At 75.8% G+C, this 55,498-nt stretch carries 51 protein-coding genes (1 of these 51 cut by a window edge); 20 read left to right on the top strand and 31 right to left on the bottom strand.

The window, feature by feature from the left end; all coding sequences use genetic code 11:
- Positions 1-2,242, top strand: the 3' portion of a protein-coding gene (locus ACWDRR_RS24880; RefSeq protein WP_449774414.1) for a cytochrome P450. The gene continues 359 nt to the left of window position 1, outside the view; only the last 2,242 of its 2,601 coding nucleotides appear in the window; the start codon falls outside the window, past its left edge; it ends in the stop codon at positions 2,240-2,242.
- Here the strand turns inward: ACWDRR_RS24880 and ACWDRR_RS24875 are convergent.
- The 3 genes from ACWDRR_RS24875 to ACWDRR_RS24865 form a co-directional block, all read right to left on the bottom strand.
- On the bottom strand, positions 2,220-2,351 hold the full coding sequence (locus ACWDRR_RS24875; protein ID WP_360628552.1) for a DUF6126 family protein: 132 nt from the start codon (positions 2,349-2,351) through the stop codon (positions 2,220-2,222). The genes ACWDRR_RS24880 and ACWDRR_RS24875 overlap by 23 nt on opposite strands.
- A 71-nt stretch (positions 2,352-2,422) precedes the next feature.
- Positions 2,423-2,797, bottom strand: coding sequence for an ArsR/SmtB family transcription factor (locus ACWDRR_RS24870; protein ID WP_449774413.1), 375 nt, complete (start codon positions 2,795-2,797; stop codon positions 2,423-2,425).
- Positions 2,798-3,107: 310 nt separating this feature from the next.
- Positions 3,108-3,563, bottom strand: coding sequence for a hypothetical protein (locus ACWDRR_RS24865; RefSeq protein ID WP_449774412.1), 456 nt, complete (start codon positions 3,561-3,563; stop codon positions 3,108-3,110).
- Positions 3,564-3,889: 326 nt separating this feature from the next.
- Here ACWDRR_RS24865 and ACWDRR_RS24860 point away from each other — a divergent pair, with 326 nt between their 5' ends.
- Positions 3,890-4,609 (top strand): polysaccharide deacetylase family protein, encoded by a 720-nt coding sequence (locus ACWDRR_RS24860; protein ID WP_449774411.1) that lies wholly within the window; start codon positions 3,890-3,892, stop codon positions 4,607-4,609.
- Between the two features lie 9 nt (positions 4,610-4,618).
- Here ACWDRR_RS24860 and ACWDRR_RS24855 read toward each other — a convergent pair whose 3' ends face one another.
- On the bottom strand, positions 4,619-5,152 hold the full coding sequence (locus ACWDRR_RS24855) for a CGNR zinc finger domain-containing protein (RefSeq protein WP_449774410.1): 534 nt from the start codon (positions 5,150-5,152) through the stop codon (positions 4,619-4,621).
- A 26-nt stretch (positions 5,153-5,178) separates the two neighbouring features.
- Between ACWDRR_RS24855 and ACWDRR_RS24850 the strand changes: the two genes are divergently transcribed.
- Together ACWDRR_RS24850 and ACWDRR_RS24845 are read left to right on the top strand one after the other, a co-directional pair.
- Positions 5,179-5,670, top strand: coding sequence for a GNAT family N-acetyltransferase (locus ACWDRR_RS24850; protein WP_449774409.1), 492 nt, complete (start codon positions 5,179-5,181; stop codon positions 5,668-5,670).
- Complete coding sequence (locus ACWDRR_RS24845; RefSeq protein WP_449774408.1) at positions 5,667-6,974, top strand: MFS transporter; 1,308 nt, start codon at positions 5,667-5,669, stop codon at positions 6,972-6,974. Before ACWDRR_RS24850 ends, ACWDRR_RS24845 begins: the two co-directional genes overlap by 4 nt.
- 78 nt (positions 6,975-7,052) lie before the next feature.
- Here ACWDRR_RS24845 and ACWDRR_RS24840 read toward each other — a convergent pair whose 3' ends face one another.
- Both ACWDRR_RS24840 and pdxR (ACWDRR_RS24835) read right to left on the bottom strand, forming a co-directional pair.
- Positions 7,053-8,222, bottom strand: a complete 1,170-nt coding sequence (locus ACWDRR_RS24840; protein ID WP_449774407.1) for a glycoside hydrolase family 3 N-terminal domain-containing protein — start codon at positions 8,220-8,222, stop codon at positions 7,053-7,055.
- 198 nt (positions 8,223-8,420) lie between these two features.
- A complete protein-coding gene (gene pdxR, locus ACWDRR_RS24835) occupies positions 8,421-9,980 on the bottom strand; it encodes a MocR-like pyridoxine biosynthesis transcription factor PdxR (RefSeq protein ID WP_449774406.1) in 1,560 nt (519 codons plus the stop codon).
- 29 nt (positions 9,981-10,009) lie between these two features.
- Here pdxR (ACWDRR_RS24835) and ACWDRR_RS24830 point away from each other — a divergent pair, with 29 nt between their 5' ends.
- Positions 10,010-10,969 carry a methyltransferase domain-containing protein gene (locus ACWDRR_RS24830; RefSeq protein ID WP_449774405.1) on the top strand — a complete coding sequence of 320 codons (960 nt, stop codon included), beginning with the start codon at positions 10,010-10,012 and terminating at the stop codon, positions 10,967-10,969.
- Positions 10,970-11,012: 43 nt separating this feature from the next.
- Here ACWDRR_RS24830 and ACWDRR_RS24825 read toward each other — a convergent pair whose 3' ends face one another.
- Positions 11,013-11,510, bottom strand: coding sequence for a MarR family winged helix-turn-helix transcriptional regulator (locus ACWDRR_RS24825; protein WP_449774404.1), 498 nt, complete (start codon positions 11,508-11,510; stop codon positions 11,013-11,015).
- Positions 11,511-11,632: 122 nt separating this feature from the next.
- Between ACWDRR_RS24825 and ACWDRR_RS24820 the strand changes: the two genes are divergently transcribed.
- Positions 11,633-12,559 (top strand): EamA family transporter, encoded by a 927-nt coding sequence (locus tag ACWDRR_RS24820; RefSeq protein WP_449774403.1) that lies wholly within the window; start codon positions 11,633-11,635, stop codon positions 12,557-12,559.
- Between the two features lie 104 nt (positions 12,560-12,663).
- Entirely contained in the window at positions 12,664-13,302 is a 639-nt protein-coding gene (locus tag ACWDRR_RS24815; RefSeq protein ID WP_449774402.1) for an NAD(P)-dependent oxidoreductase, read from the top strand.
- On the opposite strand, the gene ACWDRR_RS24810 is transcribed toward ACWDRR_RS24815, so the two are convergent.
- Both ACWDRR_RS24810 and ACWDRR_RS24805 read right to left on the bottom strand, forming a co-directional pair.
- Entirely contained in the window at positions 13,286-14,026 is a 741-nt protein-coding gene (locus tag ACWDRR_RS24810; protein WP_449774401.1) for a hypothetical protein, read from the bottom strand. The genes ACWDRR_RS24815 and ACWDRR_RS24810 overlap by 17 nt on opposite strands.
- A gap of 214 nt (positions 14,027-14,240) precedes the next feature.
- The gene (locus ACWDRR_RS24805) at positions 14,241-15,776 is read right to left on the bottom strand and encodes a hypothetical protein (RefSeq protein ID WP_449774400.1); all 1,536 of its coding nucleotides are present in this window, start codon (positions 15,774-15,776) and stop codon (positions 14,241-14,243) included.
- A 270-nt stretch (positions 15,777-16,046) separates the two neighbouring features.
- Here ACWDRR_RS24805 and ACWDRR_RS24800 point away from each other — a divergent pair, with 270 nt between their 5' ends.
- Positions 16,047-17,591, top strand: a complete 1,545-nt coding sequence (locus ACWDRR_RS24800; RefSeq protein WP_449774399.1) for an alpha/beta hydrolase — start codon at positions 16,047-16,049, stop codon at positions 17,589-17,591.
- 165 nt (positions 17,592-17,756) lie between these two features.
- Here ACWDRR_RS24800 and ACWDRR_RS24795 read toward each other — a convergent pair whose 3' ends face one another.
- The 4 genes from ACWDRR_RS24795 to ACWDRR_RS24780 all read right to left on the bottom strand — a co-directional run bounded on the left by ACWDRR_RS24795 (position 17,757) and on the right by ACWDRR_RS24780 (position 22,925).
- Complete coding sequence (locus tag ACWDRR_RS24795; protein WP_449774398.1) at positions 17,757-18,119, bottom strand: hypothetical protein; 363 nt, start codon at positions 18,117-18,119, stop codon at positions 17,757-17,759.
- A gap of 201 nt (positions 18,120-18,320) precedes the next feature.
- Positions 18,321-19,232 carry a KPN_02809 family neutral zinc metallopeptidase gene (ypfJ, locus tag ACWDRR_RS24790; protein WP_449774397.1) on the bottom strand — a complete coding sequence of 304 codons (912 nt, stop codon included), beginning with the start codon at positions 19,230-19,232 and terminating at the stop codon, positions 18,321-18,323.
- Positions 19,233-19,412: 180 nt separating this feature from the next.
- Positions 19,413-21,509: an elongation factor G gene (gene fusA, locus ACWDRR_RS24785; RefSeq protein ID WP_449774396.1), complete on the bottom strand. Its 2,097-nt coding sequence runs from the start codon at positions 21,507-21,509 to the stop codon at positions 19,413-19,415.
- 489 nt (positions 21,510-21,998) lie between these two features.
- The gene (locus ACWDRR_RS24780) at positions 21,999-22,925 is read right to left on the bottom strand and encodes an EamA family transporter (protein WP_449774395.1); all 927 of its coding nucleotides are present in this window, start codon (positions 22,923-22,925) and stop codon (positions 21,999-22,001) included.
- Positions 22,926-22,972: 47 nt separating this feature from the next.
- Between ACWDRR_RS24780 and ACWDRR_RS24775 the strand changes: the two genes are divergently transcribed.
- A complete protein-coding gene (locus ACWDRR_RS24775; protein ID WP_449774394.1) occupies positions 22,973-23,521 on the top strand; it encodes a MarR family winged helix-turn-helix transcriptional regulator in 549 nt (182 codons plus the stop codon).
- A 53-nt stretch (positions 23,522-23,574) separates the two neighbouring features.
- Here the strand turns inward: ACWDRR_RS24775 and ACWDRR_RS24770 are convergent, their stop codons facing one another.
- Entirely contained in the window at positions 23,575-24,099 is a 525-nt protein-coding gene (locus tag ACWDRR_RS24770) for an AAA family ATPase (protein WP_449774393.1), read from the bottom strand.
- 314 nt (positions 24,100-24,413) lie between these two features.
- On the opposite strand from ACWDRR_RS24770, the gene ACWDRR_RS24765 reads away from it, so the two are divergent.
- Positions 24,414-25,127 carry an AAA family ATPase gene (locus tag ACWDRR_RS24765; protein WP_449774392.1) on the top strand — a complete coding sequence of 238 codons (714 nt, stop codon included), beginning with the start codon at positions 24,414-24,416 and terminating at the stop codon, positions 25,125-25,127.
- Here the strand turns inward: ACWDRR_RS24765 and ACWDRR_RS24760 are convergent.
- Entirely contained in the window at positions 25,106-25,507 is a 402-nt protein-coding gene (locus ACWDRR_RS24760; RefSeq protein ID WP_449774391.1) for a winged helix-turn-helix transcriptional regulator, read from the bottom strand. The genes ACWDRR_RS24765 and ACWDRR_RS24760 overlap by 22 nt on opposite strands.
- Before the next feature lie 142 nt (positions 25,508-25,649).
- Here ACWDRR_RS24760 and ACWDRR_RS24755 point away from each other — a divergent pair, with 142 nt between their 5' ends.
- Positions 25,650-26,585: an NADP-dependent oxidoreductase gene (locus tag ACWDRR_RS24755; protein WP_449774390.1), complete on the top strand. Its 936-nt coding sequence runs from the start codon at positions 25,650-25,652 to the stop codon at positions 26,583-26,585.
- A gap of 98 nt (positions 26,586-26,683) precedes the next feature.
- Here ACWDRR_RS24755 and ACWDRR_RS24750 read toward each other — a convergent pair whose 3' ends face one another.
- Positions 26,684-26,914 carry a hypothetical protein gene (locus ACWDRR_RS24750; RefSeq protein ID WP_449774389.1) on the bottom strand — a complete coding sequence of 77 codons (231 nt, stop codon included), beginning with the start codon at positions 26,912-26,914 and terminating at the stop codon, positions 26,684-26,686.
- Between the two features lie 114 nt (positions 26,915-27,028).
- Complete coding sequence (locus ACWDRR_RS24745) at positions 27,029-27,412, bottom strand: hypothetical protein (RefSeq protein WP_380577156.1); 384 nt, start codon at positions 27,410-27,412, stop codon at positions 27,029-27,031.
- Positions 27,413-27,833: 421 nt separating this feature from the next.
- Between ACWDRR_RS24745 and ACWDRR_RS24740 the strand changes: the two genes are divergently transcribed.
- The 7 genes from ACWDRR_RS24740 to ACWDRR_RS24710 all read left to right on the top strand — a co-directional run bounded on the left by ACWDRR_RS24740 (position 27,834) and on the right by ACWDRR_RS24710 (position 35,425).
- Complete coding sequence (locus ACWDRR_RS24740) at positions 27,834-28,526, top strand: hypothetical protein (protein ID WP_449774388.1); 693 nt, start codon at positions 27,834-27,836, stop codon at positions 28,524-28,526.
- A gap of 196 nt (positions 28,527-28,722) precedes the next feature.
- Positions 28,723-30,375 carry an outer membrane protein assembly factor BamB family protein gene (locus tag ACWDRR_RS24735; RefSeq protein ID WP_449774387.1) on the top strand — a complete coding sequence of 551 codons (1,653 nt, stop codon included), beginning with the start codon at positions 28,723-28,725 and terminating at the stop codon, positions 30,373-30,375.
- Positions 30,376-30,567: 192 nt separating this feature from the next.
- On the top strand, positions 30,568-30,735 hold the full coding sequence (pqqA, locus tag ACWDRR_RS24730; protein ID WP_449774386.1) for a pyrroloquinoline quinone precursor peptide PqqA: 168 nt from the start codon (positions 30,568-30,570) through the stop codon (positions 30,733-30,735).
- Positions 30,720-31,478, top strand: coding sequence for a thiaminase II/PqqC family protein (locus ACWDRR_RS24725; protein ID WP_449774385.1), 759 nt, complete (start codon positions 30,720-30,722; stop codon positions 31,476-31,478). Before pqqA ends, ACWDRR_RS24725 begins: the two co-directional genes overlap by 16 nt.
- Positions 31,475-32,866: a pyrroloquinoline quinone biosynthesis protein PqqE gene (pqqE, locus tag ACWDRR_RS24720; protein ID WP_449774384.1), complete on the top strand. Its 1,392-nt coding sequence runs from the start codon at positions 31,475-31,477 to the stop codon at positions 32,864-32,866. Before ACWDRR_RS24725 ends, pqqE begins: the two co-directional genes overlap by 4 nt.
- Positions 32,782-33,771, top strand: a complete 990-nt coding sequence (gene pqqB / locus ACWDRR_RS24715) for a pyrroloquinoline quinone biosynthesis protein PqqB (protein ID WP_449774428.1) — start codon at positions 32,782-32,784, stop codon at positions 33,769-33,771. The genes pqqE and pqqB overlap by 85 nt, the downstream gene beginning before the upstream one ends.
- A 211-nt stretch (positions 33,772-33,982) precedes the next feature.
- Entirely contained in the window at positions 33,983-35,425 is a 1,443-nt protein-coding gene (locus ACWDRR_RS24710; protein WP_449774383.1) for a lytic transglycosylase domain-containing protein, read from the top strand.
- A gap of 30 nt (positions 35,426-35,455) precedes the next feature.
- Here the strand turns inward: ACWDRR_RS24710 and ACWDRR_RS24705 are convergent, their stop codons facing one another.
- The 4 genes from ACWDRR_RS24705 to ACWDRR_RS24690 all read right to left on the bottom strand — a co-directional run bounded on the left by ACWDRR_RS24705 (position 35,456) and on the right by ACWDRR_RS24690 (position 40,434).
- Positions 35,456-36,535: a DUF5954 family protein gene (locus ACWDRR_RS24705; protein WP_449774382.1), complete on the bottom strand. Its 1,080-nt coding sequence runs from the start codon at positions 36,533-36,535 to the stop codon at positions 35,456-35,458.
- A gap of 254 nt (positions 36,536-36,789) precedes the next feature.
- The gene (locus ACWDRR_RS24700) at positions 36,790-37,374 is read right to left on the bottom strand and encodes a TerD family protein (RefSeq protein ID WP_449774381.1); all 585 of its coding nucleotides are present in this window, start codon (positions 37,372-37,374) and stop codon (positions 36,790-36,792) included.
- Positions 37,375-37,641: 267 nt separating this feature from the next.
- Entirely contained in the window at positions 37,642-39,660 is a 2,019-nt protein-coding gene (locus ACWDRR_RS24695) for a PIG-L family deacetylase (protein WP_449774380.1), read from the bottom strand.
- Positions 39,661-39,795: 135 nt separating this feature from the next.
- Complete coding sequence (locus ACWDRR_RS24690) at positions 39,796-40,434, bottom strand: class I SAM-dependent methyltransferase (RefSeq protein WP_449774379.1); 639 nt, start codon at positions 40,432-40,434, stop codon at positions 39,796-39,798.
- Positions 40,435-40,710: 276 nt separating this feature from the next.
- Between ACWDRR_RS24690 and ACWDRR_RS24685 the strand changes: the two genes are divergently transcribed.
- Entirely contained in the window at positions 40,711-43,056 is a 2,346-nt protein-coding gene (locus ACWDRR_RS24685; RefSeq protein WP_449774378.1) for a glycosyl hydrolase family 18 protein, read from the top strand.
- 91 nt (positions 43,057-43,147) lie between these two features.
- Here ACWDRR_RS24685 and yidD read toward each other — a convergent pair whose 3' ends face one another.
- From yidD to pdxR (ACWDRR_RS24640), 9 genes are all read right to left on the bottom strand, one after another.
- Entirely contained in the window at positions 43,148-43,684 is a 537-nt protein-coding gene (gene yidD, locus ACWDRR_RS24680; protein WP_449774377.1) for a membrane protein insertion efficiency factor YidD, read from the bottom strand.
- 86 nt (positions 43,685-43,770) lie between these two features.
- Complete coding sequence (locus ACWDRR_RS24675; protein ID WP_449774376.1) at positions 43,771-44,544, bottom strand: bestrophin-like domain; 774 nt, start codon at positions 44,542-44,544, stop codon at positions 43,771-43,773.
- A 166-nt stretch (positions 44,545-44,710) separates the two neighbouring features.
- Complete coding sequence (locus ACWDRR_RS24670) at positions 44,711-45,586, bottom strand: hypothetical protein (protein WP_449774375.1); 876 nt, start codon at positions 45,584-45,586, stop codon at positions 44,711-44,713.
- A gap of 311 nt (positions 45,587-45,897) precedes the next feature.
- Positions 45,898-47,307, bottom strand: coding sequence for a family 2B encapsulin nanocompartment shell protein (locus ACWDRR_RS24665; RefSeq protein ID WP_449774374.1), 1,410 nt, complete (start codon positions 47,305-47,307; stop codon positions 45,898-45,900).
- 421 nt (positions 47,308-47,728) lie between these two features.
- A complete protein-coding gene (locus tag ACWDRR_RS24660; RefSeq protein WP_449774373.1) occupies positions 47,729-49,063 on the bottom strand; it encodes a KamA family radical SAM protein in 1,335 nt (444 codons plus the stop codon).
- Between the two features lie 101 nt (positions 49,064-49,164).
- On the bottom strand, positions 49,165-50,112 hold the full coding sequence (locus ACWDRR_RS24655) for a hypothetical protein (protein ID WP_449774372.1): 948 nt from the start codon (positions 50,110-50,112) through the stop codon (positions 49,165-49,167).
- A 134-nt stretch (positions 50,113-50,246) separates the two neighbouring features.
- Entirely contained in the window at positions 50,247-51,155 is a 909-nt protein-coding gene (locus ACWDRR_RS24650) for a DUF1963 domain-containing protein (RefSeq protein WP_449774371.1), read from the bottom strand.
- Between the two features lie 120 nt (positions 51,156-51,275).
- Positions 51,276-51,785, bottom strand: a complete 510-nt coding sequence (locus tag ACWDRR_RS24645) for a hypothetical protein (protein WP_449774370.1) — start codon at positions 51,783-51,785, stop codon at positions 51,276-51,278.
- A 200-nt stretch (positions 51,786-51,985) separates the two neighbouring features.
- Positions 51,986-53,509, bottom strand: a complete 1,524-nt coding sequence (pdxR, locus tag ACWDRR_RS24640) for a MocR-like pyridoxine biosynthesis transcription factor PdxR (protein WP_449774369.1) — start codon at positions 53,507-53,509, stop codon at positions 51,986-51,988.
- Between the two features lie 777 nt (positions 53,510-54,286).
- On the opposite strand from pdxR (ACWDRR_RS24640), the gene ACWDRR_RS24635 reads away from it, so the two are divergent.
- A complete protein-coding gene (locus ACWDRR_RS24635) occupies positions 54,287-54,625 on the top strand; it encodes a chaplin (protein ID WP_449774368.1) in 339 nt (112 codons plus the stop codon).
- Between the two features lie 137 nt (positions 54,626-54,762).
- On the opposite strand, the gene ACWDRR_RS24630 is transcribed toward ACWDRR_RS24635, so the two are convergent.
- Complete coding sequence (locus tag ACWDRR_RS24630; RefSeq protein WP_449774367.1) at positions 54,763-55,275, bottom strand: universal stress protein; 513 nt, start codon at positions 55,273-55,275, stop codon at positions 54,763-54,765.
- Between the last annotated feature and the right edge of the window lie 223 nt (positions 55,276-55,498).

Raw genomic sequence — 55,498 nt, 5'->3', positions numbered from 1 at the left:
CGTCCAGCCCGCCTTCGGCCCGGAGCGGACGGGCGAGTACCTCGCGGTGATGCACCAGGTCGCCGAGGAGCGGGCCGGGAGCTGGCGGTCGGGCCAAGTCCTCGACGTCGCGAAGGAGATGAACCACCTCGCGCTCGAGATCGTCACCCGCACGCTGTTCGACGCCCGGCTGAGCGAGGACGCCACGCTCGCCTTCCACCGGGCGCTGCCCGACATGGTGAAGGGCCAGATCGTCCAGTCGCTGTACCCGCACCCGGCGCTCGCCCGGCTGCCGCTGCCGGTCAACCGGCGCTTCGACGCGGCCGTCCGGGTGCTGAACCAGGTCGTCGACCAGGCGGTCAACGGCGGTGCCCGGTCCGGCGGTTCACCCGAGGGCGGCTGTCCGTTCGGCGGTACCGCCGCCGGCGGCCGGCCCTCCGGCGAGCCGGACCGCACCCTGCCCGCGCTGCTGCGCGCCGCCGTCGACCCCGCCACCGGCCGGCCGCTCACCGAGGCGGACGTGCGCTCCGAGGCGGTCACCATGTTCGGCGCGGGCACCGAGACCGTCTCCACCACGCTCACCTGGCTGATCGACGAACTGCTGCGGCACCCCCGGGTGGAGGCCCGCGTCCTGGCGGAGCTGGACGAGCACCTCCCGGCGGGCACCGTGCCCACCCCCGAGGCGCTCGCCCGGCTGACCTACACCCGCAGCGTCACCCAGGAGGTGGTCCGGCTGCACGCGCCGAACGCCTTCCTGATGCGGACGGCGAGCGTGCCGGTCGACCTCGGCCAGTACCGCATCCCGGCCGGCACCGAGCTGCTGTACAGCCTCACCGCGCTGCACCGCGACCCGCTGCTCCACCCGGAGCCGCTGCGCTTCCACCCCGGCCGCTGGCACGAGGGCGGCGCGGCGGCGGTAGCCGGGCGGCAGGCGTTCCTGCCGTTCGGCGCCGGCAAGCACAAGTGCATCGGCGAGGCCTTCGCCTGGGCGGAGCTGACCGTGGCCGCCGCCGCGATCCTGCGCCGCTGGCGGCCGACGGCGGTGGCCGGCTCCCGGGCCCGCGAGGTGGTCTGGACCACCGTCCAGGCCCAGGACCTGCGCGTCCGCCTCGCCCCGCGCACCGCCGACCCCCGCACCGACACCCCGCGCACCAACGGCCCACGCACCGACAGCACGCCCCGCACCGACAGCGCGCACCGCACCGACACCCCGCGCACCGACAGCGCGCCCCGCACCGACAGCGCCCCGGACCGGCCGGCCGCGCGGCCGCAACGGCGCGAGGCCGGCCCGGCCACGGCGCTCCCCCGGCCGGCGCCGCCCACGCACCCGGCCGCCCGGCCGCCCGCCACCACCGGGCTCCGCCGGCCCGGCGAACTGCGCGCGTCCACCGCCCGGCACGCCGACTGGGTACTCGGCCACGGTCTGCTCACCCCGGCCGGCCTGCCGCGCTACCAGGCCTACGCGCTCCCCGAGCTGATCGGCCACGCCTACCCCCGGGCCCGCGGCGCCGAACTCGACCTGCTCGTCGACGTCCTGGGCTGGTTCACCATCCTCGACGACCGCTTCGACGGCCCGCCCGGCCGCCGGCCGGACCGGGCCCGCGCCCTGGTCGACCCGCTGCTCGCCGTCCTCGCCGGCACCGCCCCCGCGGCCGCCCCCGACGACGACCGGCTCCTGCACGCCTGGCGGGAGTTGTGGCTGCGGCAGAACGACGGCAGGTCGCCCGCCTGGCGCGCGCGCAGCGCCGTCGAGTGGCGGGCCTGCCTGGACACCTTCCTCGCCGAGTCGGCCCACCGGTCCCGGGGCACCTTCCCCGGCCTCCCCGAGACGATGCGGCTGCGCCGCCATGCCAGTTGCCTCTACCCGTTCATGAACATACTGGAGCGGGTCCACGGCGCCGACGCGCCCGCCCGGCTGCACGCCGAGCCCGAACTGCACCGCCTGCGCGCGCACACGGCCGACGCCGCGACGCTGATCAACGACCTGTACTCGCTGGAGCGGGAGGAACGCCAGCCGGCCGCCGCCTTCAACACCGTGCTGACCCTGCAGCGCGTGCGCGGCTGCACCCGCCGCCAGGCGGTGCTGTCGGTCCGCGCCCGGGTCGCCCGCCTGCGGGAGGAGAGCGAGGCGCTGCGCCGCCGCCTGCTGCGCCGCCACCCCGCCGGTCACTGGTACCTGGACGGCACCCGGGAGCTGGTCGACGGCGTCTACGCGTGGACCAGCACCAGCCGCCGCTACCTCAGTGACGGTCGCCGAGGGTGAACAGCAGCAGCACGAAGCCGGCGAACAGGTGCGTGGCGAAGATATAGATGCCCGCGCGGATCAGCATGGCCTTGCGCCTGCTCTTCTCGTCGCTGGTGCCGCTGGCCATGGCCGGGTTCTCCTCGGGTCGGGGGCCGGGTGGGTGCTCGCTCCGCCGGACGGCGCCGGACCGCCCGGCGCTCATCCGCTCCGCACGCGTTCGGCGTGGGGGCCGGGCTCCTCGGGAGCGCCCGGCCCCCGCAGCTCCGTCAGCAGCGCGCCCTGGTCGGTGATCAGGTCGGTGAGGATGCGCCGGGCGGCGCGCAGCAGTTCGGCGACGTCCGGCGTACTCAGCGCGTACACCACGGTGTTGCCCTCGCGGGTGGCCACGACCAGCTGGGTGCGGCGCAGCACCGCGAGCTGCTGGGAGAGGTTGGACGGCTCGATCTCGATCTCGGCCAGCAGCTCGCGCACCGGCCGCGGCCCGTCCTGGAGCAGCTCCAGCACCCTGATCCGGACGGGGTGCCCGAGGGTGCGGAAGAACTCCGCCTTGGCCTGGTACAGCGGGACCGCCATCGTCCGCTCGCTCCCTGGTGCTCGGTGGTGCCGTTCCGCACGGCCGTACTCGCCCGGCGCGGGGCGGTGGTCCCGTCGGCCGCCGGGGCCGCCAAGCATCATCCTGGCAGATGAAGAATTCTTCAAGTCGTCATCGCATCGAGGGACCGGCACCACCCGGCCCCCGGCACGTACGCCCTCACCCGCCTCCGCGCACCGCCCCCGCGGCGGTCCCCGCGATCCCCGGCCGTCCCGCCTTCACCGGGAGGCGAACGGGGCTGGGCCCGGGGGTCTCCCGACCCCCGGGCCCAGCCTGGTCATCGAGCAGCCGTCAACAGGCGACGACGACGTCCACGGTGACCGGAGCCGGGTTCCACGGGTACGACGCCACGCTGAAGCTGCCGTGGACGGTGGAGCCGCACGGCACCGTGCCGCCGACGCCACGGACCTGCACCGTGCTGGCGGTGAACAGCGTGCGCCCGCTGGACGAGCCGAGCGACGCGCCGCCCACGACCTCGCCCGAGAGCCCGGTCAGGAGCTCCTTGGTCTGCGGGGCCGGACCACCCGGGCTCGGCGGACCGGCCAGGCTGACCTGCCCGTACAGCTGCACGCCGGCACCGGTGACCTCGGCGCACACCTTGGTCTGCAGGCCGGCCTGCAGCCCGGAGGCACCGCAGGTGGTGGTGGTCGCGGTGGTGGTCGTGGTGGCGGCACCGGCCTGGGCCGGGACGGCCAGCAGGGTCGCCGCGCCGGCGACCCCCGCAGCGAGCAGAGCGATTCGGTTCATTCGACTCTCCGTTTCCTCAAGACATCGTCTTACTCACATGTGACATTTCACATGTGGCATGCCTTTACCCTGGCAGGTGATTCGAATGTCAGGGTGAAGATCCACAGCAGAAAACATGAACAGACCGGAAATCGATCTTCGATGGCGTGATCTCGGCCGCCCTGCCCGGAGAGCCCGAACGGCCCGCCCGGCACGGCCGGCCGCCCTGCCCGGCCAGCTGCCCGCGACCCTCCGACGCTCCGTTCGACCGGCCCACCGCCGGGGCCGGGACACCCGGACGGCGGTGCGGCGCGTGCCGTCGTCCGGGCCCGGCGCGTTGGACGGGCGTGAAGCCCCTCCGCACGACCGTCGCCGCCGTGGCCGCCGCCATCGCCCTCACGGCGGCGGGCCCCGCCGCCCCCGCACCGCTGCTCGGTACGGAGGTGCGCCTGATCCCGACCGGGGAGCGGGTCGTGGCCCTGACCTTCAACGCCGCCTGGGACGAGACCGGTCTGGACGCCGTGCTGACCACCCTGCGCGAGCGCGCGGCACCGGCCACCTTCTTCCCCACCGGTCAGTACGCGGAACAACACCCGGACGCGGTACGGGCGATGGCCGGCGCCGGGCACGGGCTCGGCAACCACTCGTACAGCCACCCGCTGTTCACCGGGCTCGACGCCCGGCAGGCCCGGGCCGAGGTGCTGCGCGCCGACCGCGCGATCCGCGGCGCCGCCGGCACCGACCCCCTGCCGTTCTTCCGCTTCCCCTACGGCGAGACGACGCCGCAGCGCATCGCCGACGTCAACGAACTCGGCTTCGCCGACATCGAGTTCACCACCGACACCAACGGCTACCTCGGCGCCGCCGGCGGGATGACCACCGCCGAGGCCGTGGACCGCGCCCTCGACGCCCTCACCCCCGGCGCCATCCTCCAACTCCACGTCGGCACACCGGACGAGGGCCCCGATCCCCGCTGCCTGGACGCCGAGGCGCTCCCCCTGATCATCGACGCCGTCCGCGGCCGCGGCTACCGCATCCTGGACCTGCGCACCCTGCTGGACGGTTGAGGTGACGCCTCACCGGGGGCGGCCGGCGGCCTGGCCCGCGCGGTGCCGGCGGACCGCGTCACGGTTGGCGCAGCGCTGGGAGCAGTAGCGCTGACGCCCGGTCCGGGTGGTGTCGGCGAAGATCGTGGTGCACTCGGCCACGGCGCAGCGCCCCAACCGGTGCATGCCCCGCCCCACCAGGTGCAGGGCGGTCCCGACCGCGATCAGGGAGGCCAGCAGCGCACCGAGCGACTGCCGGTCGTCGCGGTAGTGCAGGTGCCAGCCGTCGCCGGAGTGGTCGGTCAGCCGGGGGTGGGAGGAGGCGGCCGCCAGCATCCGGTTGAGCAGGTCGGCGCGCTCCCGCCCGTCGGTGGCGTCGACCACCGCCTCCCAGGCGTCCAGGGCGGTGGCGGTGCGCCGGAGGTCCTGGGTCGCGGCCGGACGCTCCACGACCAACCCGGCGGCGCGGCAGCGGGTGGCGAGCTCCTCGGCGCTCTCCGGCCGGTGGTTGGCGAGCGCTGCGGCCAGGTTCACGGCGTCCTCGCCGTAAGGGTTGAGATGCATAAGACCATGACATCACTCTGGTCGGCATGAGTCATCACACGAAGCCCCGCCCCGGGGTACGACAGGCAGTGGAGCACGACATCGCGGAGCTGGTCCGCCTCCGGGCGCTCCTGTTCGAGACCCTCGGCGGGGAGTACTTCCAACCGGCGGCCGGCGACGACGGGTGGCGGACCGCGCTCACCTCGACCCTGACGGACCGACTGACCTCGGACACCCTGCGGATCCTGGTCGTGGACGGCGCGGACGGCCTCGCCGCCTGCGGCATCGGCTCCGTCGAGCAGCGGCTGCCCGGACCTCATCTGCGCAACGGCCGGGTCGGCCTGGTGATCGGCGTGGTCACCGCCCCGGCGTACCGGCGGCGCGGGCACAGCCGCGCGATCATGCGGGGCCTGCTCGACTGGTTCCGGGAGCGCGAGGTGGCCCGGGTGGACCTCTACGCCTCCGACGAGGGCGAGCCGCTCTACCGTGAACTCGGCTTCGTCGACCACCCCGACCCGGCGCTGTACCTGCGCCCGTGACGGGCGCGCCGTCGGCCCGGAGCGCCCCGACCGCCACCGCGCCCCGGGCACCGGTGCCCGGGGCGCGGTACCGGTGGGTGGTGCTCGGCACGGCCACCTTCACCCAGGCCACCACCTGCTTCTTCGTGCAGGGCATCGGGGCGCTCGGCGTCGTCCTGCGCCGGGAGCTGGACCTGAGTGCCACTCAGCTCGGACTCCTGCTCTCCGCGGCCCAGTTGGTGCCGCTGCTCGGGTTGCCGGTGGCCGGCGAGCTGCTGGACCGCTTCGACGAGCGCCGGGTCGTCGGCGTCGGCGCCGGTGTGGTCGCCGCGGGGCTGGCCCTCGGCGGCCTCGCACCGGGCTACGTCTCCCTGCTCCTCGCCCTGCTGCTCGTCGGCGCGGGCTACAGCACCGCGCAGCCCGGCGGGAGCGCGGCGGTGGCGTCCTGGTTCGACACGCCCCGGCGCGGCCTCGCGATGGGCGTTCGGCAGGCGGGTCTGCCGCTCGGCGGGGCCCTCGCCGCGGCCGTCCTGCCCCTCCTCGCCGAGGCGTTCGGCCGGCGGGTGGCGCTCCTGACCGGCTCGCTCGTCGCACTGTCGGGCGCGATCGCCTTCGTGGCCCTCTACCGCCGGCCCCCCGTACCGGCCCGGCGGGACGACGCGCCGCCCCCGGCGGCCGAGGCGCGGCGCGGCCCGCGGCCCGGCGGCCGGCTGCGGATGCTCCGCTCGCCGTCCATGGTGCGGATCGCGCTGTCCGGGGCGGGCCTGGTCTCGGTGCAGTGCGGCATCGGCGTGCTCACCGTGCTGTACCTCCACGACACCACGTCACTCGACACCGGCCGGGCAGCGGTCGTCCTCGCGGTGGCCCAGGGCGCGGGCGTGGCCGGCCGGATCGGCCTGGCGGCCTGGAGCGACCGCCGCCCGGCCGGACGCCGGAGCGTGGTGGTGACCTGCATGGTCGCCGCGATCGCGGGGATGGCGCTGTTGCTGACACCCCTGGCGCACGCACCGGTGGCGGCCGGTCTGCTCTTCGGCTGGCTGGGGTTCTTCGGCATCGGGTGGTACGGGCCCTGGGTCGCCCACGTCGTCGAGTCGGCACCGCCGGGCAGGACGGGGATCACCCTCGGCCTGGCCATGGCCACCAATCAGGTCGCCGTCGTGCTGGTCCCACCCGCGCTCGGCCTGATCACGGACGTGACGCACGGCTTCGCACCGGCCTGGGGGTTCCTGATCGCGCTGACCGCCTTCGCGCTGGCCGCGACCGCCCTTGCGGGGCACCGCGACCGGCGGGCGGCCGCCGCCGGCCGCCCGGGCGGGCCCCGCTGACACCCGCCGACGGCGACCGGCCGGCCCGACGAGCGCCGCCTCACCGGCTCGCGGGCCCGGACGGCGACCGCCCGGCTCTCAGCCGCCGCCGAGCGCGGCGCGGAGGTCGTCGATCCGGTGGACGGCGGCGACGAAGGCGGCGCGGTCGAGGCCGCCGGTGTCGAGCGCGGTCGCGAGGGCCGCGGCGGCGGCCTCGCCCTGCTCGGCGTCGCGGGCGGAGCAGAGCAGCAGGTCCATGCCCGCCCCGGCGGCGGCCAGGGCGCGGGCGCCGGTGTCACCGTAGGGGGCGAGGGCGCCGGCCTCCAGGGCGTCGGTGACGGTGACGCCCCGGAAGCCCAGCCGGTCGCGGAGTTCGCCCTGGACCACGGCCGGGGAGAAGCCGGCCGGGCGGTCCGGGTCGAGGGCGGGGTAGACCGCCCAGGAGGCCATGACCAGGCGGACGCCGGCGGCGATGGCGGACCGGTAGGGCTCCTCGCCCCGGGCGCGGAGTTCGGCGAGCGGGACGGAGAGGGTGGCGGGGCGTTCGTCGGTGTTCAGCTCGCGGGCGGCGGAGCCGAGGCCGGGGAAGTGCTTCGCGGTGGCGGCGACGCCGAGGCCCTGCTGGGCGGTGAGGAACGCGCTGCCCAACCGGGCCACGGAGGACGGTTCCTGGCCGTAGGACCGCTCGTGGTGGTCGATGAAGTTGTCCGGGGCGTCGTAGACGTCGAGGACGGGGGCGAGGTTGACGTTCAGGCCGGCGTCCGTGAGGGTGCGGCCGGCGTCGGCGCCCGCCCTGGCGGCCTCGGCGACCGGATCGGCCGCCGATCCGGTGCGGCGGGCGGAGAGTTCGGGTGCACCGGGGAGCCGGCGCACCAGGCCGCCCTCCTGGTCGGTCATCAGCAGGAGCGGACGGGGGTCCGGAGCCTCGGCCGCGGCCTGCCGCAACTGGGCGACGGCCGAGCGGAGTTGGGCCGGATCGGTGACGTTCTCGCCGAACAGGATGACGCCGGCCGCCCGGCCCTCGCGGATCGCCCCGAGCACGGCGGGCGACGGGACGGGGCCGGGGTAGGAGTACACGATCCGTCGGCCGGCGAGCAGCCGGGAGTCCAGTCCGTCGAGCGGGTCGGGGCCGGTGGCGACGGGCGTCGTGGTCTCCGCCACCGACGGCGGCCGGGGGGAGGACTGCGACGAGCAGGCCGGCGCCAGGGCCGAGGCGGTCAGCAGCAGTGCCGGAAGCACCACATGGGCGCTCCGCCGGAGCGACGACATCGGGCCTCCCGAGAACGGGGGTGCGGGCGGACGGGCGGCAACCGGACGGCGGACGAGCGCGAGCGGGCGACGGCCGCGTCCGATCCGCCACGCTACCCCGACACCGTGCGGCGCGCCTGTCCTCGTCCGCTCACGGTGCCGCCCCGACCGCAGCGACACCCGCGCCCACCGCCGGGCTCCCGTCCGTCACCCCGGCCGTCACCCCGGCCGCCGCAGCAGGCGGCCCAGGACGGCGACGCCGTCCGCGATCTCGCCCGGCGTGCCGGCCGCATAGCCCAGCACGAGCCCGGGCGGGTGCGGCTGCTGGGCGTGCCAGGAGAGCGGCTGCACCTTGACGCCGTGCGCGAGCGCCGCGGTGGCGAGTTCGGCGTCGGTGCAGCCGAGGCCGGCCGGGAAGGTGACCATCAGGTGCAGCCCGGCCGCCGCGCCGTGCACGACGGCACCCGGGAGGTGCGCCCCGATGGCGGCGATCATCGCGTCCCGGCGCCGCCGGTGACGCGGGCGCAGCAGGCGCAGGTGCCGCTCCAGCTCGCCGGAGTCCATCAGTCGGGCCAGCACGAGCTGCGGCAGCACGGCGTTGCCGAGGTCGGCGAACCGCTTGGCCGCGAGGGTGTCCTCGCGGTAGCGGGGCGGGACGAGCAGCCAGCCCGTCCGCAGCGCGGGGGCGAGCAGCTTGGAGACGCTGCCCATGTAGCAGACCTGCTCGGGGAGGGCCGCGCGCAGGGCCGGCACGGGTGCCCGGTCGTAGCGGTGCTCGGCGTCGTAGTCGTCCTCGATCACCAGGCCGCCCTCGCCGGCCCAGTGCAGCAGTTCGCGGCGGCGCCGGCCGCCGAGCACCACACCGGACGGGAACTGGTGGGCGGGGGTGAGCAGCACGGCCGGGGCACCGGTGGCGCGCAGCGCGTCGACCCGGATGCCCTCGGCGTCGACCGGGACGGGCGGTGTGGCGCGGAGCCAGTGGCCGAGGTGCTGCCGGGTGCCGAGCGAGCCCGGGTCCTCGACGGCGACCTCGGTGAGGCCCGCCCGGCCGAAGACCTGGCCGAGCAGGGCGAGGGCCTGTGCGGCGCCGGCGACGATCAGCACCTCGTCGGGGTCGGCGCGGATGCCCCGGTTGCGGGCCAGCCACCGGGCGACGGCCTGGCGGAGCGCGGCGCTGCCTCGCGGGTCGCCGTAGCCGAACTCGTGGGCGGGGAGCCCGTCGAGGACGGCGCGCTCGGCGCGGAGCCAGGCGGCGCGGGGGAAGGCGGCGAGGTCGGGGACGCCGGGCGAGAGGTCGATCCGGGCGGGGGCGGCGCGCAGCGCGTCGAAGGTGGCGGGGACGGGGGCGGCCTCGAACAGGGCGGGTTCCGACGCGGACGGTCCGGATGCCCCGGACGGCCCGGACACCCCGGACGGCCCGGACAGCGGCGGGCGCGGCGGGAGTGACGGTGGTGACAGGCGTGACGGGGGCGGCAGCTGGACGGGGGCGTCGAGGACGACCGTGCCGCCGCGCCCCCGGCCGGCGAGCCGGCCCTCCTCGGCGAGGCGCCGGTAGGCCTCGGTGACGACCCCTCGGGAGATCCGCAACTCCTCCGCCAGCACCCGGGTGGCGGGCAGCCGGCTGCCCGCCGGGAGGCGACCGTCCGCGACGGCCTCCCGCAGGCGGTGGGCCAGCCAGTCGGCGAGGCGGCCGGGCGGGGCGTCGGCGGCGTCGAGCTGCAGGAAGTCCGCACCGGCGGTTATGGACCTCTGACCGAGCGTCTCTTTGGACCTGTTCACCGGTCCATTGTGCGGGCCAGGGTGGAGCCATGACCACGAACACCACGAACACCACCAACACCACCGAAGCCCCTGGAGCCCCTGGAGCCACGCAGACCCCAGCAGCCGCGGAGACCCGGGCCGCCACCGCCGCACCGGGGAACACCCGCCCCCCGCACACCGCCGACGGGGGCCCGCAGGACGACCACGCCTACGTGCACGGCTACTCGCCCGCCGAGGCGCAGCGGCTCGGCGACCAGGCGGACACCCTCGCGGAGTTGCTGCACGCCGGGACGGCCTACCCGCCGGGCAGCCGGGTCCTGGAGGCGGGCTGCGGCGTGGGGGCGCAGACGGTCCACCTGCTGGCCTCCAGCCCCGGGGCGGAGCTGACGGCCGCCGACCTCTCGGCCGACTCGCTCGACCAGGCGCGCGCCCGGGTGGCCGCGCACGCGCCCGGCGCGAAGGTCACCTGGCACCACGGGGATCTGCACGAACTGCCCTTCCCCGAAGGCTCCTTCGACCACCTCTTCGTCTGCTTCGTGCTGGAGCACCTGGCCGACCCGTCGGCGGCGCTGACCGCGCTGCGGCGGGTGCTGCGCCCCGGCGGCACGATCACGGTCATCGAGGGGGACCACGGCTCGACCTTCTTCCACCCCGACAGCACCGCCGCCCGGGAGACCGTCGGCCACCTGGTCCGCCTGCAGGCCGACGCGGGCGGCGACGCCCTGCTCGGCCGCCGACTGCACCCCCTGCTGGCGGACGCGGGCTTCCGGGACGTCGCCGTCCGCCCGCTCACGGTCTCCGTGGACGGGAGCCGCCCGGCGCTGGTCGAGGGGTTCACCCGGCGGACCTTCGTCGCGATGGTCGAGTCCGTGCGCGCCGACGCACTCGCCGCCGGGCTCACCACGGCGGCCGCGTTCGACCGCGGCATCGCCGACCTGCACCGGACGGCGGAGCAGGGCGGGACCTTCCACTACACCTTCTTCAAGGCGGTGGGCATCAACCCGTGACCGCCCGGCCCGAGCGCCCCACTGCGCCGCGGCTGCCCGGCGACTACTCCGCGCTGTCCCCGAGGGCGGCGAGGAGCGTGCGCAGCGCGTCCACCAGGGCCTCCGTCTGCGGCTCGTCGAGGCCGGCCAGCAGCCGCCGCTCGGTCACCAGGTGGTCGGGGAGCGCACGGTCGACCAGGGCGTAGCCCTCGGGGGTGAGGGCGACCTCGCGGCTGCGGCCGTCGGAGCCGCTGGCCGTGCGGGTGACCAGGCCCCGGGCCTCCAACCGGTCGAGCCGCTGGCTGATGGCGCCGGAGGTGACCATCGCGGACTGCATCAGGCCGGTGGGGGTGAGGCGGTAGGGCGGGCCGCTGCGGCGCAGGGTGGCGAGGACGTCGAAGGACGGGGCGTCCAGGTCGTGCGTGGCGAAGTTCCGCTTGAGCTCGGCCTCCATCAGGCGGGTGAGCCGTTTGAGACGACCGATCACCTCCATCGGGGAGACGTCGAGGTCGGGACGCTCCGCGCCCCACTGCTTCACCAGCCGGTCCACGTGATCTGCCACCCCTCCAGCCTAAGCGATGCCTTAGCGGTGAGGTACCTCACACGGCCGAGCGGCGTCGACCCTTCCGAGATGCCTTAGCGCTGAGATACATTGGCTTAGTGCTAAGGAATCGACTCGGAATCGTGCTGCTGACCGCTCTGGCCCCCGCCATCTGGGGCTCGACCTACCTCGTCACCACCGAACTGCTCCCGCCCGGCCGCCCGCTGCTCGCCGGGGTGCTCCGCGCCCTGCCCGCCGGGCTGCTGCTCATCGCCGTCACCCGTCAACTGCCGAAGGGCAGCTGGTGGTGGCGCTCGCTGGTGCTGGGCGCGCTCAACATCGGCGCGTTCTTCGCCCTCCTCTTCATCGCCGCCTACCGTCTGCCGGGCGGGGTCGCGGCCACCGTCGGCGCCGTCCAGCCGCTGATCGCCGCCGGGCTCTCGGCCGGGCTGCTCGGCGACCGGCTCTCGCTGCGCACCCTGTTCTCCGGCATAGCCGGGATCGTCGGCGTCAGCCTGCTGGTCCTGCGCGCCAACGCCCAGCTCGACGCCCTCGGGGTCGCGGCCGCGCTCGGCGGCGCGGTCGTGATGGCCACCGGCGTCGTCCTCTCCAAGCGCTGGACCTCACCGGCACCGCTGCTCGCCACCACCGGCTGGCAGCTCACCGCGGGCGGTCTGTTGCTGGTGCCCGTCGCCCTGATCGTGGAGGGCGCGCCGCCCTCCCACCTGACCGGCGACAACCTGCTCGGCTACGGCTACCTCAGCCTGATCGGCGCGGCCGTGGCGTACGCGTTCTGGTTCCGGGGCATCCGGGCGCTGCCGCCGACCTCCGTCACCTTCCTCGGGCTGCTCAGCCCGGTGGTGGCCACCGCCCTCGGCTGGCTCGTCCTCGGGCAGGACCTCTCGCCCGTCCAGGGGCTCGGCGCGGTGATCGTGCTCGGCTCGCTGGTCGCCGCCCAGACCCAGCGGCCCCGGGCCGCGACTCCCCCGGCGCCGCCGCAGGCCACCGGCCCCGAGCCGGCAGCGGGCAGCGCCAGGCCCGAAACCGAGCAGTCCGCCGTACGGACCTGACCGCTCCGCCCCGGGGGCACCTCCACGGGACCGCCCCGCGCACAGAGCACCACCACCGCAGAAACACCCCGCCGTCAGCACCACCCGAGAAACTGGAGAGTCCCATGCGCATCACCGTCTTCGGCGCGACCGGCAACGTCGGCAGCCGGGTCGTGACCGAGGCCCTCACCCGCGGCCACGAGGTCACCGCCGTCCTCCGCGACCCGGCCCGGCCGCACGGGCTCCCGACCGACGCCGTGATCGCCACCGGCGACGCCCGCAACCCGGAGGACGTCGCCCGCCTCGGCGCCGGTCAGTCCGTGGTGATCAGTGCCACCCGCCCGGCGCGCGGCAGCGAGCCCGACCTGGCGGTCGCCACCAAGGGCCTGCTGGCCGGCCTGGCCGGGTCGGACGTGCGGCTGCTCGTCGTCGGCGGCGCGGGCAGCCTCACCCTGCCCGGCGGCAACGGCGCCACCGTCATCGACGCCCCCGACTTCCCGGCCGCCTGGCGCCCCATCGCCCTCGCGTGCGGCGAGCAGCTCGCCCTCTACCGGGCCGCGACCGATGTCAACTGGGCCTACCTCAGCCCCGCCGCGCTGCTCGAACCGGGTCTGCGCACCGGCCGGTACCGCCTCGGCCGCGACGAGCTCGTGGTCGACGAGGCCGGTGTATCGGCGATCTCCATGGAGGACCTCGCCGTCGCCCTCCTCGACGAGGCCGAGCGGCCGACCCACCACCGCACCCGCTTCACCGTCGCCTACTGAACCGCCCCGCCGCCACCCCGGCCGGGGAGTGCCCGGTGCCCCCGGCACCGGGCACCCGCACGGGCCGGGCACTCCCCGGCACCGGCCGCACGCGCCGGGTCGGGTGAGCCACGGTCGGCGCCCCGGTGCCCGTCGGCCCCGTGTCCCGGGTTGTCGAGCAGGCGCTCGCCGCCGGCCGGCATCGGGACGACGGCCGGGTGCGGTTCGTCCACCAGGCCGGCCCGCAGGAACTGCCGCACGGTGGCCGCACCGCCGCCGAGGCTGTTTCCCGGCCGCACGCCGCACCGCCGCCGAGGCTGATGTCCCGACCGCACGCCGCCTCGCAGGCCCGCCGGACGGTCCCGATCGGCCCGTCGGTGCAGTGCGACGTCGTCCCGCCCGCCGTCGGCAGGTCGGACTGCAGGTGGTGGGTGCGGACGAACACGTGGTGCTGGAACGTCGGGTCCTCGCCCCAGCGGCCCCGCCAGGCCCCGTCCGGCAGGGGCCCGCGCTGCGGCCCGAACACCTCGCGGCCCAGGACGGTGGCGCCGGTGTTCCGCGCGCCGCGCTCGCCCCGGTCCACGTCGATGCCGCGCCGGCCCTCGGCACGGTCGAGCCTCGCGGTGAACATCCGGTCGTGCAGTCCGTCCACGCCGTCGCCGAACGGGGCGTCCGGGCGCCGACCGACGCCGGCGGCGAAGCCGTCCGGGGTGACCGTGAGGTGCTGTGTCCGCGATTCGGGCACGGCGTTCTCCCTCCTCGTCACCGGGGCGGGACCCGGGTGGGGCGCAGCGGTCTCCCCACCCTCACCGGTACGTCGAACGGGAGCCCCGGGTCGCCGGGCGCCGGACGGTCGTCGCGGGTCCGCCGGGTCGTCCGGTCCCACCACCCGCCCCTCCGGGCCTGCGCACCGCACCGGCGGCCGGCGGTCCGCCGGAACAGCCGCCACGGCCCGCCCGCTACGCGACCGGGACGACCGCGACGATCCGGCCGCCCGCGAGGAAGTGCAGCCGCTCGGCGCGGGCCCGGTGGCCCCAGGCCCGCACCCGGTGGAAGCAGAGATCGGCGGGGATCGGCGCCTCCCGCAGGTCCGCCACCAGGGCGTGGCCGGGCAGCGCGGCCGCCGCCCCGGCACGCAGCGCATCGCCGGCCGTGGCCCAGTCCCGCACCGGGGCCGGAAAGACCCAGGGCTCGCCCGTGTTGGGCAGGAAGTGGTGGAGGGCGGACCGCACCCGGCTCGCGAAGCGGGCGGCGTCCACGCCGCCGTCCGCCGTGGCGGCCCGGTGCGCCGCGCCCCGGGCCGTCCGGGCGAGGACGAGCAGCAGGTGCGGCAGCGATTCGGCGAGCAGGGACACCTCCGGCCACTCGGCGAGCTGCTCCACGCTCCCCGGGACGGAAACCACATGACCCCACGCGCCCGACTCCTGGTCGATCCGGACCTGGAGGGAGGCGGGGTGGCGACCGCGGTCCAGCCACGCCACCGGCCAGAACGATCCCGGGCCGCCGAGCATCTCCGCCAGCTCCGGCGGGAGCCGGTCGGCCGCCGCGCCGGGGCGCAGTTCGAGCGGCTCCAGCCCGGCGATCCGGACGCCGGTGAGCTCCCGCAGGACGGCGCGCACGTCAGCCGGGAGCGGAACCGGCCAGCCGTCGAGCTCCTCGTCGGTACAGCCCTCGCCCAGGGTGACCAGTTCGGGCAACTCCGCCGCCAGGGCGCGCAGTTCGGTCACCGCACGCCGGGGCGCATCGGCCGGAACGGCGGGCCGCTCGACCGGGCGGCCGAGGAAGTCCCCGCTGACCAGGCTGCGGATCACCAGCACCTGCCCGTCCCCGGCGAGGGTGAACGCGACCTCGCTGCTGCCGGTGTCCGCCGTGGGGTGGCGGGTGGAGTGGTAGGGCTCCCAGTCGAGTGCGCACGGGTAGCCGGGCAGCGCCCGCAGATCGACGACATCGGTCAGGCTGTGGCCCGGACCCGCCAGGCGGGCGAGCCCGGGATCGGCGGCGGCCGCCCGGACCGAGGGCACGGCGGCGACCGTCGCGGCGCCGGCCGACCGCTCCCAGGCGTCCTCGCCCCGGGCGAGCCGGCCGGCCAGCGCGGGCAGCCAGCCGACGAATCCGGGCGCCTCGGCGACGCTCGCCTCCTCGCCCCACGGTTCGAGGAGCAGCACCGGTCCCCAGTCCGCGCGCGGCGCCGACCCGACGCCGACCACCAGCTGCCCGCCCTCGTACCCGGTCTCGCCGACGACCAGACAGCCGTCGTCGAAGCCGCCGGCCCCGGCCGGGCCGAACGCGTAGGTGCCCCACTCCTCGCTCTCGATGCCGCCGACCTCCCGCAGCACGGCCCGGCAGGCCGCCGGCACGAAGACCGGCCAGGCGTCCATCTGCTCGTCCGTGAAGCCACCCAACAGCTCGATCTCGCCGGGTAGTTCAGCCTCCAGCGCGCGCAGGGCCGCCAGTGCCGCGCGGGCCTCGCCCGAACCGTCGTCCGTCGTCGTCATACCGCTACCGCCCGCCCGCACCGTGCTGGTTCCGTTCCGATCACTGCGGACGGCAGCCTAACGGCCGGCACCGACAGCCGGTCGGCGAGGGCGACGGCCCGCCCGACCGCCCGACCGCCCGACCGCTCGACCGCCCGACCGCCCGTCAGCGAACCGGGGCGGCACCGCCCCTACGGGACCCCCGCCGTTCGGCGGGTGTCGTCCGCACCACCCCGGACACGGGTGCATACCGGATCGATCGCGCCGCTCCGGACGGCCAGGATCGAGGACGTGAACGCATCCGTACCCCGCACCCGCCGGCGCCGGGCCCCGCTCGCCGCCGCAGCGGCCGCACTGCTCGCCGCCCTCGCCCTGCCCGCCACCGGCGCCGCCCCGGCATCCGCCGCCACCGCGCCGGCCGTCCCCGCCCGCTACGCCCAGCAGCAACTCACCTGGCAGCCCTGCGCGGAGGCGCCCGCGCTGGAGTGCGCCACGATGGCCGTTCCGCGCGACTGGCACCACCCGCAGGACGGCCCGGACCTCTCCGTCGCGGTCTCCCGGCACCGCGCGGCCGACCCGGCGAAGCGGCGCGGCACCCTGCTGATGGCCGCAGGCGGCCCCGGCGGCACCGGGCTGCTGCGCCCGGACGGCCTCGTGCGCGCGGCACCGGCGCTCGGGGCCGCGTACGACGTGGCGGGCTTCGACCAGCGCGGGGTGGGCCACAGCACCCGGGTGGTCTGCCAGACGCCCGAGGAGTTCCAGGCCTTCTTCGTCGGGGACTTCCGCGACGACTCCCCGGCCGACCGCGCCCGCGTGATCGACAACTCCCGCCGCCTGGCGGCCGGTTGCGAGCAGCGCAGTGGCGGCCTGCTGCCGTATCTGACGACCGAGCAGACCGCCCGCGATCTCGACCTCTTCCGCGCCCTGCTCGGCGAACGGCGGATCAGCTACTACGGCCCGTCCTACGCCACCATGATCGGCGCCTACTACGCGACGCTCTTCCCGCAGCGGGTCGAGCGGATGGTCCTGGACAGCAACATCTCCTTCGACGGCAGCTGGGAGCGGTTCCAGCTGGGACAGCCGATGAGCTTCCAGCGCCGCTTCGAGGAGGACTTCCTGCCCTGGCTCGCGGCCCGGGACAGCACCTACCACTACGGCAGCACCGTCGCCGAGGCCAAGGCCCACTGGGAGCGGCGGCGCGCGGCCCTGCACGACAGCCCGCTCGTCGACGGCGCCCTGACCGTCGGCCCCAACCAGCTGGACAACGGGACCATCCAGGCCCTCTACCGGGCGGGCGACGGCTTCCCCGCGCTGGCCACCGCCCTGACCGCGCTGGACGACTGGCCGGGCGCGAGCCCGACCGGCCAGGCGACGGCGCGGCTGGTCTTCGGCCAGTACCTGAGCCCCGAGTTCCTCGCCGAGTACTTCGCGGTGACCTGCAACGACACGCCCTGGACCCGCGACCTGGACACCTGGGCCGCGCGGGGCGCCGAGTTCACCGCCCGCCTGCCGCTGGCGGGCGCCCGGACGTTGGCCTTCGCCGCCGTCTGCGCCTCCTGGCCGGCGCCCACCGCGCCCCCGGTGCGGGTGACCGGTGCCGGCCTGCCGCCCACGCTGATGCTCAACTCGGTGCACGACCCGGCCACCTACTACGAGGCCGCGCGCTCGGCCCACCGCGCGCTGCGCGGCTCCCGGCTGGTGACGGTCACCGGCAACGGCGACCACGGCCAGTACCCGGGGCCCAACACCTGCGTCCGCGAGGTCGTCGAGTCCTACCTGCTGGCCGACCGCGCGCCCGCCCGCGACCTCACCTGCCCGTCCCCGCAGGCCGGTTGACCGCCTCCCCGGCGCCCCCCGGCGCCGGGTGCGGGCGGCCGGGCACGGCCCGGGCGAGCGCGCGGTGACGGCCGCGCACGGAGCACGGCGGTGGCCGCCGGACCACGTCCGGCGGCCACCGCCGCATCCCCGGCAGGTCGTTCGGGAGTGATCAGGGGCGGGTGATCAGGGGCGGTCGAGGGTGATGGAGTTGACCGGGCCCAGGTCGGCCCAGACGCCGTTCTGGGCGGGCATGTCGTAGCTGCAGTTGGTGCCGTTGTAGCCCAGGCACAGGTGGGCGTGGGCGCCGCCGGTCTGGTTGTTGAGGACCCAGTGCCAGCCGGTCTTGTTGCTCAGGTTGTGGGCGCCGTAGCTGTAGAACACGTCGGTCGGCGGGGTGGAGGTGGGGGCGCCCTCGCCGTAGATGCAGACCGCCCCGGACGGACAGCCGTCCCAGCTGTCGGCGGCCCGGGCACCGGTGGTGCCCAGGGTGGTGACGGCGGCGGTCGCAAGGGCGAGCGCGGCGGCGGCGTGCAGGATCCTGCGCATGGTGGTTCTCCCTCTGATGTGGCTGGTCTTGGTGTGACCGGTCCGGCCAGTGATCAGCAGCGTAGGAGCGGTGCGGCGGCAGCGGTCCCTGACGGATGACAGGGTGTGCCGGGCCACGGGCCGGCGCCGGAAACCGTCAGGACGGCGCGGACCGGCGCGGGACACCGTCAGGACGGCGGCACGGGCCGACCCCGGACACCGTCAGGACGGCACGGACCGGCGCGGGACGGCGAAGGTGTCGCAGTCGGTCATCGAGCCCGTGCGGTAGCCGGTGGTGAACCAGGCCTTGCGCTGCTCGGAGGAGCCGTGCGTCCAGCTCTCCGGGTCGATCCGGCCGGTGGCCCGCTGCTGGATCCGGTCGTCGCCGACGGCGGCCGCCGCGTCCAGGCCCTGGGCGATGTCCTGGTCGGTGAGGGCGCTGATCAGCGGGCGGCCGGTGGAGGCCTGCGGGGTGGTGGTGGCGTGGTGCGCCCAGACCCCCGCGTAGCAGTCCGCCTGGAGTTCGAGCTTCACCGAGCCGCTGTTCGCCCCCTGCCGGTCCCGGTTCGCCTTCTCCATCGTGCCGGTGAGGTTCTGGATGTGGTGCCCGTACTCGTGCGCCACCACGTACGCCTCGGCGAAGGGGCCGCCGCGGGCGCCGAAGCGCGAGGAGAGCTCGTCGAAGAAGCCGAGGTCGAAGTAGGCCTGACGATCGCCCGGGCAGTAGAACGGGCCGACGGCGGAGCTCGCCGCGCCGCAGGCGGTGGAGACCCGGTCGGTGAACAGGACCGTCCCGGCGGGCCGGTAGGGCGTGCCGTGCCGGGGCAGTTCGCCCCGCCAGTACTCCTGGAGGCTGTTGGTGACGGCCACGATCCGGCAGTCCTGGCGGCGGTTGGCGTCCGCGCCGCTGCGGCAGACCTGCTGGACCTCCCCGGCGGTGCTCGGGCGGGCGCCGGCACCCGCCCCGCCCCCGTCGGAGAGACCGAGCAGGCTCGGGTCGACGCCGAGGAGCACCGCGACCAGGGCGACCAGCAGGCCCGCCGCACCCCCGCCGACCGCGATCCGGCCGCCCGGCCGCCCGCGCCGGTCGTCCACCTGCGAGGTGTCGAGGTCCCCCTGCTCGTCGAACTGCATGGCCGTCCGTCCGTCGTGCCCGCCGCGAGCCGGGTGCGGCCGCCCGGCCACGGTAGCCCGTCGGACCACCCCGGCCGGGGAAGGACGCGCAGGTCAGAGGCGGTCCACCGGGGCGGGCCACCGGGGCGGGCCGCGGTGGCCGGGCCCGCCCCGGTGCGGGCGGGCCCGGCCGACCGGCGCCTACTGCGGCGCCGGGGCGTAGCCGGCGGGCCGGGCGGTGAAGGTGCCCCGGCCCTGGGTGCGGCTGCGCAGCCCGGTCGCGTAGCCGAACAGCTCGGCCAGCGGCACGGTCGCCGTCACCGTCGCCGCGCCGCCGCGGGCCTCCGAGCCCTGGACCCGGCCGCGGCGGGCCGCCAGGTCACCGAGCACCCCGCCCACCGCGTCCTCGGGCACGCTCACCGTCACCTCGGTGACCGGCTCCAGGAGCACCGGGCGGCAGGCCCGCAGCGCCTGGCGCAGGGCCTGCCGACCGGCGGTGCGGAACGCCAGGTCCGAGGAGTCCTTGGGGTGGGTGGCCCCGTCGGTCAGCGTGACGAGCACCCCGGTGACGGGGTGTCCGCCGAGCGGGCCCTCGGTGAGCGCGTCGCGGCAGCCGGCCTCGACCGCCTGGACGTACTCCTTCGGCACCCGGCCGCCGGTGACGGTGGAACGGAACACGAACCCCTCCGCGGCCCGGGCGTCGTCGCCGTCCAGCGGCGCCACGTCGAGCACGACATGGGCGAACTGGCCGGCGCCGCCGTCCTGTTTGACGTGCCGGTGGACGAGCCCGGACACGCCGCCGGCGATGGTCTCCCGGTAGGCCACTTGCGGCCGCCCGACGGTCACCTCCAGCCCGTGGGCGCGGCGGATCTTCTCCACCGCGACCTCCAGGTGCAGCTCGCCCAGCCCCGAGAGCACCCGCTGGCCCGTCTCCGGGTCGGTCCGGACCACCAGCGACGGGTCCTCCTCGGCGAGCCGGGCCAGTGCCGTGGCCAGCCGGTCCGTGTCGGTGGCCCGGCGGGCCTCGACGGCCACCGTGACGACCGGGTCGGCCGCCACGGTCGGCTCGAGGACCAGCGGCGCGCCGGGCGCGCAGAGCGTGGCGCCCGCGCGGGCGGCCTTGACCCCGACCACGGCGACGATGTCCCCGGCCGCCGCCGACTCCGTCTCGGCGTGCCGGTCGGCCTGGACCCGCAGGATCCGGGCGACCCGCTCGGTGCGTCCCGTGCCGGCGTCCAGCACCGTGTCCCCCTTCCGGATCGTGCCCGAGTAGACGCGCAGATAGGTGAGCCGGCCGGTCGCGGTGGCGTTCACCTTGAACGCCAGCGCGGCGAACGGCCCGGCCGGGTCCGCGGTGCGCCGCTGCTCCGCGCCGTCGAGCAGGCCGCACACGGGCGGCACGTCCAAGGGCGAGGGCAGGTAGTCCACCACGGCCGCGAGCAGCGGTTCGATGCCCCGGTTGCGGTAGGCCGAGCCGCACAGCACGACCACGGCCTCGCCGGTGCGGGTGAGGTCGCGCAGCGCGGCGGCCAGCGTGCCGGTGGAGAGCGCCGCACGCTCGCAGTACTCCTCCAGCGCGCCGGGGTGGAGCCCGGCCACCGTCTCGTCGAGCAGGCGGCGGCGGCGCTCGGCCTCCGCCCGCAGCTCCTCGGGGACGGGGCCCTCCCGGTAGGCGTCCGGGCCGGAGCGGTCCGCCCAGGTGAGGGCGCGCATCCGCAGCAGGTCGACCACGCCGGTGAAACCGTCCTCCTGCCCGATGGGCAACTGGACGGCCAGCGGGGCCGGATGCAGGCGGTCGCGGATGGAGGCGACGGCCGCGTCCAGGTCCGCGCCGGCCCGGTCGAGCTTGTTGACGAACGCGATCCGCGGCACGCTGTGCCGGTCGGCCTGGCGCCACACCGACTCGCTCTGCGGCTCGACGCCCGCCACGGCGTCGAAGACCGCCACCGCCCCGTCGAGCACCCGCAGCGAGCGCTCCACCTCGTCGGCGAAGTCCACGTGGCCGGGGGTGTCGATCAGGTTGATCCGGTGGCCGTCCCAGGCGCAGCTGACCGCCGCGGCGAAGATGGTGATGCCCCGGTCGCGCTCCTGCGGGTCGAAGTCGGTGACGGTGGTGCCGTCGTGGACCTCGCCCCGCTTGTGGGTGGCGCCGGTGAGGTAGAGGATCCGCTCGGTGACGGTGGTCTTGCCCGCGTCCACGTGGGCGAGGATGCCCAGGTTGCGCACGGCGGCGATGGCCGTGACGGCGGTGGCGGTGGTGGTCGTGGTGCCGGTCGTGCTGACGAGGTCGGTGCGCATGGCCCGGTGCCTTTCGGGGCGTTCCCTTTCGGGGTGTTCCGCTGAGGTGGCAGCGCGATTGCGGCGACGACGACGGCGGCCGGCCCGGAGGGCGTCCGGCCGGTCACGCACCCACCCGACGCCCTGTCATCAGGGCCGGGCGGGGCGGGAGTTCATGCGTGCGTCGCGGACTTCCGGTGCCGGCCGCGCAGCGGGCACCGGGCGCACGAGGACACCAGGATCACCTCGTACCGCGACGAGGGAACGACAACAGCGGTGCGGTAGCGCACGACCGGTCCTCCCTCACTCGTCACGGGGCACGCCGCCCCGCGAACGGCGGTGGCGTGCGACTTCGGGGCGAGTCTAGGGAGCCCGGGCGGCGCCGGTCACCCGGTTTTCCGCCCGCCGCCGGTCCGCCACCGGGAGGCCTCGACCGCGGGCGACCGCCAAGTTCCCGTCCAACGCGGCGAGTTCGGTCGGGTCGGTGGTCACGACGAAGCCGAGGTGCCGTCAGGGCGGCGCGCTGCGACAGGTCTCGCCCTCGGCCGGCGCGACCGGCACGCCGGGCCGGAGGCGTCCGGAGGGCCGCTCCGCCGGGCGCGGCCGCCCGAGCACCACGCCCGCCAGCACCAGCAGCAGCCCGCCCGCCTGGAGCGGCCCCAGCTCCTCCCCCGCCACCGCCGTGCCGAGCAGGACGCCGGTCAGCGGGTTGAGCAGCCCGATCAGCCCCACCGTCCCCGCCGGCAGGTGGCGCAGACCGGCGAACCAGGCGGCGAACGCCAGCGCGGTGGCCACCACGGTGACGTAGCCGAGGGCGAGCAGCTCCGGCAGGGCGGGCGCGGGCGGCGCCCCTTCGGCGAGCGCGGCCACCGGGAGCAGGACGAGCCCGCCCGCGATCAGCTGCCAGGAGATCGAGGCCAGCACGTCCGCGCCGTCGCGCCAGCGACCCGCGAGCACGTAACCGCAGGAGGAGACCAGCATCGCGGCCACCGAGGCGGCCAGCCCGGGCAGGCTCACCGCGCCCGTCCGGGTGAGCACCATCAGCCCGACCCCGCCCAGGCCCACCAGGGCGCCGGCCAGGTGCGCGCGGGCGGGCCGCTCGGCCACCAGGGCCCAGGCGATCAGCATCATCGCCAGCGGGGAGGCCGCCATGACGGTCGAGGCGATGCTGGTGGCCAGCAGTTGCGAGGCGACGTAGAGCAGGACGAAGAAGACGCCCGTGTTGAGCAGCCCGAGCACCGCCGAGCGCCACCACCACGCGCCGCGCGGCCGCCGGCGGCAGAGGGCCAGCAGGATCAGGCCGGCCGGCAGGGCCCGCAGGGCGGCGCCCCAGAGCGGGCGGTCCGCCGGGAGGAACTCGCGGGTGACGTAGTAGTTGGCACCCCAGGCGACCGGCGCGACGGCGGTCAGCAGTACCCACCGGAGATTCGCTTCCATGGAAGCAAATATACCTTCCCGAGAAGCTATCCGGCTAGGATGGCGCCATGGAACAGCAGCGCGGACCGGTCGGACCGCCCCCGGGAGCCCCGGACCACGTGGCCGCCATCCAGGCCGAATGGCGCCGGGAGCGACCCGACCTCGACGTCTCGCCGCAGGCGGTGATCGGCCGGCTGCACCGCCTCGCCGCCCGCCTCACCGGCGAGCTCGGCCTGGTGTACGACCGCTACGGCCTGGGCGAGGGCGAGTTCGACGTGCTCGCCGCCCTGCGCCGGGCCGGCTCCCCGTTCGAACGGGCCCCCGGCGAGCTCGCCGCCCACACGATGGTCACCACCGGCGCGATGACCAAGCGGATCGACCGCCTGGAGCGGGCCGGCCTGGTCACCCGCCGGCGCAGCGACGAGGACGGGCGCGGGCGCGTCGTCGCCCTCACCCCGGCCGGCCGCCGGCTGATCGACGAGGCCTTCACCGCCCACATGCGCAATGAACACCGCCTGCTGGAGCTGCTCACCCCGGAGGAGGCGGGCGCCCTGGAGGGCCTGCTGACCGCCTGGCAGCACCGCCTCGACCACCCGCAGCCGCCCGCCGACGCCTGAGGTCCGCAAGAGCCTCGGCGGCGCCCGGCCACGGCGACGCCGGCCCCGCCGGCTCAGCGCGCCGGCGGCGTCAGCCCCGCGTCCTCCAGGATCCGGCCCACGCTCTGCTCCAGCGTGCTGTCCTGGCCGATGACGCGCTCCACGTCCCCGGGCAGCAGGTCGCCCCCGACGTACCAGTCGGCCATCTCCTCGGAGCCGAACTCGGCGGCCTGCGGCCGCAGGGCATGGCGGCGCAGGGTCTCCGCCAGGTCGACGTCGAGGTAGTACAGCCGGGTGCGGCCGCGGTGGTCGGCGGCCAGCCGGCCGAGCATCGGGCCGTAGCGCGCGGCGGACAGGATGCCTTCGACGACCACGTGGAAGCCGTGGTCGAGGGCGTAGCGGGCGACGGTGTCGACCAGGCCGATCGCGGCCGCGCCGTCCGTGTCCCGCTCGTGCAGCACGGTCCGGCGCAGATTGTCCTGGCCGACCAGCGCGATCCCCCGCCCGTACCGGGCCCGCAGGGCTGCCGCGATGCTCGACTTCCCGGATCCGCTGTTGCCCCGCAGGACGATCAGCACGGTGTGCTCGCTCCCCGTCATCTGCACCACGCTAGTCGACGTCGCCGGGCGGCGCCGGGCCGCGCACCGGCCCACCGGCCCGCCCGGACACGCCTCCGGCGGCACCCCGAGCCGGCCTCGGTGGTCACCGGCGCCGGACACGCGGCGGTGGTGGGCCTGGGCCGGTGGTCCGACGGACGGCAGCGCGGGTACCCGGAGCCGATCGCCCGCCTCGAACCCCTGCCGAAGGGCGTCGCCGGTGATCTCTCCGCCCGCGCGAGCGGGAACCGCCCTCCACCGCCGGTCCCGCCGAATTCGGGTGATCCCGTCCCTTTCCCCGCGATACCGTCCGCCCCATGGTGAACATGGTGAACACGGCGAACGTGGCGAACACATGGTGGGACATCCTGCTGATCGGCGGGGCCTCGGGCATCGGGAAGAGCCGGGCCGCCGCGCGGCTGGCCGGGGAGTCGGGCGCGTTCGTGGTGGAGTTCGACGACGTGGTCGGCGCCGTCCAGGAGATCACCACGGCCGCCCAGCACCCGGAGCTGCACCACTTCGACGACCCGCTCGTCACCGAAGGCCTGTCGCCCGAGCGGGAGTTGGACCTGCAGATCGCCACCGCCCGCGCACTGGAACCCGCCGTGCTCGGCGTCGTCCGCAACCGGCTGACGGTGGACGTGCCCGCCGTCGTCGAGGGCGACTACCTCACCCCGGCCGCCGCCGCCCGGGCCGTCGAGGCGGGCCGGGCGGCCGGGCGGCGCGTCCGGGCGGTCTTCCTGCACGAACCGGACGCGGCCCGGATCACCGCCAACTACGCCGCCCGCGAGCCCGAGTGCGGTGTGCAGGCGCAGCGGGCGGAGGTCGGCGCCCGGTACTCGCACTGGCTCGCGGAGCAGGCGCACCGGCACGCCCTCCCGGTGGTGGAGTGCCGGCCCTGGGACACGCTCGCCGAACGCCTCGACGCGGCGCTGCGCACAAGCCCGGACGCGGCCCCGAACACGGCCCCGGGCGAGGCCCCGAACGCGGCCCCCGACCGGGCGGTCCGTCAGTCCGGCCGGGTGTCGTAGGCGTCCCGGGCGGCGAGCACCTCGGGCATGTTCTCCTCGGCCCAGGTCTTGATCGCCCGCATCAACGGCAGCAGGCCGACCCCCAGCGGGGTCAGCGCGTAGTCGACCCGGGCGGGCACCGAGGGCGTGACGGTGCGGGTGAGCAGGCCGTCGCGCTCCAGGGCGCGCAGCGTCTGGGTGAGCATCTTCTCGCTGACCCCGGCCAGCCGGCGGCGCAGGTCGCTGTAGCGCTGCGGGCCGTCGGCCAGGGCGTTGACGAGGAGGCTGACCCACTTGTCGCCGATCCGGTCGAGCAACTGCCGGGCCGGGCACTGCGCGAGATAGGCGTCGAAGCTCGCACGCTCGGCCGAGCGGCGCTGAGCGGCGGTCATGGTGGCCATGGGCTCTCCTCCCCGTGCGGTACGCACTTCGCGGTGCGTGCTTCCCGCTGGAGAGCAACTCTCCTTAGCGTGGCAACCGTTGGCAAGCCCGGTCCTCCCGGGTCTTCCGCAGTCCCCGTCGTCGCCCCCCGAGGAGTGCGCCGTGCGCGCCGTCGTCGTTCGCAGCCATGCCGGTCCCGAAGCCCTGGAGCTGGTGGACGTGCCCGTGCCCGAGGTCGGCCCGGGCCAGGTGCGGGTCCGGGTGGCGGCCGCCGGGGTCAACCCGGTGGACGCCGTGACCCGGTCCGGGGCCCTGATGGCGGCGGGGCTGATGGCACCGCGCGAGGTGACCGGCCTGGGCTGGGACGTGGCCGGGACGGTCGACCGGGTGGGCGCGGGGGTGTCCGGCTTCGGCCCGGGCGACCGGGTGATCGGCCTGCGCGACCGCCTGGACGTCTCCCTCGGCACCTACGCCGACTACGTGGTGCTGGACGCCTCGGCGCTGGCCCCGGCCCCGACGGGGGTGCCGGCGGTCGAGGCCGCCACGCTGCCGCTGAACGGGCTGACCGCCGCCCAGGCGCTGGACCTGCTCGACCTGCCCGCCGGCGCCACCCTGCTGGTGACCGGCGCGGCCGGTGCGGTGGGCGGCTTCGCCGTCGAACTCGCCGCCCTGCGCGGGCTGCGCGTGGTGGCACTGGCCGACGGGGCCGACGAGGCGCTGGTCCGGGGGCTGGGCGCCGACCGGTTCGTACCGCGCGGCACCGCCGATCCGGCCGCCGCCGTCCGGGCGCTCGTGCCGGGCGGGGTGGACGGCGCCCTGGACGCCGCCCTGCTCGGGGTGGTCGCGCTCGGCGCGGTCCGCAACCGGGGGGCCTTCGTCAGCGTGGCCGGCGGCGCACCGCAGGGCCTGCGCGGCATCCGGGTGTCCACCGTCTGGATCGCCGCCGACGGCCCGGCCCTCGCCGAACTGTCCGCGCTCGCGGCCGCCCGGCGGCTCACGCTGCGGGTGGCCGCCACCCACCCGCTCGCGCAGGCCGCCGAGGCCCACCGCCGGCTGGACCGCGGCGGCCTGCGCGGCCGGCTCGTCCTGGTCCCCTGAACTCCCGCGCGGGGCGCCGGAGCAGCGGGTGGCCCGAGGGCCGGTGACCACCGGGCCACCGCCGCCCCGGACCGTCCGCCGGTTCCGAAGGCCTCGAACTACCTGCGCGCCGCGTACCGTTGACGCAGCCAGGCGACCGCGCCCAGCAGGCCAACCACGCCGCCCGCGCAGAGCTTGACGGCGCCCTTGGCGAGCAGCCAGCCGACGCCGGGGACCGTCCAGCCCAGCCAGTGGAAGACCGCCAGCAGGACCGCCGCGGCGCCCAGGGCCGCCAGTACGGTGGCGGCCACGGCCGCCCCGGTGGAGAGTTCGCGCTCCCCGGTCGTCACGGCCGGCGCCTCGGTCCCGGCTGCCCCGGTCGCCACCGCCCCGGCCCCAACCGCCCCGGTCGCCGCTGTCTCGTTCGTGCCCCCATGATCCATGCGGGCGATCCTACGTCGACCTCAGCGCGGGGCGTGGTGGGTGTCGCCGCTGTGCTCGCCGGTCTCGTGGTCGGGGAAGCTCACGGCCAGGGTGACGCGGTACTCGTAGACGTCGTCGCGGTGCCCGGGCACCCGTGCCCAGGCCAGCGAGTGCACCTCGGCCTCGGGCGCCTGCCGGCACCAGGCGGCGGCCTCCTCCAGGGCCCGGGCCGCCGAACGGCCGGTGCACACCACGGCGGTGTAGGCGGCGACGGCGACGTCGCCGCCGCTGCGCCCCGCCCGCGAGACCGCCCGCACGGCGGCCGCGGCATGGGTCAGGTCGCGGGCCAGGTCGTCCACCACGCGGGGCGGCGCCGGGAGGACCACCGGCCCCTCCGCCACGGTCTCCGGCAGGTTCGTGCTCACCGTCTGGGCCTCCATCCGCCTGGTCACGGGATCCGCCGGGTGCGGAATCCACCTGGTCACCGGCCCAAGGATGCCGGGCGACCGTTCCTGGCATGACCACTTTCACCAGAACATCACCCGTCCGGGGAGCTGATGGTGGAGAGCTCGACACCGGCAACCCCGCACTGGTAAAGGACCTTCGCCGCATCGGACCTGGTCAGGCCCTCCCGCCACGGGCGCCGCCCGGAGCCCGTCCGGACGTGCGCGTACCACCCCCGCGCCCCGGACCGCCGCTCCGGCCGCCGGACGCGCCGGGTCCGCCTTTGTGACACGGCCGTACAACTCCCGTTGCCGGAACGGGAAACACCGGCCGGACCCGGCCATTAGGATCCCTTCGGCATCACAGCCCGCCACACCGGCGGGCGCCGTTCGAGGGGGTCCCATGCAGCTCAAGTCACCGCTCCGGTACGGCCGTCGGCAGCTCTGGCTGCCCGCGCTGGCCCTGGCGGCCGTCGCCGTGGCCGGCTGCTCGTCCTCCGGCGGCGGCACCGCGTCGGCGGCACCGCCCACCACGCCCGCGGCGACCGCGCCCACGGCGCCGACGCCCGCCGGGTCGACCCCGACCGGATCGACCCCGACCGGAGCCACCGCGCCCACCGCCTCCGTGCCGGCCCCCACGGCCGCCGGCACGCCCACCGCCGCACCCGCCGCCGCCCGACCGGCGGACGCCTGCACGCTGCTGGCGTCCCCCCAGGTCGTCGCCGCGGTGGGCACCGCCGGCCCGTTCCGGGGCACCCACCCCGACCCGGCGAGCGACGGCAGCCCGGTCTGGGGCTGCACCTGGGGCTCCCGCGAGTCGTACGCCTCCATCCGCGAGACGAGCCCGACCGCCCTGGCCTCCGCCCGGGCGGACGCCGAGCTCCAGGTCACCCCCCTGCCGGGGGTCGGCCAGGACGCGGTGCTGACCCAGCGCAAGGACGGCACCCACCCGAGGGTGCTCTTCCTGGCCGGCGGCCGCGTCTACGCCGTCGAGGTGCTCAAGGACCGCGGCCCGGGCGACGGCGTCAACGCCCCCGCCGAGGTGCTCGCCGAGAGCGGGCTCGCGATGGTGCTGGCCAAGCAGCTCGGGGGCTGAGCCCACCCGGGACCGGGGCCGGGACGGGGCCGTCCGCAGGCGCCCGGGAGAGCGCCGGGCGGCGCAGCCGGTTCCCTCCGGGGCGTGAACGGCGCCGGGCGGGGGCTGCGGGCGGATGCGGGCACGGCGCGGGCGTTCACAGAATGACGCCACGGCGCCGTACCCCGTACTCCCCCCGACAGCCAAGGCGGACCGTATGAGCCGACTCCACCCATCCCCGCTCCCGGGCGGCCCGCGCAGCGCGCCGGCGGGCCGTGCCGCGCCGAGCCGAGCGCCGTCGACCCGCACCGGCATAGCCGTGCTGAGCGGGCTGGCGCTGCTCGCCCCGGCCCTGGCGGCCGGCTCGCTGGCCACCGCGACCGCCGCGCGGGCCGACAACCCCACCGTCTCGGTGAACAGCCTGCGCACCGGCTGGGACGCGGCCGAGCCGGCTCTGGGCCCCGCGCAGGTCTCCGCCTCGGACTTCGGCCGGCGCTGGTCCACCGCCGTCGACGGCGCCGTCCTCGCGCAGCCGCTGGTCGCCGGCTCGACCGTGGTGGTCGCCAGCGAGACGAACCACGTCTACGGGATCGGCGCGACCGACGGCCGGATCCTGTGGCAGCGCGCGCTCGGCACGCCGGTCCCGTCGTCCACCGCCTGCCTCTCCCCCGGCACCGGCATCACCTCGACGCCCGTCTACGACAGGGCGAGCGGCACGGTCTACCTGGTGACGAAGTCCAGCGAGGGCGGCGCCCACTTCTCGGTGCACGCGCTGGACATCGCCTCGGGCGCCGAGCGCAGCGGCTGGCCGGTCCCCGTCCAGGGCTCGCCGGTGAACAGCCCCGGGGTGCCGTTCGACCCGGGCACCTCGGCGCAGCGCGCCGGACTCCTGCTGCTGGACGGCGCGGTGTACTTCGGCTTCGCCTCGGACTGCGGGGTCGGCACGTACGTCGGCGTGGTCGCGGGCGTCAACACGAGCTCCCGCAAGCTGACGCTCTGGTCCACCGAGTCCGGCTCCGCCTCGCAGAACGCGGGTGTCTGGATGAGCGGCGGCGGCCTGGTCTCGGACGGCGCCGGGCGGATCCTCCTCGCCACCGGCAACGGCGCCGGCGCGGGCTCCTCCCCGCCCAAGGGCCCGGGGGACAAGCCGCAGGGCCACTTCGCCGAGTCCGTCGTCCGGCTGGGCGTGAACGCCGACGGCAGCCTCGCCCCGAAGGACTTCTTCAGCCCGACCAACAACCGGGACATGGACCACGGCGACGTGGACCTCGGCTCCGGCGGACCGGCCGCCCTGCCGTCCGGCTTCGGTACGGCCGCCCACCCGCACCTGCTGGTCCAGGTCGGCAAGGACGGCCGGATCTTCCTGCTGGACCGCGACCACCTGGGCGGCATGGGCCAGGGCCCGAACGGCACCGACGGCGCGGTGGGCACGACCGGCCCGTTCAAGGGCGTCTGGGGCCACCCGGGCGTCTGGGGCGGCGACGGCGGCTACGTCTACCTGGTCGAGAACTACGGGTCGCTGCGCGCGCTCAAGTACTCGGTGAACAGCGCCGGGAACCCCCAGCTGACCAGCGCGGGCACCAGCGCCGAGGGCTTCGGCTACGCCTCCGGCTCGCCCGTGGTCACCTCCAACGGGACGGTCTCCGGCTCGGCGCTGGTCTGGACCGTCTACTCGGGCACCGGCCCGGGCGGCCAGAACGGCGAGCTGCGGGTGTACGACCCGCTGCCGGTCAACGGCACGCTCAAGCTGCGCCGCAGCTTCGCGCTCGGCACGGTGAGCAGGTTCTCCGTCCCCGCCACGGACGGCGGGCGGGTGTTCGTCGGCACCAAGGACGGGCACCTGGTCGCCTTCGGCCGCGCCGCCTCCTGACGACGGGCCGCGCCGCGGCCTCCCAAACCCCCGACCCCGGCCCGTCACCCGTTCGAGCGCGTTTGGCCGCGCATCGCGCGGGTTGGACCGGCGGCCGGGCCCGGCGGCTCGTAGCGTCCTGACCCACGGGGCCGCGCGGCCCACAGGGCCCGTGTGCTCCTCCCACCCGCCCCCTCCCGAGGAGGAATCCCGATGAACCGCACTGCCGCTCCGCTGCCCGTCCCCGCCACCGCCCCGCCCGAGCGCCCGGCGGGCACCGCCGCGCGGCCCGCCTGGTCCGCGCCGGCGGTCGAGTGCCACCGCACCGGCGCCGAGGTCACCGCCTACGCCGGACGGGCCGCCCAGTGGCGCAACCGCTGACCCGTGAGCGGTTCGCGGCCAGGCTGTACGACCTGCGGGAACGGTACTGGGACACCCACCCGTTCCATCTGCGCCTGCACTCCGGTGGCTGCACGCCACCGGAGTTGCGGCGCTGGGTCGCCAACCGCTGGTACTACCAGCTCTGCCTGACCCGCAAGAACGCCGCGATCATCGCCAACTGCCCGCTGCCGGAGGTCCGCCGGGCCTGGGTCGAGCGCCTCGGCTACCAGGACGGACCGGTCCCGGGGTCGACGGCCTCCCGGGACCGGGACCGGCACCAGGGCCAGGACCAGGACCGGTCCGGCGCCGCGCCGGACGAGGGCGGGCTGGCCGACTGGCTGGTGCTCGCCGAGGCGGTCGGCCTGGACCGCGCGGAGGTCACCGACGAGCGGCACGTCACCCGCGGCGTCCGCTTCGCCGTCGACGGCTATCTGCACTTCTGCCAGACCAGGCCGTGGACGGAGGGCGTGGCGGCGGCCCTCACCGAGATGTTCTCGCCCGACCACATGGCCCAGCGGGTGACCGCCTGGCGCACCCACTACGACTGGATCGACCCGGCGGGCTACGCGTACTTCGAGCACCGCATCCCCACCGCCCGCAAGGACAGCGCCCGCACCCTGGAGCTCGTGCTGGACCACTGCGTCACCGCCCACCAGCAGCAGGCCGCACTCGACGCCCTGGCCTTCAAGTGCGAGGTGCTGCGCGCCATGCTGGACGCCGTCGACTACGGGGGCGACCGGTGACGACCACGCCCGCCGTCGAGGTGCCCGGGCTGCGGCGCGGGGTGCGGCTGGTGCACGACCCGGTCCGCGACCGGGCGGCCCTGCTGTACCCCGAGGGCGTCCTGCTGCTGAACGACACCGCCGCCGCCGTGCTGCGCCACTGCGACGGCCGGCGCGACACCGGCCTGATCACCGCCGGGCTCGCCGCGGAGTACGACGGGGTGGACGGCGCGCAGGTCCGGGAGCTGCTCGCCGACCTCGCCGAGCGCCGGCTGCTCACCCTGGACGGCTCCGGCTCGCCCGCGCTGCCGTACCCCGCCACCGGGCTGCCGGGCACCGCCGTCCGGGCGCCGGCGCCGTTCGGCCTGATCGCCGAACTCACCTACCGCTGCCCGCTGCAGTGCACCTACTGCGCCAACCCGGTCGAACTCGCCCGATACCGGGACGAGTTGGACACCGACGACTGGCTCCGCCTGCTCGACCAGGCACGCGGGCTCGGCGTCCTGCAGGTCCACCTCACCGGCGGGGAGCCGCTGCTCCGCCGCGACCTGGCCCGGATCGTCGCCCACGCACACGGCCTGGGCCTCTACACCAACCTGGTCACCAGCGGCATCCCGCTGGACGGACCGCGCGCCGCCGCGCTCGCCGAGGCGGGCCTGGACCACGTCCAGCTCTCCGTCCAGGACGCCGACCTGCGCCGCGCGGACGCCGTCGCCGGCCTGGCCGCGCACGAGCGCAAGCTCGCCGCCGCCGCGCTGCTGACCGAAGCGGGGCTGCCGCTGACCGTCAACGCCGTGCTGCACCGGGGCAATCTGGCCCGCCTCGACGCGCTCGCCGATCTGGCGGTGGCGCTCGGCGCCGACCGGGTCGAGCTGGCCCACACCCAGTTCTACGGCTGGGCCTGGCACAACCGGGCGCACCTCGCCCCGAGCGGGGCCCAGGTCCGCCAGGCCGAGCTGGACGTGGCCGCCGCCCGGGAGCGCCACGGCGATCGGATCGAGATCGTGCACGTCGCGGCCGACCACCACGGCGGCACGGCGAAGCCCTGCATGGACGGCTGGGGCCGGCGGCAGCTGGTGGTCGCGCCCACCGGCGACGTGCTGCCCTGCCTGGCCGCCGCGCAGCTGCCCGGTCCGGCGCTGCCGAACGCGGTGACCGACGGCCTCGCGGCGATCTGGCACGACTCGCCCCTGTTCAACCGCTACCGGGGCACCGACTGGATGCCGGAGCCCTGCCGCAGCTGCGCGCTGCGCGAGGTGGACCACGGCGGCTGCCGGTGCCAGGCCTTCCAGTTCACCGGGGATCCGGGCGCCACCGACCCGGCCTGCCGGCTCTCCCCCGACCACCACCTGGTCACCGGGCCGGTCCCGGCGGCCGCCCCGGCCCCCGCACCCCGGAGGATGCGCTGAAGATCCGGATCCTCGGCACGGCCGCCGGCGGCGGACTGCCCCAGTGGAACTGCGGCTGCGCGGGCTGCGCCACCGCCCGCCGCACCGGCGCCGCCCGCAGCCAGGACTGCCTGGCGGTCAGCGCGGACGGCGCCGCCTGGTACCTGGTCAACGCCTCGCCCGACCTGCGCGGGCAACTGCTGGCCGCGCCCGAACTCGCCCCGGCCGCCGGCACCCGGGACACCCCGCTGCACGGCGTCCTGCTCACCAGCGGCGAACTCGACCACACCCTCGGCCTGCTGACCCTGCGGGAGGCCGCCGGGCTGAGCGTGCACGCCACCGATCCGGTCCGGGCCGCGCTGCACGGCGCCTTCCCGGTCGGCCCGCTGCTCGCGCCCTACACCAAGGCCCGCTGGCACACCGTCGTGCCCGGCACCCCCGTCGAGCTGGCGGGCGGGCTGCGTGCCGAGCCGCTGGCGCTCGGCGGCAAGCGGCCGCGGTACGCCGCCGACCTGCCCGGCGAGGGCTGGGACGGCCGGGCGGACTGGGTGACCGGCTACCGGTTCACCGCGGCCGGCGGTGGCGCGAGCGCGGTGTACGCGCCCGGGCTGGCCGCCTGGACGCCGGAGCTCGACCGGGCGCTGGCCGGCGCGGCCGTGGTGATCCTGGACGGCACCTTCGCCACCGACGACGAACTCGCCGAGCGCACCGGCGGCGCGCGCTCCTCGCGCGGCATGGGCCACCTGGCGATCGAGGACTCGCTGGCCCACCTGACCCGGCACCCCGGCCCGCGCTACCTCTACACCCACCTCAACAACACCAACCCGCTGGCCCACCCCGGCTCGCCCGGCTCCGCCGCCCTCGCCACGGCGGTGGCCGCCGCCGGCGCGGCCGTCGCCGAGGACGGGCAGCTCGTCGAGTTCTGAGGCAGCGCCGCCGGGGCCGCCCCGCGGCCCCGGCGTGACCTGCACGTTCACCGGGCCGTGGGGCCCGGGACAGCCGCTGCTCACCCGGGTCCGGTCAGATCGTCGTGATACTAATCATTCCGGTAACACGCACTGTCATGCACTGACAGGCACGATGGTGACAGCCCGTCCGTTCCCCAGGGGTCCGGACGGTGACGGGGGAGGGCACGGCATGAAGGCACGAGTCGGCAGCGGGCAGCAGGCGGGGCGCCGGATACGACTGGGCAAGCGGGTCACCGGGGCGGCGGCCGCCTTCACCGCGCTGGCGGCCCTGACCGGCTCTCAGGTGACCGGCCTCGGCCTCTCGGCCGTCGCGGCCGCCGGCCCGGTGCCGCCCGGGACCGACCCGACCACGGCCGTCGTCGCCTCGTCCACGGAGCCGGCGGGCACCACGCCGGCCGGGGCCGCCCTGCCGACGCTCCCCGGCGGGTCCGCCGTGCCGGTCGACGGCGGCGGCGCCGTCCCGCTGCCGCAGCCGCCCACGACCCTGCCGGGCGACCCGTCCGCCGGACCGTTCCGGACCGGGCCCGCCCTGCCGGCGACGGTCTCCGCCGCCTACCGCAACGCCGAGGCCGTGCTGGCCCTGCGCTCGCCCGCCTGCCACCTGCCGTGGCAGCTGCTGGCCGCGATCGGCGAGGTCGAGTCCGGCCAGGCCGACCGGGGGGCGGTGGACGCCGCCGGGACGACGTACCGGCCGATCCTCGGCCCGGTGCTCAACGGCGGCGGCTTCGCCGCGATCACCGACACCGACGGCGGCCGCTACGACGGCGACCGGCTCTGGGACCGGGCCGTCGGGCCGATGCAGTTCATCCCCTCCACCTGGGCCTACTGGGGAGTCGACGCCAACGGCGACGGCAAGGCGGACCCCAACAACATCTTCGACGCCGCCGAGTCGGCCGGCCGCTACCTCTGCGCGGGCGGGCGCAACCTCGCCGACCCGGCGCAGCTGGACCGGGCGATCCTCGGCTACAACAACTCGGGCGAGTACCTGCGGACCGTCAAGAACTGGATGGCCCACTTCGGCAGCGGGACGGCGGCCACCACCCCGGACCGGCCGGCCCCCGCCGCGAGCACGCCGTCCACGACCGGGGCGTCCCCGTTCGCGACCGTTCCGGCGACCGGCCCCGCGGCGCCCACGCCCTCGGGGACGCCGACCGCGACCCCGACCGGCACGCCCACCGGGACACCCACCGGCACGCCGACCGACGCCCCGACGCAGACGCCGACGGGTGCCCCGAGCCCGACTCCGACGGTGGCGCCCACGCCCACCTCCTCGCCCTCGGCCGGCACGAGCCCGAGCGCCACGCCGACCGCCACACCCACCGGCACGCCCAGCACCACACCCACCGCGACCCCGACCGGCACGCCGACGGGGACCCCGACCGGCACGCCCACCGCCTGCGCCACGCCCACCGCGACGGCGACGCCCACGGACGGGGCGAGCCCGACGGCCTCGCCCTCTCCCTCGGCCACCGCCACCGCCGCGCCCACCGCGCCCGGCTGCCCGACCCCGACCGGCACCCCGAGCAGCACCCCGACGGGCGCCGCCACCGCGAGCGCCTCGCCCTCTCCCTCGGCCACCCTCTCCCCGTCGGCCTCGCCCTCGGCACGCTGACCGCGCGCCGGGCGCCGGCCCGACGCCCGATCAGTCCCGGTCGTCCGCGAAGTCGTCCCCGAAGTCGTCCTCGAAGCCGTCCCCGAAGCCGCCGACACGCCCGGCCGCCCGGTCCTGCTGCTCCTGCAGCTTGACCGGGAGGTCCGGATCCCAGTCGGAGGTCCGGGGCAGTTCGGGGCCGTCGGGGCCGAGGCGGACCACCGGTTCGACCCGGACCAGCCGGAACCGCCGGTCGCCGGCCCGCAGTTCGTGGCCGCGCTCGGCGTCCAGCCGGTCGGCGGCGGCGGCGTACCGGGCGCGCTCGTCCTCGGTGAGGTCCGGCATCAGGCGCGGGGCGAAGTCGCGCAGGTAGGCGGCGAGGCTGTCGCGGGCGGCCTGCGGGGTCTCGCAGGCCCCGGTCATCGGGCCCCAGCGGCCGCCCTCGTACTCGGCGACGGCGCAGTGCACCGGGAGCACGAACACCTGGGGGTACCGGCGCGAGGCCTGCCGGGCCTCGGCGCGGACGTCCTCGGGGATGCCGCGGCCGGCCGGCACCAGCGTCATCATGTCCAGCCGGAGGATCCCGTCGACCAGGGTGACGCCGGCGGACGGGTCGATGACGAACCCGTCCACCCGGGAGGGCACCTGGTGGGCCTTGCCGACGGCGGCCGGATCCGGGTCGGTCGGGCGCGGCGGCTCGATGCCCTCGGGGCCCGAGCGCAGCACCTGTTCGGCCCGGAAGACGCGGTACTCCCGCCCGGCGACGGTGATCTCGTCGAGGGCCTCCCACTCCATCCGCCGGTACGCCTCGGCGTAGGCGGCCCGCTCCTCCTCGGTGATGTCCCAGGTGGCGGCGAAGCGGGTGCCGGGGCCGGCCTGCGCCCAGCAGCGGAACCGGTGGCCGAGGTCGTCGCGGGCCATCTGCGGGGTGGTCGCGTGATAGCCGAGGACGCGCCAGGCCCCCTCGTCGGTGCGCTCCAGGCTGCCGAAGGCGGGTGGCATCGTCATCAGGCTCGGATACCGCTCGCGGGACGCCCAGGCGTCCAGACCGGAGACGGCCGCGACCGGGTCGTCGGTGTGGGCGACCCGGATGGTGAGGTGCTCCGGCAGCTGCACAGCGTCATCGTCCATGCGGCCAGTGTTAGCGGACGCGGTGAGCGTGCCGCAGGCTTATCGGGGAAGTGCACCCGACCGGGCAACGCGGCGCGGTCGCGCCGTCCGCCCACCGCGGTTCGCACCCGCAGCGGTCCGGCGCGGGCACGCCCGGGCCGGGTGCGCGCGACCGCGACGGCGGGCGCGGGGCCCGTCCGGGGGGAGATCGGACGGGGCCCGCGCCGCCGGTCGGCGAACCGGCCGGGGCCGGTCGCGGGTGATGCGCGGGCCGGTCAGAGGTGCTTGGCCAGCTCCGGCATCAGGTCCTGGAAGGTGCGCCCGCTCGCGGGCTGGCCGATCGCGGCCATCTGCCAGCCACCGCCCGTGCGCTGCACCTTGGCCATGATCTGGGCGGTGTACGGACCGCCGCCGGTGAGGGTGTAGCGGGCCAGCTCGGCGCCGGTCTGCTCGTCGACCAGCCGGCAGAAGGCGTTCTCGACCTCCTGGAAGGTCTGCCCGGTGAAGGAGTTGACGGTGAAGAGGATCTGGTCGACCTCGGCCGGCACCCGGGTGAGGTCCACCGTGATCGACTCGTCGTCGGTGGCGTCCCCGGCGCCGCCGGTCAGGTTGTCCCCGCTGTGCCGCACCGAACCGTCGTTGCTGGTGAGGTGTTGGAAGAAGACCACGTCCACCGGCTTGCCGGCGGCGAACAGCACCGCCGAGGCGTCCAGGTCGATCTCCTGCGAGGCCAGCAGCTTGGCGAAGAACCCCTTCCGCTGGGCGGCCCGCCAGCCGAGGCCCATCCGCACCACGCCCAGCTGTCCCCCGCCCGGCTTCTCCAGGCTCAGCTTCTGCCCCTTGGCCAGCGAAACGCTCATCGCGTCCTCCTCGTTGCTCCGCCCTGCGCCCTTGAATCTACAGCACTGTAGAGATTCCGGTGCACAAGGTCGTCCGTGGGGATCCCCGTACCCCGCTCCTACGATCAACACCACATAATCCGGGCACGGAGGGGTGCGCGACTCGACGGACCGCTCCCGGTACCCCGTGGCGCGACCGGAGGCCCGGCGCCGCGCCTCGGCGGCCGCCGGACGCCCGGACCGTCGGTTACCGGCCCGTCAGGTCCAGGCCGTCCGATCCCCGGCCCGTCAGCTCCCGGCCCGCTGCCAGGCGCCGAAGGGGCTGTCCGCCCCCGCCGCGGTCCGCCGGACGGCGTGGAGGCGGGCGTCCCGGCCGAGCGCGAGGACGACCTCCCGGCCGGCGGCGTCCAGCACCACGGTCGGCGCGCCGATGATCACACTGCCGAGGTCGGGCCAGGTGGTGGCGAACCCCCGGTCGGGCGCGGTCTGGGAGACCAGGCTGACCCCGGCGCCGCCGTTGCGGGCCGCCACCGTCATCCGGCCGTCGCCGCCGGTCACCACCGAGACGCCCTCCAGGGTGGCCGGCCCGCCCAGCGAGTCCGGCGAGGTGGTCCAGGAGCCGTCCGTCCGCACGTACTGGGTGCCGACCTGGCCGCTGCCGGCCTGCTGGTAGAAGATCTCCAGCCGGCCGTCGGCGTTGCGGCCCACCGTGACCGGGCCGGCCGGGGCGGGGCCGAGCAGACCGGCGTCCTGCACGAACGGACCGTCGGGCGCGGACTGCCGCCAGTGCACGATGCCGTCCTTCGAGGGCGCGAACAGCTCGATCCGGCCGTCGGGGGCGAGCGCCGCCGCGAGGCCGTCCCGGACCCAGCTGCCGCGCAGGTCGGCCCAGTCCGCGGTCCAACCACCCTGCGGCAGCTGGGAGACCGCGCTCACCCCACCGCCGCCGTTGCGGACGAAGACGGTCAGCAGGCCGTTGCGGCCGAGGACGGGCACGGGGCTGCCGACGTACTGCGGCTCGTCCGGGTTCGGGTTGCCGAGCGCCGTCCAGTCGGACCACGCGCCGGTGGCGGTCCGCGTGGTCGTGACGATCCGGTTGTCGCCCAGCCGGATGCCGAACAGGTGGATCAGCCCGCTGCCGTCCTTCACCACCCCGAGGGCGGGGGCGAGGTCCTCGCCGCCCGGGACGGCGGCCGGCCCGGACCAGTCGCCGCCCGGCACCGTCTCGCGCCAGACCTGGACGCGGCCGTCGAGCACCGCGAAGGCGTTCAGCGAACCGCCGCCGTCCAGGGCCGACCAGGCGGTGCCGTTGGACCAGCGCACGTACTGGCGGCCCGGGAACATCGCGTAGAACTGCGCCTCGTCCGGGTCCGGCTGGGGGTCGTACCGGCCGGAGTAGGGCCGGCCGGCGCCGTTGCGGTTCGGGCCGAGGTACGCCAGGAAGGTCTTCCGCTTCTCGTCCGCCGCACCCGGCGAGACGTTCGGCGGATCGATCCGCACGTTGTAGTCCCGGTAGTTGCGCAGCAGCACCCGTCCGTTCCCGTCGGGCCCGTGGTACCCGGCCACGGCCTCGCCGGCGAACCGTGCGCCGCCGATGTGGTCCGAGTTGTCGGCGAGGTTCGTCGTCTCCCGCGTGTAGCCGTACCCGACCCGCGGGTCCTGGGCCAGCACCACGGTCGGGCGGAAGCGGTGCATCACATCGGTGAGCGAGGCGACCAGTTCGTCGTGGCGGTACCGCTGGTCGGCGTAGGTGGCGTCGCAGCGGCCGTCCACCGCGCCGCTGCCGAGGGTGGACGCGTACGTCGGCCCGGCGGGGCCCTCACTGAAGAGGGTGTCGAGCGTCGCCTGCCCGGCGTCGGGGGTACGACCGCTGGAGTGCAGCTTGAAGAAGACCAGTTTCACCTGGGGCGCCTGGTCCAGGGTGTCCAGCTCGACCGTCCTGCCGGTGCTCAGCCGGAGCGGGGTGACGGTCCAGGTCGGGTCGGCCACCCCGGCGATCCGCGCGCGGGCGGCCCGGGCGCCCGTGTCCCGGCTCGCCGCGTAGGCGCAGGGGTCGGCGAACCGCGCGTCCGCCGTCTCACCGGCCGTCAGGTAGACCGTGACCGAGGGGGCGGTGTACTCCCGGCTCAGGTCCGGGTTCATGAACAGGATGTCGTCGTCCTGGTGGGCGACGATCTGCAGGAACGATTCCTCCACCACCAGTGCCGGGTCGGCCGCCGCACCGGGAGCGTTCGGCCCGGCCACCGCCAACCCCGCCGTCAGGGCGGCCGTCAGCGTCGTTCCGACGGCGATCCGAAAGCGTGTCATACCCGTGGCTCCTCCCGTTTCCGGGCAGGGGTCGGCAACGCGCCCCCCGGCCGGATCGACTCCTGGTCGAACTGATCGCCCACCATCGAACCAGGCCCGCGAGCCGACCCCGCCCCCGGGGCGCACCGGTCGGCCCTAGGGCCTCTCCAGCCGCACCAGGGCGTCGATCGCCGTGCGCCCGCTCCCGCCGGCGGAGTCGCGGTGCCCGGCCTCCGCGGCCACCGGGCGGTGCACGCGCTCGGCGCGGACGGTCCGCAGCCCGGCGTCGGCGAGATCGGCCAGCACGTCGTCCGGGGTGAAGAGGACGCGCGGGTCCTGCGGACCGCCCACGCCCTCGGTCAGGTTGCCGGTGTCGTGGCCGACCACCAGCAGGGTGGCGCCGGGGGCGAGGGCGGCGGCGGCCCGGCGCAGCGCCGTCCGGCGGTCCTCGGCGGGGAGCTGGAGGTAGGCGACCAGCACCAGGTCGTAGCCCTCGGGCGGGAACGGGAAGCTCCGGGCGTCGTCGTGACGCCAGGTGAGCCGGTCGGCGACCTCGTCGGGCAGGTCCGCGGTGAGTCGCTCGGCGCGTTCGAGGGCGACGGCGGAGAAGTCGAGGCCGGTGACCCGCCAGCCCTGGCGGGCGAGCCAGATGCTGTTGCGGCCCTCTCCCGCGGCGAGGTCCAGGGCGCGGCCGGGGGTGCGGCCGGTCAGCTCGCCGACCACCCAGCGATTGGGCTCGGCACCCCAGACCAGCTCGCTCGCGGCGTAGCGGTCGTTCCAGTCCTGGCTGTCCATGGCTCGTCCTCCGTTCGGCGGGGCTGCTCCGAACGCCACCGTACCCGCGCGCCGACTCCCGGCCGTCCAGCGGGCGGACACCCTTGACGGCGAATATTGGTCCAGTCCAATCTGTGGTGTCGTTGATGCGTACGGGCCAGCGGCCCGACCGCGCCGACGCACCGCAGCGAAGCATGTGTCACCCGCCCGGGCGCCCCCACAGCGCTCGGGTCGGCTCCCTTCGGCCCGCCCGGGCCATCGCACCGCCGGAACCCCCACTCATCCGGAGGACACCGCATGCACGACCGAGTCACGCCCGCGCGCCCTGCCGAGCGCCGGGCCGCCGCACCACGCCGGCGGGCCACCGCGCTGGCCCTGGCGGCCACGCTCACCACCGGCACCGCCGCGCTCGCGCTCTCCCTGAACACGGCCTCGGCCGCGCCCGTCAACCTGCTGACCAACGCCGGTCTGGAGACCGGCTCGCTGGCCGGCTGGACCTGTGTCAACGGATCCGTCGTCACCACACCGGTGCACAGTGGGAGTTACGCGCTCAGCGGGGCCGCCTCGGCCTCCGACACCGCGCAGTGCCAGCAGACCGTCACCGTCCAGCCCAACACCCAGTACACCCTGTCGGGCTGGGTCCAGGGCAGCTACGTCTACCTCGGCGCGACCGGGACGGGCGTCAACTCCTCGGCCTGGACGCCCAACGCGACCGGCTGGACGCAACTCAGCAGCACCTTCACCACCGGCGCCACCACCACCTCGGTGACGGTGTTCACGCACGGCTGGTACGGCACCGGCACCTACCGCGCGGACGACCTCAGCCTGACCGGCCCGGCCGGGCCGACCAGCAGCACCAGCCCGACGGCGTCCACCAGTCCGACCGCGACCGGCAGCCCGACCGCGACCAGCAGCCCCACCGCGACGAACAGCCCGACCGCGACCAGCAGCCCGACGGCGTCGAACAGCCCCACCGCGACCACCAGCCCCACCGCGACGGCCACCGCCACCGCGACGGGCACCGGCCCGGCCGGGGACGGCAAGGTCACCACGCCCGGCGGGCTCACCGTCGGCAAGGTCACCCACAACGCCGTGGTGCTCAGCTGGCAGCCGTCCACCCTGACCAGCGGTGACGGCCCGGTCTCCTACAAGGTCTACGCGGGCAACCAGTTGGTGGCGACCTCGATGGGCACCTCCGTGGCCGTCAGCTCGCTGCTGCCGAGCACCGGCTACACCTTCACCGTGCAGGGCTACTCGGGCAGCCACGGCTCCGCGCAGTCCGCACCGGTCGCCACCACCACCGCGGCCGCCCCGGCCGCGAGCCCGTTCCGCTCGGCCTACTTCGACCAGTGGGGCGTCTACGAGAACGCGTACCACGCCAAGAACGTGGACACCAGCGGCGCGGCGGGCAAGCTGGACGTGATCACCTACGCCTTCGCCAACATCCACCCGACCTCGCACACCTGCTTCCAGGCGGTGAAGGCCTCCGACTCGGCCAACGAGTCCAACCCCAACGCCGGGGACGGCGCCGGCGACGCCTACGCCGACTACCAGGCCGACTACAACGGCGCGGCCAGCGTGGACGGCAGCAGCGACACCTGGGAGCAGCCGCTCAAGGGCAACTTCAACCAGCTGCGCCAGCTGAAGGCCAAGTACCCGAACCTGCGGTTCACCATCTCGATCGGCGGCTGGACGTACTCCAAGTACTTCTCGGACGCGGCCGCCACCGACGCCTCCCGCAAGGCCTTCGTCTCCTCCTGCGTCGACATGTTCCTCAAGGGGAACCTGCCGACCGGCGTCGCCGGTGACGCCTCGGGCGGCCAGGCCTCCGCGGCCGGCCTCTTCGACGGCGTCGACCTCGACTGGGAGTACCCGGGCTCGGCCGGCGGCCACACCGGCAACCACTACTCCCCCGCCGACAAGCAGAACTTCACGCTGCTGCTGAAGGAGTTCCGCACCCAGCTGGACGCCCTCGGCAACGCCCAGGGCAAGCGGTTCCTGCTGACCGCGGCGCTGCCGAGCGGCCAGGACAAGATCGCGCTGCTGGAGACCGACAAGATCGGCGCCTACCTGGACTACGCCGACATCATGACCTACGACATGCACGGCGCCTGGGACGCCAAGGGCCCGACCAACCACCAGGACCCGCTGCACGACAGCCCGGCCGACCCGACCACGCCGATCACCCCGGGCACCCGCAAGTACAACGTGGACACCACCCTCGCCGCGTACACCACCGGCCTGCCGGAGTACGGCATCGTGGGCGGCTTCCCGACCAACAAGCTGGTGCTGGGCATTCCGTTCTACTGGCGCGGGTGGACGGGCGTCCCGGCCGGCTCCACCTACGGCCTGTACCAGAGCGCGACCGGCCCGACCCCGGCCAAGCCGCTGAGCGCGGAGGCCGGCCTGGCCGCCTGGAAGGAGCTCAACGCCACCGCGGCGACCACCCACTGGGACCCGGTGACCGAGACCTCCTGGGTCTACGACGGCACCAACTTCTGGACGGGTGACACCCCGCAGGCCATCCAGGCGCGCGGGGCCTACGCCAAGAGCAAGGGCCTGGCCGGGATGTTCGCCTTCTCGCTGGAGAACGACGACGCCTCCGGCACCCTGCTGAACGCGATCAACAGCAGCCTGCACTGACGCACCGTCATGGACGGGGCCGCGCGGATCACTTCGATCCGCGCGGCCCCCGCGCCGTGCTCCGTTCGTCGCCGCTTCCCGTGGCGCGTACCTAGCGGCCCGGCACCGGGTCGGCCCCGCCGCGGCGCACCGCACCCGGCCGGCAGCGGAGCAGCCGGCCGACCGTCAGCCGTGCGCCGCGCACCGCGCCGTGCCGGTGCAGCGCCTGGACGGCATAGGTCGAACAGGTCGGCGTGTACGGGCAGCAGGCCGGTCGCCCGGGGCTGACCTCGCTCCGGTAGTACCGCACCGCCCCGTACAGCACACCCGCCGCGAAGCCCTTCGGGGCGGGCGCCGCCGGATCGGCGGCGCCGCCACGGGGCCCGCGGCCCCCGGTCAGGGCGAACCGCAGACCCGCGGCCGTCATCACCGGGACGAGCGCGATCAGGCAGGGGTCCGCGAGGTCGCAGCAGTCGCAGGCGTCCGAGCAGTCGTTGTCGCTCTTCCTGCCCTTCTGCCGCCGGTACGCCTTCCACTCCTCCCGCTGCTGCCTGCGCCGGCGGCGCTCCTTCTCGGGGAGCCACCACCAGGCCACCTGGGGGCGGCGGGGCGGGTACGGCGCGCCTTGCTGGGGCGGCGGGTAGGTCACGACTGACGATCCTCTCGATGCGCCCGACGGGACCGGCCCCCGACGGCTCGATCAGATTATCGAAGGAAGCCGCCTCGGACGGACGGTCAGTCCTGACCGCCACCCAGGGTGGGGAACAGGTCGGTGAACGTCTGTGTGGTCACCGAGACGCTCCGGCCGAACGGGTCGTCGAAGTCCCAGATCAGGAAGAGCAGGAAGGCGATCAGCGCGCTGAACGCCCCGGCCAGCAGCAACTCCCGGGGCGAGCGCCGGATCTGCAGCGCGAACACCATGCCGACGGTCACCACGGCCCCGACGATCAGGCCGAACCAGACCACCCCCGGCATGGTCGGCCCGGCGTTCTGGCCGCGTGCGTTGCGGGCGTCGTCGACGACGCTGATCCGGTCCATGATCGGCTGGTAGGCCTGGGCCTCCAGATCGCTGGCCGGCGTCCGGGTGGCGACGTCCGTGCGCAGCTTGTCCAGCAGCTCGGTGCCCCGCTCGGAGATCTCGCCGTGCTCGCGCATGTACGTCCACTCGACGTCGACGACGTAGGAGACGTAGGCGTCCACATCGGCCCGGACCTTGTCGCGGAACTCGACCGGGTAGATCTGGGCGCGCTCGCTGATCTCGTGCAGCGACTGCGCCTCGCGCGACACGTCGTCCTGGGCGGCGCCGCGCGCCTCCCAGACACCGGCGATGGCGAGGCCGAGCACGATCGCGTAGACCACGCCGATCATCATCGTCATGTACTCGATGACGTCGGGTGTCTCGTCGGTGTCCTCCTCCTCACTGACCCGGCGGTGCCTCAGTAACACCACCGCCACCACGACGGCGCAGGCCGCCGACATGGCGATGGCCAGCGCCAACCACTCGGACATGGGAACTCCCTTCTTCAGCTTGGACTTCTGATCGGGGCCCGGCCGCCGTCGGGCCGCGGCCGGGCCGGGTGGAACGATCCTGCGCCGTCCCGGCGAGGTGCGGGCCGGGCCGGGACGGACCGGGCTCGGGGCGGGCCGGGACGGACCGGGCTCGGGGCGGGCCGCCTCAGGAGCGGCCGGAGCCGCCTCGGCCCGCGCGGCCCGCCCGCCCGCGCGGGCGCAGGGCCGCCGCCGCGAGCACGGCGGGCACGGTGACCAGCAGCATCGTCCGGGTCGGCGGGCTGCCGTGGTGGCGCTCCGGGGCGGGCACCGGTGGCGCCAGCGGCGCCCGGACGGGCTTGACCACCGGCCGCGGCTGCACCGGGACGACCGGCGCCGGAGTCGGCGTGGCGGTCGGCGAGGGCGGCTCGGGGGTCGGCGCGGGAGCCGGCGGCGGCACGACCGGTGCCACGGTCGGCTTCGGCGTGGGCTTCGGCGTGGGCCTGGTCGACGCGGGCGGCGGGGTGGGCCTCGGCGGCGGGGCGGGCGCGGGCGGCGGCACCGGCGCGGGGGTCGGCGTCGGGGTCGGCGTGGGCTTGGGTTCCGGCGTCGGGGTCGGCGTCGGCGTCGGGCTCGGCGTGAAGGTCGGGCTGGGGGCCGGCGTCCGCGTGGGCGTCGGCGTCGGGGACGGCTTGGGCGTCGGGGTGGGGCTCGGGCACGGGTGGTGGTGGTGGTGCCAGGGCGGGTGGCCGGGCTTCGGGTGCGGCTCGGGGTGGTGCAGCACTCCGGAGAGGTCCACCGTGACCCCCACCGCCACATCGACGTCGACGTCGACGTCCACACCTCCGTGGCCGACCGACACCGCGACGTCCGTCCCGGTGGAGACGCAGGTCTCGACGACCGGCCCGTGCGACCCGCCGCCACCGTGGTGTTCGGGGGACCGGGCGGCGCCGGCCGCGCCGCTCAGCAGTGCGCAGAGTGCGGCCACTCCGGCCGCCGCACCGGCCAGCCGGGCCCGGCGCCCGGGGGCACCGCTGCTCACGACGATCAGGTCTGCGGTCACGACTGCCCGTCCGCCGGTATCCGTCGGGGCTGCTGGGGCTGCGGCATGGACTCCATGCACCTCTCGCATCATCAGGAGGCCCGCCCCTGCGGGGAACTGGCCTCATCGGGAGGGTCGGCCCCCGTCCGGGGCTCGGTCGGCACCGGGAGGGGCGACGTCGGACGGCCCGCCGTGGGCCCGGTCCCGCCGCTCTTGCGCGCTGATCCGCCAAGACCGGCCGGACCGGGCCCAGGGGGCGGGCCGTCCGACGTCAGGTGAAACGATCTTTCGGTGGGCCGGTTACGGTCCCGCCCCGCCCGATCGGGCCGCTGTCAGTGGCGGCCGTGCGCGATCTCGACGTTCTCCAGGACGCCGACCGCGTCCGGCACCAGGATCGCGGCCGAGTAGTAGGCGCTGACCAGGTACGAGATGATCGCCTTCTCGCTGATGCCCATGAACCGCACCGAGAGGCTCGGCTGGTACTCGTCCGGGATGCCGGTCTGGTGCAGGCCGATGACGCCCTGGTTGTCCTCGCCCGTCCGGATCACCAGGATCGAGCTGGTGTTCTCCTTGGTGATCGGGATCTTGCTGCACGGCAGGATCGGCACCCCGCGCCACGCCGGCACCTGCTGCCCGCCGAGGTCGACATGGTGGGGGTAGAGCCCGCGGGCGTTCAGCTCGCGGCCGATGGCGGCGATGGCGCGCGGGTGGGCGAGCAGGTAGTCCGGGTCACGGCGGCGGCTCAGCAGCTCGTCGAGGTCGTCCGGGGTGGGCGGGCCGGAGTGGGTCTGGATCCGCTGGGAGAAGTCGGCGTTGTTGAGCAGGCCGAACTCCGGGTTGTTGACCAGCTCGTACTCCTGGCGCTCGCGCAGCGCCTCGATGGTCAGCCGGAGCTGGTGCTCGGTCTGGTTCATCGGCTGGTTGTAGAGGTCGGCGACCCGGCTGTGCACCTTGAGCACCGTCTGGGCGACGCTCAGCTCGTACTCGCGCGGCTTCAGCTCGTAGTCCACGAACGCGCCGGGCAGCTCGAACTCGCCCCGGTGGCCCGCCGACATGGCGATCTCGGCCTCGCCGCGCTCGTTCTGGCGCTGGAGCGGCAGCGCGAGGAACTCGTTCAGGTGCTGCTGGAGCGCGGGCGAGCCGTCCCGGACGGCCTGGAACTCGCGCCTCGGCAGGGACAGCACGGTGCCGCCGGTGACCGTCTTGGCGGTGAACTCCCAGACGGCGTCCGGGTCGAGGACGGCGTGCTCACCGAAGCGGTCGCCGTCGCCGAGCACGCCGACCACCGTCTCGTCACCGTACTTGCCGGTGCCGATCTGGTTGATCTTGCCGTGGGCGATCAGGAAGATGCGGTCCGCCTCGGTGCCCCGCTCGGCCAGCACCTCCCCGGGGCCGAAGTCGCGCTGCTCGCAGCGGTCGGCGAGGGTCGTCAGCACGTCGTCGTCGTCGAAGCCGCGCAGCAGGGCGAGTTCACCGAGCTCCCGGGGGATGACCCGGACCTGCGAGCCGGTCTTGACGAACTCCACCCGGCCGTCGCCGACGGTGTAGGTGAGTCGGCGGTTCACCCGGTAGGCGCCACCGGCGGCCTGGACCCAGGGGAGCACCTTGAGCAGCCAGCGGGAGGTGATCTCCTGCATCTGCGGTGCGGACTTGGTGGTGGTGGCGAGGTTGCGGGCAGCGGCCGTCGTCAGGCTCGACTGCTGCGGTACCTGCTGCGTCTCCGGGCTGGTCTCCACCGGCATCGGCAGGGTTCTCCTTCATCTGGTCAAGGTCACACCGACCCACCCCGGGGCGCCGGGGACGGATCATCAGATACGTGTATGGGAAGGGGTGTTGGCGAATTCTCGCGCTGGTGTCCGCCCACTCGGGGCGACCCACCGGGAACCCTAGATCACCCGCGCCCGACCGGAGCCGCACGGCCCCACAGCACCCCCCGATAGGGTGAATCTGGAGCCCCTTGCGGTTGGAATCCCGCGATCTTCCCCCCGCGGATCCCGGACGTGCTGTGCATGCGAATCGTCCGCGCCCCGGAACGATCCCCTCCACCCGAACGGAGCAACGCGAAAGCCCGCGGGCCGACCGGCGGCCCACGGGCTCGTGGAACAGGTGTTCGCCTCTCGAACAGATGGCTCCGGGCGATGGACGCGGCGGGCGGCGCCCTCCTCAGACCAGGGCCGGCTCCCCCTCGAACCACGGCCGGCGTTCGAACGAGGCGGGCCGCAACTGGTCGTACCAGGTGGCCCGTTCGTCGTACCGGGCGAAGAACGGCACGCCCACCCGCCCGGGCTCGCGGGCCTGCAGGAACCGGCAGACGAAGACCCGCTCCCCCGCGATCTCGGCCACACCGTCCAGGCACACCTTCCCGGGCCCGGCGGACATCACCGGCCCGCGCGCCGTCCGTTCCAGGCCGGAGACCTGGCGGACCGCGCCCTGGTAGATCTCCAGCGCACGGGCCAGCGGCACCTCGAAGTAGGCGCTGGCGCCGGTGTCCCGCTCGACGAACAGGTAGTACGGCGCGATGCCCAGGCGGACGAGGTCGCGCCACATCCGGGCCCAGACGTCGGGGTCGTCGTTGACGTGCCGGATCAGCGGTGCCTGCGCACGGATCACCGCCCCGGTGGACCGGATCCGCTCCACCGCGGCGCGGACCGCCGCGCCGGCCAGCTCGCGCGGGTGGCTGACATGGGCCATCACCGCCACCTGCCGGCCGGCCGCCACGGCCCGCTCGAACAGGCCGAGCAGCGCGTCGGCGTCGGGGTCGGTGGTGAACCGGTGCGGCCACCAGGCGAGCGCCTTGGTCCCCAGGCGGATGGTGCGCAGGTGCTCGGTGCCGGGCCCGAGCAGCGGTTCGACGTACCCGGCCAGCCGGTCGGTGGACATGATCAGCGGATCGCCGCCGGTGATCAGCACGTCGGAGACCTCCGGGTGGGCCCGCAGGTACTCCAGCGCGGTGGCCGGGCCGGGCAGGCTCTGCCGCAGGTCGGGCTCGCCGACGAACTGCGCCCAGCGGAAGCAGTAGCCGCAGTAGGCGTGGCAGCTCTGGCCCTGCGCGGGGAACAGCAGCACCGTCTCCCGGTACTTGTGCTGGAGCCCGGGGACCGGCCGGCCCCCGAGCTCCGGGATGTTCTCCTCCAACTGCCCGCCCGGGTGCGGGTTGAGGGTGCGCCGGGCGGCCGTGACCGCCTCGGCGAGGACCTCGCGCGGGGCCCCGCCGGCGATCAGCCCGGAGATCCGGTCGAAGATCCCGGGCGGCAGCATGTCCCGGTGCGGAAAGGTCAGCCGGTACATCGGATCGTCCGGGACGCGGCTCCAGTCGATCAGCTCCGCCAGGACGTGGTTGTTCACCTTGAACGGCAGCACGGCGGCGACCACCGCGATCTCGTGCCGCAACCGCTCGGGCGCACCGGCGAGCTGCGGCAGCCCGGCCAGCCGGTGGCCGGGTACCGCCCTCAGCTTCGGACGCCGTTCAACTCCCGTTTCCCCATGGCCGTCGCGCATCGTTCGCATCCTTGCCACCCCTCACCCCGGCCGCACCCCACGGCCCTCGGGGCAGCCTAACCGCGCCGGGTGACGGGCCGTCGGGCGCCCGATCGCACCCGCTACCGCTGCGGGCGGCGGCGGTGACGGCGGTGCCAGAGCTCGCCGACCAGACCGGAGAGGAGGATGAGGGTGATCGAGAGCAGCGGCCACCGGCTGCCCGCCAGCCGGATGTCGGCGAGCAGCAGCACGATCAGCGCCGACAACGGCAGCACCAGCGAGATCCCCGCCCTGACCGCGGCGGCGATGGTCGCCGGGTCGGCGCGGCGACGGCGCCGCAGCGCCGCCCCCACGACATCGCCGCCGAAGTAGTAGTCGACGGCCCGGGCGCCGACCCGATCCGTCGCCCGGGCGTAGGAGAACGCCATGTAGGGGAGCCAGACCAGCGGGGCGACCAGCCCGACCAGGAAGGTCAGCAGCACCAGCAACCACCCGCCGGCCGTCCGCCAGCGGGAGGGCGGCGGGTCCACCCCCTCGCTGGTCAGCCCGAGCAGCCGGGCCATCCGCCGGAGCAGTGACAGGAGCCCGCGCCGACGGCCGCCGGAGGGCCGGGGGCCGGTCGCGAGGGCGTGCTCGGCGGAGGCGGTGTCGGGGTACGCGCCCTGGAGCACCAGGACCTCGGCGGCCCGGGCCCGCGCGGCCGGGTCCTTTCCGGCCAGGGCGGCGAGTTCGAGGAAGAGCTGGGCCTGGGCCAGCAGCGCCGTGCAGAAGGCGAACGGGACGAGCACCATGAACGGCCCGCCGACGAAGGCGCCCTCGCTCTGGCTCACCCGCCGGGCGTGTGTCACGGCCAGCCCCGTGAGCTCCTCCGGCGCCGCCTCCGGATGGGCCGCCCGCAGTGCGGCGATCCGGCGGGCGGCCCGGGGGCCGCGGTGGCGGACGGCGAAGACGGCGAGGATCTCGGGCAGCCGGGAGGGGTGGGCCCGCACCGAGCGCAGCAGCTCGCCGACCGGGGGCTCCGGCCCGTCGGGCGCCTCCGCGTCGGGTGCCGCCGATCCCTCTGCTGCCACGTCCGTCCCAGTGCGTCGGCGCTCGGGGACCGACCGCCCGGCCGGGGGACCGGCAGCCGCGGGCGGGTGCCCCCACCTCTTCCAGCAGCCTAACGGCGGCGGGGCGGGGCCGCCCGGGCAGCGCGGGCCGCCGGTCAGGCGACCTCGAAGCCCTGCCGGACGCGGTCGAAGCGGCCGGCCGCCAAGTCCTCGTCGGTGATCCAGAACGAGACGTTGACGCACTCGCCCCAGTCCACGTCCAGGGCTCGGCTCCCGATCTGCAGCAGCGGGCGGTGGCCGGCGAGGCGGCCGGTGTCGGTGTCGCACCAGCCGAGCACGCGCACGTCGGGGGCCGACAGGTGGTCGCGGAAGTCGGCGGCGAGGTCGAGGGCGATCATGAAGTCGTCGGGGAAGAGGTTCTCCAGCTCGCCGTCCTGGTAGGAGGGCGCGGAGAGCCGCCAGTGCGCCCGGACCTCGGTGGCGGGGACGGCGGGCGTGCCCGGCCCGCCCACCGGGGCGGGTCTGGGCGGGGCGCCGGCGGGCACGTGCAGGACCCGGCAGCCGCGGCCGCTGAAGTCGCTGACCCACTCGTCGTGGAAGAAGAGCAGCAGCCCGGCGGCCGGGAGCGGCCGGGCGCCGCCGTGGCCGCTGGTGCGGAAGGCCTCCGCCAGGCCGGCGCAGTCGAGCTGGGCGAGCAGCTGCATCGGCCGGCCGGCGAACTCCGGCCAGTCGGTGCCGGCCGGCAGGTCGGGCAGCCCGCCGAGCCGCCCGGCCGGCGGGCCCCCGCCCTCGGCGGTGAGCGCCAGCGAGGACCGCATCAGCCGGTGGACCAGCGGCGCCGTCCGCTCGTCGGCCCGCGCCCGGATCGCCTCGGACACGCCGGGCGGGACGGGCAGCGGGTGCCCGGCGGGCCCGGCCGGGCGGGGGCCCTGGAGGCCGGTCGCACCCGAGGGCACGGGCGCGGGTACGGGCCCGTGCGCAGCTGCGGTCGTGTGCAGGAGGGCGGTGCCCGCGGGCGCGCCCACGGTGGCGCGGTCGGTCGCGTCGGTCAGCGGTTCGGCCATGGGCGACAGCCTGCCACGAGAGTCCGACAGTCCGTGCGAAAGGCCCGTCAGGTGCCGGTACGGGGGCGGCCGGCACCTGACGGGGGCTCGGGTGGGTGCCCGCGCGAGCGGGCCGGACGGTCAGGCGCAGACGACCTCGTTGCCGGGGACGCCGAGGATGCCGGAGTCGGACGCGGCACCGGACTGGTACTCGTAGTAGAGGTAGGTGTAGAAGTCGATCCGCGTACCGGCGCCGCAGGCCGAGCCGGCACCGATGTCGTAGGTCAGCGTCACCGTGGTGGAGGCGCCGGCGGCGACGGGCACGGTGTGGTGGACCAGGCCGCCGTTGCCCCCGGTGTCGCACGCGCTGACGGCGCCGCCGCAGGCGGAGAACGCGTACACCAGACCGGTCACCTGGCTGGTGGAGTAGGTCGGCTGGAGGGACTGGTAGACGAACTGCACGGGCGTGTCGTGCGGGTTGGTCAGGGTCAGGGTCAGCGTGACCGAGGAGCCCGGGGTCGCCGTCGCCCGGTCGGAGCTGACCGTGAGCAACGGGGTGTCCGCCTGGGCGGGGGCGGCCGAGAGGAGCAGACCGACGACGAGGGCCAGGATCGCGGCGATTCCGAGACGGCTCACATGTGTTCTGCGCATGACCAGAAAGCGTAGGGGCCGCCGCCGGTTCCGGAGGCGGCCTCCGCCCGGGCCCGTACCGGCATATGACAGCGGAGCGGACGCGGCGGGCCATTGGCTACGCCACGGCGCCCCCGGCGCGGCGCGGCCCCTTACCCTCCGGCCCGCACGCCGCCCGTCCGGCCGTCGCCCCTCCACGGGGAGCCGGCCGGAGCGGCGGGTCAGAGCGGGTCGGGCAGGATGTCGCAGAGCGCGGCCACCGCCGCCTGGTAGGCGTGGTCGGCCGGCGCGGCGTACCCGACCACCAGGCCGTCCGTCGCGGGCATCGCCTCCTGCCCGATCCGCGGGTGGCGGTAGTCCGCCAGTCCGTCCAGCGCCAGCCCCCGGTAGGCCGCCGCCTTGAGCACGGACCGCTCGGTACCGGGGGCGAGCCGGAGCACCGCGTGCAGGCCGGCCGCGATCCCGGACACCCCGATGTGCGGCGCCCGCGCGGCCAGTGCGGCCACCAGGTGGTCCCGGCGGTCCCGGTAGCGCCGGCGGGTCCGCCGCACGTGCCGGTCGTAGCCGCCCGAGTCGATGAACTCCGCGAGCGTCAGCTGGTCGAGCGCGCTCACCCAGGCCTCCCGCTCGCCCTTGGCGGCCAGCACCCGGTCCACCAGCTGCTCGGGCAGCACCATCCAGCCGAGCCGCAGCGCGGGCGAGAGGCTCTTGCTGACACTGCCGAGGTAGATCACCCGTTCGGGGTCGAGCCCCTGCACCGCGCCGACCGGCCGGCGGTCGTAGCGGAACTCCCCGTCGTAGTCGTCCTCCAGCACCAGGCCGCCGCGCCCGCGCGCCCAGTCGACCACCGCCGCCCGCCGGGCCGCGTGCAGGGGGCCGCCGGTCGGGAACTGGTGGGCCGGGGTGAGCAACGCGGTCCGGACCTCGCGGTGCTCCGCGAGCGCCTCGACCCGGGCGCCGTCCTCGTCCAGCGGCAGCGGCACGGTCGTCACCCCGGCGCGGGCCAGCAGCGCCCGGTGGAAGCCCAGCCCGTAGGCCTCGACGGCCAGCGGGCCGGCGGCCGGGCCGGCCAGCGCCGCGGCCGGGCCGTCGAACAGCAGTCGCAGGGCGTGGGCGAAGCCGGAGCAGACGACGATCCGCTCGGGGTCGGTGCGCACCCCCCGGGCCCGGGCCAGGTAGTCGGCGAGGGCGACGCGCAGCTCCCGGCGGCCCTGCGGGTCGCCCGGGCCGAAGGCCTCGTTGGGCGCGGCGGTGAGGGCCCGGCGGCCGGCGGCGAGCCAGGCGGTGCGGGGGAAGGAGGAGGCGTCGGGCCGGCCCTGGCGCAGGTCGTGGGCGGGCCGGTGGGAGGGGGCCGACCGGCGGGCCCGGGTCGGGGCGACGGGCTCGGCCCGGTCGGCGACGGTCGTGCCGGAGCCCTGCCGGGCGGTCAGCCAGCCCTCGGCGGCGAGTTCGGCGTAGGCGTCGGCGGCGGTGTTGCGGGCGATGCCGAGGTCGGCGGCGAGGGAGCGGTAGGGCGGCAGCCGGGTGCCGGGGGCGAGGCGACCGCTGCGGATCGCCTCGCGCAGGGCGGCCATCAGCGCGGCGCGGCGGCCGCCGGCGGCGGCCAGTTCGAGGTGCAGGTCGCTGCCGGGCCCGGTGGCGGGCGGGCCGGCGACGGGCGTCGTCGCGGCCGCCGCCGGGCGGGGTCTCGCCCCGGTCGGCGGGCGGGCGGGCGTCCGGGGGTGCGCGACCGGGGTGTCCGTCATGGTCACGAACCCTATCGCCGGGTACGAACCGGCCCCGAGGGTGGGCGGGCCGCCCCCCGGGGCCGGGCGCCGGGCCGGTCCCCTCCGGGCCCCGTCGGCCTCGGCCGGTCCCGGCCGATCCCGGCCGATCCCGGTCGATGCGGATCGAGTTGACGATGTACGAGCGGACGTCGTTGCGGATCCGCTCGGCGAGGGTCGAGTCCGGCGAGTAGGCGCTGACCGTGATCCAGATGTTCCCGGACTGCGGGACGCAGACGATGTTGGCGATCACATCGCCGTTCCCGCCGATCACCTGGTAGTCGCCGTCGCCCGCGAGGTCCCAGACCTGGAAGCCCTGGCGCTGCAGCGCCGTCTGGGCCAGGCCGAGGCAGTCGCCGAGGGTGTCGTTCTTGGTGAAGGTTCCCCAGTGCGCAAACATGCGGTCTCCCTTGCGTGGCGTGAGCCGTCGGGGTGGGCGTCGAGCCGCGGGGCCGTCGTGCCGACCCCGTACGACGAGCATCGGCCGGCGGATGTCCCGGACACACGGGGCCGGCGGCCCATTGCGGCCCCGGCCGTGGACCGGGACACGGCCCGGCGAGGGCCCGGGACAGGACGCCGGACGGACGGCACACCGCGCGAGGCCGGCACGGACGGCCGGGGCCGGCGCGGGCTGCCGTCCGTCCGGGTGACGGCCGAGCCGCCCGACTCCTGCATCGGGGTCGGATCGCTGATCCGATCAGGTGGCAGTTCGGTCGGATCGTGCACTGGTCAGCGTGTCGGCTGGCTATTCCTTCCGACATGACCAACACCAGGAAGTACCTGCTCGCCGCCGGTCTCACTGCCGCGCTGGCCGTCATCTCCACCGGCCCGGCGTTCGCGGGCGACTGCGACGCGTCCGCGCACAGCGCCCCCGCCGCCGCCGAGGCGTTCTCCGCCGAGACGTTCTCCGGAGGCGGAACCACCTGCATCAACACCGGCGGTGCCTACGCCAGCGGCGTCGTCACCGGTTCGCCGGGCGTGCTCTCCGGCAACCAGATCCAGATCCCGATCAGCATCCCGGTCAACATCTGCGGCAACAGCGTCAACCTGATCGGCGCGCTCAACCCGGTCGGCGGCGGAAGCGGCGGCAACAACTAGGCCCGTCCTCGCCCCCTCCCCAGAGCACCGAAGGGCTGCGATCCGGCATTCGCCCCGGATCGCAGCCCTTCGGGCCTCTCCCCCGCCGCAGCGGCCCCGCGGTCGCCCCCTCGTCCCTCGCCCCCGCCCACGCTCCCCTACGGCACCACGGTCACCGGCCAGCGGCCCGCCTTCACCAGCCGGACCGCGACCGAGCCGATCACCCGGTGCCCGGCCTGCTCGGAGGCGCCGACCACCACGGCGTCCGCCCGGAGTTCGTCCGCCATCCGTGCGAGGCCCGTGAACGGGTCGCCCCGGACGGTCAGGAAGCGCCAGTCCACCCGCCAGACGTCGCTCAGCCGGTGTTCCGCCTCGCGCAGCGCCGTCAGCAGCTCGTCGGCGATCTCCTGGGTGGTCTCCTCGACGGCCGCGCCCGCGAGCGCGGTGGCCGCCCCGAGGACGGGCTGCACGTACGCCACGGCGAGGCTCGCGCCCTGCCGCCGGGCGAGGCCGGCCGCGTAGGCGGTCGCCCGCCACGAGGACTCCGAACCGTCCAGCCCCGCCAGGATCACCTTGGGCCCGTCGGTCCCCAGCTCGAACCCGGCCGGCGCGACCGCCGCCCCCGGCTCCTCGGCACCGTCGACGGCCTCTGCATCGCTCTCGTTGCTCATGCCCAGAGGCTATGGCGGACACGGCGCGTGAGGGGACCGGGCACGACGGGTGAGGGCTGTGGTGCGGGCCACCCCGACCCGGGTCACCGACCCGCGATTCCGGCACGGGCGGCCGAGGACCCGTCACACACCGTCGACGATGTGCCCGGCCTCACAGCACCGAACCTGTGGCGCGGACCACTCCGAGGCCCTGTTCGATCTTGAAAAATGGGGCATTTGCCTT

The organism is Kitasatospora sp. NPDC003701, from assembly GCF_053587085.1.
The sequence above is the reverse complement of the archived record's forward strand: the minus strand, read 5'-3'. Positions and strand labels throughout refer to the sequence as shown.

Excerpts from the sequence above, each read along its gene's own strand:
- ACWDRR_RS24695 (WP_449774380.1), bottom strand. The coding sequence starts at position 39,660 with ATGACACGCTTTCGGATCGCCGTCGGAACGACGCTGACGGCCGCCCTG.
- ypfJ (WP_449774397.1), bottom strand. The coding sequence starts at position 19,232 with ATGCAGTTCGACGAGCAGGGGGACCTCGACACCTCGCAGGTGGACGAC.
- ACWDRR_RS24690 (WP_449774379.1), bottom strand. The coding sequence starts at position 40,434 with ATGGACAGCCAGGACTGGAACGACCGCTACGCCGCGAGCGAGCTGGTC.
- ACWDRR_RS24875 (WP_360628552.1), bottom strand. The coding sequence starts at position 2,351 with ATGGCCAGCGGCACCAGCGACGAGAAGAGCAGGCGCAAGGCCATGCTG.
- ACWDRR_RS24735 (WP_449774387.1), top strand. The coding sequence starts at position 28,723 with ATGAGCCGACTCCACCCATCCCCGCTCCCGGGCGGCCCGCGCAGCGCG.
- ACWDRR_RS24850 (WP_449774409.1), top strand. The coding sequence starts at position 5,179 with ATGAGTCATCACACGAAGCCCCGCCCCGGGGTACGACAGGCAGTGGAG.
- ACWDRR_RS24660 (WP_449774373.1), bottom strand. The coding sequence starts at position 49,063 with ATGCGCGACGGCCATGGGGAAACGGGAGTTGAACGGCGTCCGAAGCTG.
- ACWDRR_RS24830 (WP_449774405.1), top strand. The coding sequence starts at position 10,010 with ATGACCACGAACACCACGAACACCACCAACACCACCGAAGCCCCTGGA.
- ACWDRR_RS24685 (WP_449774378.1), top strand. The coding sequence starts at position 40,711 with ATGCACGACCGAGTCACGCCCGCGCGCCCTGCCGAGCGCCGGGCCGCC.
- fusA (WP_449774396.1), bottom strand. The coding sequence starts at position 21,509 with ATGCGCACCGACCTCGTCAGCACGACCGGCACCACGACCACCACCGCC.
- ACWDRR_RS24870 (WP_449774413.1), bottom strand. The coding sequence starts at position 2,797 with ATGGCGGTCCCGCTGTACCAGGCCAAGGCGGAGTTCTTCCGCACCCTC.
- ACWDRR_RS24700 (WP_449774381.1), bottom strand. The coding sequence starts at position 37,374 with ATGAGCGTTTCGCTGGCCAAGGGGCAGAAGCTGAGCCTGGAGAAGCCG.
- ACWDRR_RS24775 (WP_449774394.1), top strand. The coding sequence starts at position 22,973 with ATGGAACAGCAGCGCGGACCGGTCGGACCGCCCCCGGGAGCCCCGGAC.
- ACWDRR_RS24665 (WP_449774374.1), bottom strand. The coding sequence starts at position 47,307 with ATGCCGGTGGAGACCAGCCCGGAGACGCAGCAGGTACCGCAGCAGTCG.
- ACWDRR_RS24840 (WP_449774407.1), bottom strand. The coding sequence starts at position 8,222 with ATGTCGTCGCTCCGGCGGAGCGCCCATGTGGTGCTTCCGGCACTGCTG.
- ACWDRR_RS24650 (WP_449774371.1), bottom strand. The coding sequence starts at position 51,155 with ATGGCCGAACCGCTGACCGACGCGACCGACCGCGCCACCGTGGGCGCG.
- ACWDRR_RS24805 (WP_449774400.1), bottom strand. The coding sequence starts at position 15,776 with ATGACGACGACGGACGACGGTTCGGGCGAGGCCCGCGCGGCACTGGCG.
- ACWDRR_RS24705 (WP_449774382.1), bottom strand. The coding sequence starts at position 36,535 with ATGGACGATGACGCTGTGCAGCTGCCGGAGCACCTCACCATCCGGGTC.
- ACWDRR_RS24765 (WP_449774392.1), top strand. The coding sequence starts at position 24,414 with ATGGTGAACATGGTGAACACGGCGAACGTGGCGAACACATGGTGGGAC.
- ACWDRR_RS24865 (WP_449774412.1), bottom strand. The coding sequence starts at position 3,563 with ATGAACCGAATCGCTCTGCTCGCTGCGGGGGTCGCCGGCGCGGCGACC.
- ACWDRR_RS24675 (WP_449774376.1), bottom strand. The coding sequence starts at position 44,544 with ATGTCCGAGTGGTTGGCGCTGGCCATCGCCATGTCGGCGGCCTGCGCC.
- pdxR (WP_449774369.1), bottom strand. The coding sequence starts at position 53,509 with ATGACGGACACCCCGGTCGCGCACCCCCGGACGCCCGCCCGCCCGCCG.
- ACWDRR_RS24760 (WP_449774391.1), bottom strand. The coding sequence starts at position 25,507 with ATGGCCACCATGACCGCCGCTCAGCGCCGCTCGGCCGAGCGTGCGAGC.
- ACWDRR_RS24645 (WP_449774370.1), bottom strand. The coding sequence starts at position 51,785 with ATGCGCAGAACACATGTGAGCCGTCTCGGAATCGCCGCGATCCTGGCC.
- ACWDRR_RS24710 (WP_449774383.1), top strand. The coding sequence starts at position 33,983 with ATGAAGGCACGAGTCGGCAGCGGGCAGCAGGCGGGGCGCCGGATACGA.
- ACWDRR_RS24780 (WP_449774395.1), bottom strand. The coding sequence starts at position 22,925 with ATGGAAGCGAATCTCCGGTGGGTACTGCTGACCGCCGTCGCGCCGGTC.
- ACWDRR_RS24815 (WP_449774402.1), top strand. The coding sequence starts at position 12,664 with ATGCGCATCACCGTCTTCGGCGCGACCGGCAACGTCGGCAGCCGGGTC.
- ACWDRR_RS24795 (WP_449774398.1), bottom strand. The coding sequence starts at position 18,119 with ATGCGCAGGATCCTGCACGCCGCCGCCGCGCTCGCCCTTGCGACCGCC.
- pqqA (WP_449774386.1), top strand. The coding sequence starts at position 30,568 with ATGAACCGCACTGCCGCTCCGCTGCCCGTCCCCGCCACCGCCCCGCCC.
- ACWDRR_RS24635 (WP_449774368.1), top strand. The coding sequence starts at position 54,287 with ATGACCAACACCAGGAAGTACCTGCTCGCCGCCGGTCTCACTGCCGCG.
- ACWDRR_RS24855 (WP_449774410.1), bottom strand. The coding sequence starts at position 5,152 with ATGCATCTCAACCCTTACGGCGAGGACGCCGTGAACCTGGCCGCAGCG.
- ACWDRR_RS24770 (WP_449774393.1), bottom strand. The coding sequence starts at position 24,099 with ATGACGGGGAGCGAGCACACCGTGCTGATCGTCCTGCGGGGCAACAGC.
- ACWDRR_RS24630 (WP_449774367.1), bottom strand. The coding sequence starts at position 55,275 with ATGAGCAACGAGAGCGATGCAGAGGCCGTCGACGGTGCCGAGGAGCCG.
- ACWDRR_RS24740 (WP_449774388.1), top strand. The coding sequence starts at position 27,834 with ATGCAGCTCAAGTCACCGCTCCGGTACGGCCGTCGGCAGCTCTGGCTG.